Consider the following 57,671-nt stretch of genomic DNA (forward strand, 5'->3'; position numbering starts at 1 on the left):
GCTCCCAGAGTTCCACCCATGCCTGATTGGTTTGTCAATTTGTGAAATGCCAGAGCCTGTTTCTGAATAAAAATTATAGCCATCCATCAATGTAAGTACTCACTTACCGGATGAACCGATCATGTTTTTATTGATACGCTATTGAATCTTGCACGAACTTCGATACATTGAAGAATATAAAAAGGTTTCTAACGAAAGGCAAAAAGGTATGCACGTTGATCGTAGACATTTTATTGCTGGAACCCTGGGCGCTGTCGCGGCGCAGAGCACTATGACGGCTCAAGGCGCGTCCAATAAAAAACCGATTATGCTGGCGACCTGGCCATTTGGCGTGACAGCGCTTACTGCGGCGAATGAGGTATTGGATAAAGGCGGTAACGCGGTTGACGCCGTTGAGCAGTCAGCTATCACGGCGGAAAATGATCCCGAAACGACCAGTGTGGGCTACGGCGGTTACCCGAATGAAAACGGCGTTGTGCAATTAGACGCCGCCATCATTGACGGTAAGTCCGGGCAAATGGGTTCCGTCGCGGCGATGGAAAACATTCGCAATCCAATTTCGGTTGCGCGGAAAGTCATGGAAGCCAACCGCCATATTTATTTAGTCGGCGACGGCGCCAAGTCGTTTGCGCTCAAACACGGATTCAAAGAAGAAAACCTGCTGACGCCGCAAGCCCTGGAATGGTATATCGCCCAAAAAGCCAAACAAAAAGTGGACCCGGGCCATGACACCATCGGTACGTTGGCAATGGACAAAAACGGCGACATGGCGGTTTCATGCACCACTAGCGGCGTCGCGATGAAGTGGGCGGGCCGCGTGGGCGACTCGCCGATTATTGGCGCGGGGCTGTACCTCGACCCGGAAGTCGGAGGCGCGGTTGGCACCGGCGTTGGTGAACGCGCGATTGAGACCTGCGCCGCGTTCGCGATTGTGGAACTGATGCGCCAAGGCCGTACGCCGAAAGAAGCCAGCGAAGAAATCATGAAGCGCGTCGCCAAACGCAACGAAGGTAAGCCGCCGTTTTCATTAGCGTTTCTCGCGCTGCGTAAGGACGGCGAGTATGGCAACGCGGCCATTGGTAGTTTTAGTTATGCGTTGTCCATTGCAGGCAAGACGACGTTGGAACAAGGCAATATTCTATAAGGGGAAATTACGGCATGGGTAGGCTGGGTTCTTACTCTTTCATTTGGTAAGATGGATCAAGTTTGAGTGAACCTATTTTATTTTGGAGGACATTCATGCAATTTCGTAAAATTTTACTAAGCATCTTCGCGATGATATTCATCTGTTCAAATTCATTCGCGGCGGATTGGGTGAGTTACAAAGGCGGCGAAGGCTTGGGCAAAGGCAAGCACATCGTCATCGTGACCGGCGACGATGAATACCGCTCCGAAGAGTCGATGCCGCAGTTCGGAAAAATTCTGGCGAAGCGGCATGGGTTCGACGTCGATGTCTTGTTCGCGATTAACTCCGAAGACGACAGCATTCAGCCTGACTTTCAAACCAATATTCCTGGGTTAGAAAAACTGGCGGACGCTGACCTGATGATCCTCTTTACCCGTTTCCGCAATCTGCCAGATGAGCAAGCGCAGCCTATCGAGGATTACGTCAATTCAGGAAAACCCATCATTGCTTTGCGTACTTCGACTCATGCCTTCAATTTCACGGACGCTGGCAGTTCTTATACAAAATGGAGTTGGAACAACAAAGAATGGGACGGCGGGTTTGGCCGTCAGGTGTTGGGTGAAACCTGGATCAACCACTACGGCGCCCATAAAAAAGAAAGCACCCGCGGATTGATTGCGAAGGGGATGGAGTCACACCCCATCGTGCGCGGCTGCGAAGACATTTGGGGGCCGTCAGATGTGTATGGCATCAAGCAATTGACCGGCGACAGCAAACCCATCGTGATGGGGCAGGTGTTGGTTGGAATGAACCACGACGACGCGCCCAATACAGACAAAGAACTGGTCCCGGTGGCGTGGATCAAGACGTATACCGGAAGTTTGGGTGTTCCGTCGCGCGTGTTTACGACGACGATGGGACACGGCGGCGACTTTTTGAGCGAAGGCTTCCGGCGGCTGGTCGTCAACGCGGTCTATTGGGGGTTGGGGATGGACAATCTGATTCCAGATCGCGCCGATGTTGAACTGGTAGGCGATTATAATCCGTCTCCCATCGGCTTCGGCAACTATGTCAAAGGCGTCAAACCCAGCGACCACGAAATGTAATCGTGTTTGCTTTCTCTTAAATTTCAATAGCATCAAACAGTGCGATTCTCTGGTCGCACTGTTTTTTTGTTTTTACTTGTAAGAGCGATTTTAGGTATACTGAACCTAATGGCTATGAAAACAAACTCAACCATCTTACTTACAGGCGCTACAGGTTATGTTGGCGGACGGTTATTACCAAAACTTGTTGATCGTGGATATCAGGTCCGGTGCTTGACGCGTCGTCCCGAAGCGTTGCAGTCGCGCAATGTTGCGAATATCGAAATCATTCAGGGCAATGTGTTAGATGAGGATTCGCTAGTCAAGGCGATGGATGGTGCTACTGCGGCGTATTATCTAGTCCATTCAATGGGATCGAGAAAACGCTTTGAAAGAGAAGACCGCATTGCTGCTGAAAGGTTTGCAAGCGCTGCGAAAAAAGCAGACCTCGAGCGTATTATTTATTTGGGAGGTTTGGGAGATTCAAACCATCAACTTTCTGCTCACTTAAAAAGTCGTCATGAAGTCGGTCGAATTTTTCGAGAATCAGGCGTCAAAACAATCGAATTGCGCGCATCGGTTGTGATTGGTTCTGGAAGTTTATCGTTTGAGATGGTGCGCGCTTTGACTGAGCGTTTACCTGTTTTGATCACTCCACGATGGGTATCCGTACCGACGCAGCCAATTGCGGTGAATGACATTTTGTCATACTTGGTTCAGTCTCTGGATGTGGAAACGACTCATTCAAGAGTCTATGAAATTGGCGGGAGTGACATTGTTACTTATGGCGATTTAATGAAAGAATACGCCCGACAACGGGGCCTGAAGCGCTGGATGATTTCCGTCCCCGTCTTAACGCCGTATCTTTCCAGTTTGTGGTTGGGGCTCGTCACACCCATCTATGCGCGAATCGGCCGAAAACTGATTGACAGTATCCGCAATCCTACCATTGTGACAGACGAGACCGCTCAAGAAGATTTTTCTATTCGCCCGGTTGACATGCAAACGGCGGTTGCATCCGCTTTAATCAATGAAGATAAACAATTTGCCGAGACAAGATGGTCTGACGCGCTATCAAGTATCGGGACTCTACAAGATTGGGGCGGTGTACGTTTTGGTTCGCGAATTGTCGATTCCAGAACCGCGCTCATTCGTTGTAAACCCGAAGGTGCATTTCGACCGATTGAACGAATCGGAGGTGAAAATGGCTGGTATTATGGTAATTTTCTTTGGAAAATCCGTGGTTGGATTGACCTTTGTTTTGGCGGCGCCGGATTACGGCGCGGTAGACGCGACCCCGAACATGTTCGAATCGGAGATGCCCTCGATTTCTGGCGCGTCGAGGCGGTCGAGCCGAACCGTTTAATTCGACTCTCGGCGGAGATGAAACTGCCGGGGCGCGCCTGGCTGCAATTTGAGGTGGAGCCTGACAGCCAGGGCAGCATCATTCGCCAAACGGCCATTTTTGATCCGGTCGGGTTGCCTGGATTGCTATACTGGTATGCGTTATTTCCCTTACATGAATTTGTGTTTGCGGGGATGTTGCGTGAAATTGCCCGCCGCGCTCAAAACTCCATTTAGCAATCCCCATATACTTGACTGTCTACTGCGACAATTTATTCATAAAAAAGGTTCTTCCGAAAACGGGGTACTTTTTTTATAAATTCAATTGAGATTTCGCTGCATGCGGCATGGGTACAACTCTGCTCGCTTCAGTGCGGGCTTTCAGGCCCTTCCAGAGTTGCATCCATGCCTCATTTTATTTGTGAATTTTGACATGACGGAATACGTTTTTCTAAACACAATTATAGCTATCCATCAATAACTAGGTACTCAATTACGGGATGAACCTTTTTTTTAGTACGAATACCATTGATTCACGCTTTGGGCAAGCGGCTATCCCCTATACTTTTCATTGTATTCATAGATATTAATTGAGATGCAACTGAAATAAAATCCTCATTCAGGCGTACTATATACTATGTGTCCTCACTGCGGCGAAGCGATGATTGTGTTGGAACTGGAAGGCGTTGAAATTGACTTCTGCCCTTCCTGCAAAGGTACGTGGTTGGACGCGGGCGAATTGGAACTGCTTTGCGAGCCGGACGGCGCCGAAAGCGGTGCGGTGCGTGAACAGGCGTTTTCGGCAAAACGCGACCGGAAATCCAAGCGGCGCTGTCCACGTTGCAATTGGAAGATGGACGGCGTCCGGCTCGGCGGCGTCGAGTTAGAGCGCTGCTGCAACCAACATGGGCTTTGGTTTGACCGGGGCGAGATGGAGCAAGTGATCGCATCGTTTTCAGACCAGGAAAAAGAACTCGGACGCGTCGCCCGATTTTTCGCGGACCTCTATCACAACGAATTTAAGCCTGAATCGAAAGGGAAATAGAATGACTGCACTCGGTGGTTTAATTGGAGTTTTCGGCATGATTATCATGGTCTTTCTTGTATTGATTATCGGCTTGGCGCTGTGGTTTATTGGCGCCTATAACGGATTGATCCGTTTTCGTAATGAGGTGAAAAACGCCTGGGCGCAGATCGACGTTCAACTCAAGCGCCGACATGATTTGATCCCCAATTTGGTCGAGACCGTAAAGGGATACGCCGGGCATGAGAAATCGACTTTCGAGGAAGTGGTCCAGGCGCGTTCGCAAGCGGTGAATGCGAATTCCGTCCCTGAACAGGCGCAGGCGGAGTCGATGTTATCGGGCGCATTGGGGCGCATGATGCTGCTCGTAGAAAATTACCCTGACCTCAAAGCGAACCAGAACTTTTTGGCGCTGCAAGAAGAACTGACCTCAACCGAAAATAAGTTGGGATTTGCGCGACAATTTTATAATGACTCGGTGATGAAATACAACACTCAGATTCAAAGCATCCCGACGAATATTGTCGCGGGGATGTTCAACTTTGGCGAAGAGCCGTTCTTCGAACTGGATGACCAGGCGGAACGCGAAGCGCCTCAAGTGAAATTTTAGTTTGTGAAAAGACGCCTCGGAGTTGGGTTACGCTTGTCTCCGTGTTTCACAGGCGCTCAGTGAGACGCCCCAACGCTGGTATGTAGAAACTGATCAAATACAAGGGGAGGGCGAACCTCCTGGTGAGCCAAGTATAAAAAAGCATATCAATTTTTTGCGGCTCGGCGGGAGCCTCGCCCTCCTCAAATTATTTATCTCGAAATTAGTGGTTTTAAACCTATGTGGGAAGCGATACGCAGCAATCAACGCCGTTCAACAGTGCTCATCATTATGATGGGCGTTATTTTGGTTGCGCTGGGCGCGACGATTGGATTGTTTGTTGATCCACGCGCGGGCGGAGCGTTTGGCGCGGTCGGCGCATTGGCGCTGTGGTTTTTTCTGTATCTGATCGCGATTTTTCAAGGCGATTCCATTTTGCTCGGCGTCAGCGGCGCGGTGCGTATCAAAGAAAAATTTGAAGCGCCGCAGTTATGGAACATCGTCGAAGAAATGACTATCGCGTCCGGCTTGAAAAAAATGCCCGCAATTTACATTATCAACACCGACGCGCTGAATGCCTTCGCTGTTGGACGGCGTCCAGAAAAAGCTGCTGTTGCGGTGACCTCAGGGCTGATGAAGAAGCTCAGCCGCGATGAACTGCAGGGCGTGGTCGCGCATGAGATCGGGCATATCAAAAATCTCGATATCAAATTCATGACCATGGCGGCGGTGATGATGGGCAGCATCGTTATGATCTCCGACGTGTTTCTGCGTTCGTTGTGGTATGGGTCAATGATGGGGGGACGGCGGAGGTCGCGTTCGAATAACGACGGCGGCGCCCAGTTGATCGTTATGTTGGCTGCGCTGATTCTGGCGATTTTAGCGCCGATTCTGGCGCAGATGCTTTACTTCGCCTGTTCGCGGCAGCGGGAATACCTAGCCGACGCATCAGGCGCGTTGTTTACCCGATATCCCAACGGGCTGGCCTCTGCGCTAGAGAAGATTTCAGGGGGGACGATTGCCGCCAAACAAGTCAATCGTACGCTCGCGCCGATGTACATCATCAATCCATTACAAGCGCATTCATCCGCCGTGGGCTTGTTTTCCACTCATCCCCCGACGAAAAAACGAATTGATATTTTGCGTTCCATGTCCGGCGCCGGGCTGCGCGAATATGAACGGGCTTACCAGGAGTCGCTTGGAACCAAACGCGGTTGCATTGGCGAACGGTCGTTGCATGAAGCCGAAGAGGTTGGCGTCCGCGAAAGCAGCGTCAAACCTTCTTCAAAGAAAAAAGGGTTGGAGCAGATTCGTGAAATCAATGATTTATTCGCCCGCGTAGACGGCCTGCTGCCGATTGCCTGCGTCTGCGGGATGCAATTGAAAATTCCCCAAGAGTATAAAAAAGACCAGGTCGCCTGCCCACGTTGCGGCGTCGCGCATGAGGTCCCGAAAGCGAAGCCGGGCGCTGCGAAGCAATCGCAAACCTACCAGCGGTCTGGCGGCGGTTGGCAATCGTTTCGCTGCCAATGCGGCAAGACGGTTCAGCTCAGCCCGAAGTTTTCAGGCGAGTCGATCAATTGCCAAGGCTGTGGAGATTCGATTAAAATAGAGAGCGGCGCACAACGAAGAAAAACCAGCAAAAGGGGAGACGCATGAGATCGCTCATTACATGTATTTTGGGGTTGGCTTGTATTTCAACATTCGCGCAAGAAGCGCAGTGGCAGGGGCCTTCGGTGGATTTTTCGCATGGGGCGCTGCATGTTTCTGAAAACCAGCGCTTTCTTGTCCATCAAGATGGTACGCCGTTTTTTTATCTGGGAGATACGGCTTGGGAACTGTTTCATCGTTTGAACAGGGAAGAAGCGGAGCAGTATTTAGAGAACCGCCGCCAGAAAGGCATGAACGTCATTCAGGCGGTCGGGCTGGCCGAACTCGACGGCCTCAACACGCCAAACGCCTACGGTGAAAAACCGTTGATTGATAACGACCCGACAAAACCCAATGAGAAGTACTTTGAGCACGTCGATTTCATCGTTAACACAGCGAAAGAAAAAGGCTTGTATATCGGGTTTCTGCCAACCTGGGGCGATAAGGCGACCAAAGCCTGGGGGCAGGGGCCGGTCATTCTCACCAATGATAATACTGAAGACGCCCGCGCCTATGGACGCTTTTTGGGCGAACGCTATAAAGACGCGCCTAACATCATCTGGATTCTAATCGGCGACCGCGACGCCGAAGGCTATGAAGCCATCTGGCGGGCGATGGCGAAAGGCATTGGCGAAGGCGACCGCGGCGCGCATCTCATCACTTGCCATCCAATGGGTGGAATGTCATCTTCGAAATGGTTCCATGACGACAATTGGCTCGATTTTAATATGCTGCAATCCGGGCATGGTTCGTTCGATAATACAAACTACAAGATGATTGACGCTGACTACAATAGAAAGCCGACTAAACCAACTCTCGACGGCGAACCGCGTTATGAAAACCACCCGGTCAACTGGAAGCCGGAGAACGGCTGGTTCAATGACTTCGATGTGCGCCAAGCAGCGTATTGGGGCGTGTTCGCGGGTGGATTGGGGACGACGTATGGTTGCCACGACATTTGGCAGATGGTGGCGCCGGGACATACGCCCATTTCATCTGCGCGGGGAAGTTGGGACGGTTCGCTGGACCTTCCCGGCGTCTTTGACATGATCCACTTGCGCAAACTCATGGAATCGCGCCCGTTTTTTGATCGCGTTCCTGACCCGTCGCTGATCGCTGAGGGGCAATTCGATGACGGGCGTCATTTGCAGGCAACGCGCGGCAAGGATTATGCGTTTGTGTATGTCCCCTATGGGACCAATTTCAAATTGAATATGGGCAAAATCTCCGGCGACAAATCAAACGCCTGGTGGTTTAATCCGCGAGATGGCAAAGCGGGCGAACTGTTTGAAGTGAAGAATGAAGGCGTTTATGAATTTGATCCGCCTGGAGAACCCAAACGCGGCAACGACTGGGTGTTGGTGTTAGACGACGCATCGAAAGGGTATAAACCGCTGTAAGTTCAACGGTAAGGTTTCCAAAAGGGCGGGTATGTCTCTCTTCGCTTCAGTGCGCGCTTTCATGCGCTTATGCACAGGCGCTCACAGAGACATCCCCGTCTTTTTTTATGTGTGCGTTGCCCTGTTTTCTTTTAAAACGCCCTGGCATTGTATGCTTATCTCCAATCCAATGAACTTGTTGTTATGCTTCATTTTGAATAAAAGAGCGCCATATCAAAATAAAATTACACAATCGCCTCTGGAAAAGCGTTACCTTTAGTAGAGAAACATCTTTACTCAATTTTGGAGGCGTTACATGTTTAGAAAAGTGGTCACAGTTTCGGTTTTTGCTTTATGCCTGGCAGCAATTCCAACAGCGTCATTTTCTCAGGACGTACAATTACCTCTTACCTGGAACGGTTCGGGGGATACGACGTTTATCGCAGAGTATGGTACAAATAGCATTGATTTTGACATCAACATCAAAGTCGCTGAAGATGGTACCGTAACAGGCGGAACCAGCACGGATGAAGGTGACGCAAAAATAAAGCATCTCTTCTATGGTGAGAAAAAAGAACATCAAATCCCCGGACTTAAATCGCAAAAGATTATTCTCGTTCTTTTGTTAAATGAATATTCGTCTGATTCGGCCCTGGTGGTATTAAATGGCACCATCCTCTCGGACCGTTTTTTCTTTGGCGATATCAGTTTCGCACAATATGAGCAAGGCGGTTCAATTGCCAAGGCCCTGCAAGTGAATGATAAAATCGCGACCGAAATTTATGAAGATTATCTTTCGTCCGAGTTGAAATCGGCCTTGAAGCAATGTCTTCCTTTTGGGACTTTCAAAGCCGAAGGCAAACTTGAGTAACAGGTGTTATGTGAAATCAGCGCCAGTTGATTACAACGCCGTAATCGAACCGATTAAAGACAGAATGAAACGCAGCATCATTCGGATTGTTCAAAACCCGGATGATGCTGCGGATGCTTTCCAGGATGCTTTATTTCGCGTTTGGATGTATTGGGAACGCATTGTTTGCCACCCGAATCCCCAGGGGTATATTCTCAGTATATGCGTTAGCTCGTCTTATGATTTGCTTAGAAAAAAATCAAAAGCGCACCGGTTAGAGCAGTCGTTATATGCTGATTCGGCGCAGGCGCTTGAATCTGTTCCGCCTCCTGTGATGAAACAAGAACTGACGCAGTTAATACGCCAAGCCATTCTTGACTTGCCTTTGAAACAAGCGCAGGCGGTTTTTTTGCGGCTCTTTGAAGAAGAATCGTATACCGAGATTAGCAAGGCGATGGATTGTAAAGAAGAGACCGTGCGTTCTCATGTATCGAAAGGCCTCTCAAAACTTCGAGAGGTATTGAATGATCAAAATATTTCGCTGGCGGAGGTTTCATCGTGATCGAGCCGCTGGATGTAAACGAAAAGAAAATAAAACGATTACTGGAACAATCCATGAACGACGATATTTCTGAAGAACTAGACGAACGAATGGAACGCGCGTTCTGTTCGTTTCGTGAGAAATTGTCTGAGCACCCCTGCTATCAACCTTCTTCGCCGCGCAGAGGATTTCGTGGGTTTTATGGTTGGAATTTGGCTTGGTCAACCGGCGTCGCTTTCTTGGTTTTCGTCTTTGTTACGATTTCTATGTTGGCAAACCAGCCGCCAAGCTGGGCGGACGTCGCACAGCAATTTAAATCAATTTCATTTTTTCATGCGACCGTTAATGTAAGAAAAGTCGATTCATCGCAGGCGATTCAATTTGAATTCTGGATGGGGAATGGAGGGAAATTTCGCTTGCAATGTGGGAGCCAAATCGTTTTTGCCAACCAGCAAGGCATCGAAAAAACCTTTGATACTCAATCCAAAACGCTTGTTGAACCGCATGATTTTCTTAAAGACGTTATTAACCACATCAATGCGGCCGACCATTTTTCACTTGAAACCGTATTAAATTCATTTACTGGAAACTTCTCAGACTTGCGTCCTGTTCCCAACCCGGTGGAGGGCGTATCGAACGACATCAGTATTTTTGATTTACAACTCGAGGATACCAATCAAGCGATACGAATCTGGGCGTTAAGAGAAAGCATGCTTCCCATTTTTCTGAAATTCGCCAATTTAGAAAACGGAATTTCATACAACACGTTTTTTTCGTATCAACAAGAACAACCGGATACGTTTTTTGATGCGCAAAGTTATGAAGATAACCTGGAGATGATTTGATCCTAGTGGAATAGGCGCTTTGACCAAAACCTGTTGAACCATTCATTGTCGCACTATTTTTGTGTTTTTTAAAAAGGAGATAGTGCTTTTTTGTAGAATGGATAACCGACCTCTCCATCAAGTCAATAGTCAATTTTATCAAACCCTATTGATCCTGTCCTGTCGACTAAATCCCTTGCATTCTAATTTGTTTTAACAATTCTTTTAAAACGCCCTTGCATTGTTTGTGGTTGCTATTTAATTTATACTGATTGAGTCAATTTTATTGTTTTGTTTTTTTGAAATGTTAGGAATTCACGCAAACTCACCTCGCCGGGCGTTTCGCTCATCATCTCAGTTCCAATTGCGTTTTTTGATTTTGGTTTAGACCATCTGATCAAACCGGGGAGAACTCGCATGTTGAGAGTGGATGCGGAGAAGGCGGTCGAATTTTGCGACGGGATGAAGCGGCGCGATTTTATCCACGCCGGGGCGCTGTCAATGATGGGGCTGGGCTTGCCTCAATACGTCGCCGCCAAAGAAGCGGGCGCGGTTGACGCGAAGAAAGACCGCAACTGCATCTTCCTTTTTCTGGTCGGCGGCCCCAGCCAACTCGATACTTTCGATATGAAGCCCGATGCGCCCGCCGAAATTCGCGGGCCGTATAAACCCATCAACACTAACGCTGACTTTCAAGTGTCCGAGATTTTCCCGAAGGTCGCGAAGGTCGCCGATAAATTCGCCATCGTGCGTTCGATGTACCATCAGGCGGCGGGCGTACACGACACTGGCCATCAGATGATGCAAACCGGGCGGCTGTTTCAAAATGGATTGGAGCAACCGCACGCCGGCTGCGTGTATGGCTACCTCAAAGGGACGCGCAACAACCTGCCTGCGCACGTGATCGTGCCGCGCCCCATCGGCCCCACCGGCGGCAACATGCCGCATGGGCAGAACGCCGGGTTTCTGGGGAAAGAGTACGATCCGTTCATCGTCAACGCCAACCCTGCGGATGAACATTTTCAGGTGCCTGACTTATTGCCGCCGGATTATATCTCCGCCGTACGGTTGGAGCGCCGCCGTTCGCTGCGGCAGGCGGTTGATCAGTCAATTTCACATTTAGAAAAAACCGAAAACGCCAAGTTGCTCGACAGCACCTTCGAGACCGCCTACAGCATGGTCTCATCGCCCGAAGCGCGCGAGGCGTTTGATCTGACCAAAGAATCCGACAATATGCGCGACCGCTACGGGCGCAACAAGTTCGGGCAGGGCTGCCTGTTGGCGCGGCGTTTGATCGAACGCGGCGTTCGCTTTGTGACCGTGAATATGTTCGAGACGGTGTTTAATGAAATCACCTGGGATATCCACGGCTCAGCGCCGTTCAGCCCGATTGAATGTTACAAAGACTTGGTCGGCCCCATGTTTGACCACGGCTACAGCGCGTTGCTGCAAGACCTCAGCGACCGCGGCATGTTAGACGACACCATGGTGGTCGCGATGGGGGAATTTGGCCGCACGCCCAAGATCAACCCCGCAGGCGGACGCGACCATTGGCCGCAATGCTGGTCGATTTTGTTCGCAGGCGGCGGCGTTCAGGGCGGGCAAGCGGTGGGGGCGACCGATGCGATTGGCTCTGCGCCGATAGACCGTCCCACCACGCCCGCCGAAGTGGTGGCCACCGTCTATCACAGCCTGGGCGTTGATCTTGAGCATATATTGACTGCGCCGGGCGGGCGGATTTTTCCGGTGGTGGATTTCGGCGTAAAACCAATACACGAATTGTTTTCTTAATACAGCATTTACTTCGTTATTTTTGACGTAATGGGAAAAAATAGGATGTTAAATCGAACCGGTTTTGCCGTGACGGCTATCGTTGTATTGACGCAATTCTGCTTTGCTGCGCCGCTCACTCTTTTTCCAAAGACAATTCACCTAAGCCATGCCGATGACCGCCAACAATTGCTGGTTCTCGAAATGGACGCAGAGCGCAGCGTCGCCGATTGGACGCGGGAGGCGCAGTTGGTTGTTGAAGACCCAAATGTCGCCCGCGTCGAAGACGGCGTGATTGTTCCCGTCGGCGATGGGCAGTCGGTGGTGCGTGTTGAGGTTGGTGGTCAAACTGTAACAGCGACAGTGGTTGTGACGGGGACTCACGAGCCGCATGTGTGGAGTTTCGCCCATGACGTGCAACCCGCTATGACCAAAATCGGTTGCAACGCCGGGGCGTGTCACGGCGCGGCGGCAGGCAAGAACGGGTTTAAACTTTCTCTGCGCGGTTATGATCTGGCGCACGACCACAACGTGTTGACGCGGCAGGCGAAGGGGCGGCGAATATTAATATCCGAACCAGATAACAGTTTGTTGTTGCAAAAGCCGGTTGGAGACGTCCCGCATGGCGGCGGCAGGCTGATGCGGCGTGAATCAGCGGAATACCGCATCATCAAAGAATGGATCGCCGACAAAGCGCCGACGCCGCCCGCAGATGAAAAACAACTGACGGGAATCGACGTGTTCCCTAAGCGGGTGCGAATGAACGCGGGCGAACAACAGCAACTCATTGTAATCGCCCGTTTTGACGACGGCTCGCAAAAAGACGCGACCCCTTGGAGCAAGTATGAAACCACCAACGACGGCGTTGCGGTAATTGACGGCGCCGGGTTGGCGACCATCCAGCGCAGCGGCTCGGCGGCGTTGACAGTTTGGTATAACGGTATGGTGGCGTTCTCCAGCGTTGAGGTTCCCTACGAAGAAGAATTGAGCGATGAAGTGTTCGCCCAAGCCGAACGACGCAATTTCATCGACGAAAAAATCCTCGATCAATTGCAGGCGTTGCGCATCGGGCCGTCTGGTCCGTGCAGCGACGCCGAGTTCGTGCGCCGCGCCTATTTAGACGCCATCGGCGTCTTGCCCACGCAGCGCGAGATCGTTGCATTTGTGATGGACGCCGACCCCGATAAACGCGAACGGCTGGTAAACGAACTGGTCGAGCGCGAGGAATTCGTCGATCTGTGGTCATACAAATGGAGCGACCTGTTGCTGGTTTCGACCAACAATTCCGGCTTGAACAATCGAGAAGCGGCGCTGGCTTATTACCGCTTTATCCGTGACAGCGTCAAGCAAAACATCGGCTGGAACGAATTTGTTGAGCGCATCATTACCGCCCAGGGCAGTACGCTCGACAACGGCGCAGCGAATTATTTTGTTCTTCATAAAGAAACGACTGAACTGGTTGAGACGACCTCGAAAGCGTTTATGGGCTTGTCGATCACCTGTGCGCGATGCCACAACCACCCGATGGAAAAATGGACGCAGAACGATTACTACGGCATGGGCAATCTGCTGGCCCGGGTGCGTCTCAAAAACGGCGACCGGGCGGGAGAAACCTTTGTGCGCTCGGGATCGTCGGGCGACATGATTCATCCCCTCTACGGCAAGCCGTTGCCGCCCAAGCCGCTCGACAGCGAAGCCATTTCGTTAGACGCCGACAATCGCCGCGCCTATCTGGCGGAATGGCTGACCTCGCCGGAGAACCCGTACTTCGCCCGCGCGATTGTCAACCGGGTGTGGAAACACTTCATGGGCGCTGGCCTGGTGGAGCCGGAAGACGACTTGCGTTTGACCAATCCACCCAGCAATGAAGCCTTGTTCACCGCGTTGGAAAAAGATTTTGTAGCGCATGAGTATGATGTGAAGCATTTGGTCCAAACCATTATGGATTCTGCGGCGTACCAGCGTTCGTCAAAACCAGAGTGGGGCAACGACGGCGACCTACGGAACTATTCGCGCTATTTCCCCCGGCGGCTTTCGGCGGAAATCATTCTTGACGCTTACTCCTCCGTCACCGGGGCGGACACCCAATTCGCCGGGTACCCGCAAGGCTGGCGGGCGCTGCAATTGCCCGACGCCAACGCCGCATCGCAATTTTTAGCGACATTCGGGCGGCCCGAACGCAAACAGACCTGTTCATGCGAGCGCGATTCGACGCCGACGTTGGCGCAGGCGCTGCACATCAGCAACGGCAATACTCTCAATGAAAAATTGCAACGGGACGGTAACTTCATCGACCAGTTTTTAGACGGCGGCGGAACGCTGGATGATTTTATTTTTGATTTATATTTGCAGGCGCTTTGTCGAACGCCGTCCCGCGCAGAGAAGGCGGCTGTCATTGAAGCCGTGATGAACGGCGGCGACTGGGACGGCATGGAGCGCAAAGAAAAACGCCTTGCGTTAGAAGACGCCGCCTGGGCTGTATTGAGCGGCAAAGAGTTTTTGTTCAACCATTGATGGCAGGGGGAGATTGTAGGTTGAAGAACTATTTGATTGCATTGTTTCTGTTGGCGTTGATCGCAGCGCCGCTTGGTTTCTCGATTGATTTTGAGCAGGACGTTGAGCCTATACTCATGGCGAATTGCGTGGGATGCCATGCGAAGAATGATCCCGCCGCCGGGCTGCAATTGCTCAGCGTTGAGACCATTCTCAAAGGCGGCGCAAAGCACAAAGTCGTTTCTCCCGGCAAGCCGGATGAAAGCCTGATGCTGCAAGTGGTTGTGGGGAAGGCGGAACCGAAGATGCCGCCCAAGCCGCTGCTGCCGTTGGAGCCGGACGATGTCGCGATTATTCGCGAATGGATCGCCTCGCTTGGCGTATCTGAAAAAGTTGAAGAAGAAAACGAGACGCCTGCATCTTTAAAAGATCAACCAAAAGATGACGCGAAGAAAAACAGTACGCAGCCGGATACTGAAATTCTGGATGATGTTTTTGCGGGACGAATCCATCCTATCTTGCAGAGCAATTGCCTGGGATGCCACGGCGCGGAAAATCCTAAAGCGAAATTGGATTTAACTTCATTTTCATCAATTACGAATGGCAGCCGCAAAGGCAAAGTGATCGAACCGGGCAAGCCGAAAGCCAGCGTGTTGTTTCAGCGCATCGCCCAACTCGACGGCGCCAAACCCATGCCGCCCAAGCCGATGGCGCCGCTATCTGACGACGATATCGAAGCGGTACGCGATTGGATCGCCGCAATGGGCAAGTCTGCGCCCAAAGTTGAACCAACGAGTGAAGATGTTGCCGATGAACTGCTAGATGCTCCCATACATAATTATGAGCACGACGAGATCGGCGCGGTGGCGTTTCATCCTAGTGAACCAATTTTGGCTGTGGGGAAACTGCATCGAGTGGAACTGTACCGCTTCGACGCTGAAACGAAACAACTCAATTTAATACACACGCTGGCGGGCCATTCGAGTTTAGTGCGCGCTTTGCGTTTTAGCCCGGATGGGCAATCGCTGGCAGCGGCTGGCGGACGCCCCGCATTGGACGGCGAAGTGATCGTCTGGGACATGCAAACCCATCAACAAAAACTCAAACTGAAGGGGCATGACGATTGCATCTATGACATTGAGTATTCACCCGACGGCGCCACGCTGGCGACATGCAGTTATGACCGCGCGATCAAACTATGGGACGCGAAAAGCGGCGAAGAAACAAAAACGCTGCTCGACCATGTTGACGCCGTATACGCCATCGCTTTTAGCCCCGACGGCTCTCGGATTGCCTCAGCGGCGGGAGACCGAACGATAAAAATCTGGGACGCGCAATACGGAAAGCGCATCTTCACGTTGTCTGAACCGTTGAACGCGCAATACGCCGTAGCGTTTCACCCCGACGGCGTTCATCTCGCCGCCGCCGGCGCCGACAAAATTATTCGCGTGTGGGAACTGGGAGAGACTCGCGGCAAGTTGGTTGAATCTAAATTTTCGCATGATGGCGCCGTGTTGGATTTATTTTATTCTCATAGCGGAGAGACGCTGTTTTCGACCGCCGAAGACCGCCTGGTCAAAGCCTGGAGAGGCAGCGATTTTCAAGAACAGCAAGTCTGGGGCCCGCAACCCGATTGGGTGTTATCGCTGGCGTCTGATTCAAATGAATCTCTCTTAGCGATGGGGTGCTATGACGGAACGCTGCGATTGTATGACGTTAACAGCGGCGAACGATTGGTCTCGCTTGATGAAACGCCGAAAGACATTCAAGCCGAAATTTCACAGAAAAAAATCACCGAAGACAATTCGGGAAATTCACAAGACGTTCAAGACGGCGACCCGTTTCGCGTGCGCGTTGTGAAAGGCAACGGTACCTATTTGTCTGCGCTCAGTTATATCGAAACGCGGGCGTTTATTCGCGGCGCGTCGCATACGGTGAGGTTGCATGGAAAGAATTTAGACGATGCGTTGGTTCTCCCTGACGATGACGATATTTCCATTCGCGTGACCAATGTTGAAGTGGGTGAATTGGCTGATTTTAAACGGGCGGAATTTACCACGGCGGCGGAGATTGTCGATACCGGGCTGCCTTATGTTTTGACCTTGGAGATTGCGATTGGCGAAAACGCGCGAGAGGGCGTACACCACATGTGGGCGCAAACGCCGCTGGCGACGACCAACATGGTTACTTTTGCTGTCGAAGGCTCAGCGCCAGTGAAGGAAAATGAAGAGAGTGATTCGCTAACTTCGGCGCCTTGGTTAGAGCCGCCCTGCATCGCCGCCGGGGCGATTGGCGAAGTCGGCGACGTGGACCCGTTTCGCATCAAAGCAAAGGTGGGGGACGAGTATCTTTTTGATGTGATGGCGGGCGCGATTGGCTCCGGTTTGGCTGCGTCGCTTGAGATTGTTGATGAAGAAGAAAATGTGCTGGCTTCAGGCAGCGGTCGAATCGGCTATCGCTTTGAGCGAGACGGGGACTACGGCGTTCGAGTTCAAGACGCCAATTTGCGGAAAGGCGGGTTCTATCGGCTTCATGTCAATGAAAAGCCGTTGGTTGAATCCGTGTTTCCCTTGGGCGCGCAAAAAGGCGCGACGGCGCAGTTCTCGTTTGCAGGATATAACCTGGGTGAGAAAACGGTTGAAGTGAAGGTTCCCGAGACGGATGAAGACATTCGCAATTGGAACCCGTTTCCATTTTCTAAACCCAATCTGGCGCTTAGCGAATTTCCAGAAGTCATTGAAGTAGGCGAAAACCGTTCGCGTGAAAAGGCGATTTCCATTGACACGCCCTGCATCGTGAACGGGCGTATTTATGACCCCAGCCGCGAACAGGATGAAGATTGGTATCGCTTTGAGGCGAAACAGGGCGAACGCCTGGCGATTGCGGTTGAGGCGCAGCAACTTGGCTCTACGCTCGATTCGATCATTGATGTGTTTGATGCTGAAGGCAAGCCGATTGAGATTGCCGCTGTCCGTTGCGTCGCGGAGACGTTTTTGACTTTGTCTGACCGCGATTCGCGTTCGAGAGGTATGCGGCTTGATTCATGGACGGACCTGACGATCAATGATTATATGATGGTGGGCGACGAAGTTTTGCAAGTGGTCAAACTGCCCGATTACCCTGACGAAGACGTGTTGTTTGCGGGCAATGCGCGTTTTGGTTGGCGCTATGGTTTGTTTGGAACCACGCCCGCGCACCATGCAGTGTTTGCTCCTGCATACAAAGTCGAGATTCATCCACCGGGAACGGCGTTCTCGCCGAACGGGATGCCAGTGTTTCGCCTTTATGCCCGCAATGACGACGGTGGCGCGCCGACGTATCGAAAAGATTCTTACCTGGTTTTTGATCCACCGAAAGACGGCGCCTATTATGTTCGCATCAGCGATGCGATGCAACAAAGCGGGCCGGAGTTTGCGTATCGTCTGCATGTGCGCCCGCCGCAGCCGGATTATAAAATATACGTTGATAATTCACGCCTGAATGTTCATCAAGGCGGGCGCTATCCACTGAGCATTACCGCGGACCGTATCGAAGGTTTTGACGCGCCGATTGAAGTGCGGGTGCGTAATCTGCCGGACGGTTTTTCGGCGACTTCAAGCGTCATTCTGCCTGGCGAGGAATCGTGTTCAATCACGCTCTGGGCAATAGACGGCGCCGAAACGACCGCATGGAATGATGACTTTGTCGTCGAAGCGCGTAGTACGATCGACGGCGAAGAAGTCGTGCGCGAATCGCATATCAATCAACTGTCTGTTGTGCGCCCCGCCGATGTGACCATCACCCAGCAGCCTGAAGTTATTCGCGTACGTCCCGGCGAAAGCGTAAAATGCACCGTGAAAATAAAACGCAGCAACGGCTTCAGCGGTCGGGTACCGATTGACGTTCGCAATCTGCCCTTTGGCGTTTACGTCATGGACACGGGGCTGAACGGTATTTTAGTAACGGAGAACGAAACTGAGCGGACGTATGAGATTTATGTGGAACCCTGGGTGGCGCCGATGGAGCGCCCGTTTTTTTCAATCGCGAGCGTTGAGACTAGTTCGCCGCTTCGCCATTGGAACGCTTCGAATACGTCAGTGCTCAAGATCGAAACACCGTTGCAGCAAGCCGCATTCAATTTGAACTAGGCGGGGTAATGATGAAACTTTTGCTATCCGTATTGGCGCCGTTTGGAATCTTGAGCGCACTGAGTTTGACTGCGCTGGCGGGTGATCCACCGACTTCATTGCCTGAACCTGCAGAAGGCGCCTTCAATTTTGTTCAAGATATTCAACCTGTTTTTGAATCGCGTTGCGTGGTGTGCCACGGCGAGAAAATGCAGAAGGGTTCATTTCGACTCGACCGCAAAGCCGACGCGTTAACAGGCGGCGGGACCGGACGGGCGATTATTCCCGGCGATAGCGCGAACAGCCCGTTGGTTCAAATGGTCGCGGGCGTTGGCGACCGTCCGCGTATGCCGATTGGCGGCGACCCGCTGAGTGAAGAACAGGTCGCATTATTACGCGCCTGGATCGACCAGGGCGCAGAGTGGCCGGACGACGGTTCATCAATGAGTCAACAACGGAGCGACGCCAACCATTGGGCGTTCCAGCCGCGAACATATCCCGAGATTCCAACCGTTAAAAATTCAAAATGGATCAGTCGCCCAATTGATGCTTTCGTCTTAGCCCAATTAGAGGATAAAGGATTTTCGCCATCGCAGCCCGCAAGCCGGGAAACATTGGTTCGCCGCTTGAATTTAGATTTGTTGGGGTTGCTGCCTTCGCCTGAGGAAATTAAAGCGTTTGTGAATGATGAACGTCCAGACGCTTATGAGCGTGTTGTTGACCGTTTGTTGGCGTCGCCGCATTTTGGCGAACGCTGGGGGCGCCATTGGCTTGATCTGGCGCGTTACGCTGATAGTGACGGCTTCGAGAAAGACCTGCCGCGACCTTACGCGTGGGTGTATCGCGATTGGGTGATTGATGCGATCAATGCAGACAAGCCTTACGATCAATTCACCATTGAGCAACTGGCGGGCGACCTGTTGCCCGAGCCGACCCAAGATCAGATCATCGCCACCGGGTTCCATCGAAATACATTGACCAATCGAGAGGGCGGCGTTGATCCTGAAGAATATCGCATCAAAGCGGTCAAAGACCGGGCTAGTACAACCAGTTCTGTCTGGCTGGGGCTGACCATGGCGTGCGCCGAATGCCACAACCATAAGTATGATCCACTCACACAAAAAGAATTTTACGGTCTGTTTGCTTTCTTTAATCAGGCTGATGAAAAAGATATCGCCGCGCCCAAACCGGCAGAGACGCAAAAGTATGAGAGCGACCACGCGGTGTTTGAAGTCGTGCATGACCGCTTGCAAGACGCGCTGAATGCTTATGACCGCAATGAGTTTCCTCGCCGCTTTGACGACTGGATGTCGCGTACTTCTCCGCCCGGTGAAAAGTGGCGGACCCTAAACGCCGTTGGTGTCGAGACGCGATCTGGCGCTGCCCATGATGTGTTGCCAGACGGCTCAATTCTGATTGGCGGCGCAACGACTGAGACCGATGAATACGTTTTGATGTTTGAAACGCCGTTGCGGACCGTCACCGCAATCGAACTTGAAACGCTTGCGCATGAGTCACTGCCGCAAAATGGTAGTGGGCGCGCCGACAATGGGAATTTCGTACTCTCTGAATTGACCGCGTCCGCGAAGCCGCTTCACAGCAGGCAAGAAGAACAAACTCTTTCGTTCGTTGAGGTCAATGCAGATACGGAACAGGAACAATGGCTCGCTCAACATGCCGTAGACGGTGATGAGAAAACAGGTTGGTCGCCGGGCGGCAATACGAAAATCAGCCGTCGTTTGGCGCTGAATATTGCTGAACCGATTGCGCACGCCAACGGATGGCAGATAACGGTTCGCATCAAGCAAGACTATGGAACGCGTCATGCTCTCGGGCGTTTTCGCGTCCTGGCGAGTTCGAGCAATGGCCCGTTGCGCACAAGGCCGTTTTCATCCGACATGCTTTGGGCGTGGCAGACAGACGCAAATGAACGGACGCCCGATCAACAGGCGATGCTGGTTGATTACTATCGCGGGATTGATCCGGTACGGAAACAGTTACAGAAATCCATTGATGAACACAAAAAGAATGCGCCGAAAAAACCAAACACAATGGCGATGGCGATGGCTCCGCATGAAGAAGGGCGGGCGTCTCATATTCACATTCGCGGCGACTTCTTGCGTAAAGGCGATGAAGTCAACTCGCATACGCCTGCGGTATTGCCCGCTTTGCAGGTAACGAAACAACAACCAACCCGGCTCGACCTGGCGCGATGGATGGTCAGTGATGAGAACCCGCTGGCCGCGCGGGTGGCAGCCAACCGCGTCTGGCAATATTTATTTGGCGAGGGGATCGTTGCAACGCCGGAAGATTTTGGAACGCGCGGCGATCCGCCCAGCCATCCGCAATTGCTCGACTGGTTGGCGAACCGTTACATTGAACTCGGTTGGAGCCGAAAGGCGTTGATCCGTGAAATTGTGACATCTTCAACTTACAAACAACAATCAGCCATTCGTGATGAACTCGTACATGTAGATGCAAAAAACCATTTGCTGGCACGCCAAAACCGCTATCGTCTCAGCGCCGAATTGGTTCGCGACATTTCGTTGCAAACCAGCGGGTTGCTCAATCGTGCGGTTGGCGGCCCCAGCATTCGTCCGCCGCTGCCTGCGGATGTTGCCGCGCTGGGGTATGCAAACTCTGTCAAGTGGACGCAGAGCAAAGGCGATGAGATTTATCGTCGCGGGTTGTACATCTTCTTTCAACGTACGGTGCCGTATCCCATGTTGATGACGTTTGATTGCCCGGATTCAAACGTCACTTGCATCCGCCGCAATCGCTCCAACACGCCGCTGCAAGCGCTCACGCTTTTGAATGACCCGGTGTTTTGGGAATGCGCGGCGTCGTTTGGAAAACAGATCGCAACAGAAATGAAGGGCGACTCTTTAGAACGAATTCGCATGGCGTTCTTTAACGCGATCGGGCGTGAACCGAATGAGCAGGAAGCCTATCGCCTCGGGCGCTTATTCAACGAATCTTATCAGATGATGCTGCAAAGCCCTGAAGACGCCGCCGTGTTGCTGGGCGATATGGAATTGAACGGCGTCCGGCCTGCCGAAGCGGCGGCGTGGGTTTCGGTCGGACGGGTATTGATGAATCTGGAAGAGTATATGACGCGGCAATAAACGGGGGCTGTACGATGAATCCATTCGATGAGTATATCAAAAAAAGCCGCCGTGATTTTCTGGCGACCGGGGCCAACGGATTAGGCGCTCTGGCGCTGGCGGCGTTGATGCGCGATGAAGGCTTGTTGGCCCATGCGGACGAGTTCCTCAACCCCCTCGCGCCGAAGCCGCCCCACTTCGCGCCCAAAGCCAAAAACTGCATCTTCATCTTTATGGCGGGCGCGCCCAGCCAGATTGACCTTTTTGATCCAAAACCCAAGTTGCAGGAACTCGACGGACAACCGCTGCCCGACTCAATGACGGAGAACGTGCGCTTTGCGTTTATCCAAAAAGAGACGGCGGTGTTGAAAGGCAGCAACCAGACATTTTCGCGGTATGGAAAATGCGGTATGGAACTCAGCAACCTGCTACCGAACCTCGGTTCGTGCGCGGATGACATCTGTCTGGTGCGTTCGCTGCATACCGAAGCGTTTAACCATCACCCCGGCCAATTAATGATGAACACTGGTGTGCCGTTTTTCGGGCGTCCCAGCATCGGTTCTTGGATCAACTACGGCCTCGGTTCCGAATCAGACAACCTGCCGGGATACGTCGTCTTGACAGCGGGGCGGGGAACCAGCGGAGGCGCTTCAAATTGGAGCAGCGGGTTTCTGCCCTCGACCTATCAGGGCGTATTGTTTCGTAATAAAGGCGAAGCGGTCTTGAATTTGAACAACCCCGACGGCGTCTCGACTACGCTGCAAGAACGCACCATGGCGGCGTTGCGCGACTTAAACCAGGAACACTACGATCACATTGGCGATCCTGAAATCGAAAGCCGCATCGCGTCGTATGAACTGGCGTTTCGTATGCAGGCCGCCGCGCCGGAACTCATCGACCTCAGCGGCGAGTCTCAGGAAACCTTAGACCAATACGGTGTCGGACGCAGCGAAGGCGGGATGGAAAAAAAAGTCGACCGCGGCGGTGGACGCGGCACCTTTAGCGCGTTTGCTTCCAACTGTTTATTATCGCGTCGTCTGGTCGAACGCGGCGTCCGTTATGTGAATATCTATCATGCGTCGTGGGACCATCACAGCAACCTCGATAACGAACTCGAGTTTAATTGTACGATGGCTGACCAACCCATTGCGGCATTGCTCAAAGACCTCAAACAGCGCGGTCTTTTAGACGAAACGCTGGTGGTTTGGGGCGCCGAGTTTGGTCGTACGCCGCTGGGCGAAAACCGCGCCGGACAGCGCGAGCCTAACACCGGGCGCGACCATCATCCCTTCGCCTATTCAATTTGGATGGCGGGCGGCGGCATACAAGGCGGGCAGGTGATCGGCGAGACTGATGAGATTGGTTGGAACATCACCAAAGACCCGATCCATATTAATGACCTTCATGCGACGCTCTTGCACCTCTTCGGTCTCGATCATGAAAAACTGACCTATCGGTATCAAGGGCGCGATTTCCGTTTGACTGATGTGGCGGGCAAAGTCGTAAACCAAATGCTGGCGTAAGAAAATAAATCTGCGGATGAAATTGTAGGGGCGCAGCGTGCTGCACCCTTTTTTAAAGGTAGACGCTGGTATCTTTTTTTAGCTCATCCGGGACTTGAGTCATTCTCTGTACTCCTCGGTGTTGTGTTCCGCTTGTCTCCGGGCGGCCTTATTGGCCGCTTCCTACGAAAGCCGCTCCACACAATCACCTGCGTCGCTTGGAGAATGTCGAGTAACAATTAGTGTCAGTGCTCGATTTTAGGTATAATTATTCTCTTCGCTTCAATTCACGCTTTCAGGCGCTCGAGGAAACACACCTACACCTTCTTTCTTTTATTTCTTTTACAATACGTGGAACAAGAAACTTTTGAAAAAATCAATTTGAGCCATAATCAATGCACTATGACTCTTGATCCCAAAACCCATAACCAGGCTCTATTGAAGTTTTGTCCGCGCTGCGGCGCTGATGCGTTACGCGCGCAATCCGAACAGCGATATGTTTGCGGCGGATGCGGGTTTGAATATTACCTGAACGTGTGCGGAACGGTGGTTGGCGTGATTCGTCATGCGGACGGGCGCTTGCTCTTCACCGTGCGCGGCAAAGACCCCGGCGCAGGGACGCTGGATTTTCCTGGCGGGTTTATTGATTTTTACGAAACGGCGGAAGAAGCGCTGCATCGGGAAATTCGCGAAGAATTGAATCTGGAAATTACCACAGATCGCTTTTTGTGTTCACAACCCAACCAGTATGTGTATAGCGGTGTGTTGTATCACACCGTTGATTTTTTCTTTTTGTGCACGGTGAACGATTGGGGCGCGATGAAATATGACGCTGAAATTCGCGACTCGCGCTTGATGAGATTAGAAGAGGTCGATCTTAGCGAAATCGGTTTTGAGTCGATCCGCCGCGGCGTGGAATGGATGCGCCAACACCGCGACGGATTGGGGCTGAAAATTTAATACATCATCCAGTCGTTTACGCTGGTGCTGTAATTAAAGTCGTCCGCGAAAATGATGTCTCCATTCACGATGACTTCAAAATTATCGTATTGAGAAGATAGGCCCGCCAGCGAACTGCCCGTGACGCCCGGGAAGCCTGACGGGCGCTGGTTGATGCTTCCGTCTTCCCATGTCATTGCAAATGGCGATTCATTCGTCCCTGTTTTTTTGATGCTGCCGTCGAGTTTGATGCCATCGACTGCCAATGTCATCGTGTACCATTCGCCGACCTGCCATGTATATTCAGAGCGGGTTCCCCAGGCGAGAAGATCGTTCAAAAAATCAACGCTGCCTTCATCATCATGAAACAAAAAGTTCAGCGCTCTGGCGCCTTCCGCCGGATCGACGCGCACCGCGACGCCGCTGCGGGCGTGGTCTACGTCTTGCCAATTCAACATGCGTACGTCGGCGCGGACGGTGTAGTTTTGGGTTGGGAGATCAAGATCAACCCAGGCGTGTTTTGGATCAAGGCCGTCTTCAGACCAACAGGTCAATACGCCGTCCGTCGCGAGCCACTCGCCAGCGCCCGTCACCCAAGGGGCGGGCAGACGCTGCGAATCTTTTGGTAGATAATTTAAGGTGTCGTCAGTGATTGCAAAGTCCACTCCGCCGCTTGAAACAATGCCGTGCAATACGGGAGTCGATGAAGGAAATGTTTCAGGCGTTTGGAGTGAATATGTCATACTGACTTCATACGTGACGCCTGAAATAGACCAAATAATCGAATTGTTGTTAATTGCAACGTCACCATGATTTGCATGGACGTCCACAAGTTCAAACCCATCTGGAATAAATTCAGACACAATTACATTTGTTGCTTCATTACTCAGCGGCGAAATTGTGATCTCAATATTTTCGATCATTGAACCGCCGCTGTAATCGCTCGACGGCAATGTACGTTTAACCGTGAAGCCCGCTGGCAGTTGAGTTCGCAAGAAATCATGGCGGTTTTCAAGGAAGAAGCGCATGGTGTTGTATGAAGTCGTGATCTGGTTGCGTCGCGAATTTCGCGTTGAGCCTGTATAGGATTCACTCAAGGCGAGGTCATCCAAAAGCAGGGTTTCTGTCTGGGTGATGATGCCGCCCATCCGTTCTAATGAGAATAAACCATTCAATGATTGAGCGACCCGGTTGACAAATTCTTCGTGCAAATTGGGGTCGGAATGAAACGGGCGTCCAATCGGCGCATCCAGGTTTCGGTTGGTCAGTTCTTGTGAACCGGGCGCGACAAGCGTCAGTGAAAAATCAATCGGCATTTTCCAATACATCGGGTCTGAATCGGTATAGCCAAAGGTTTTGTCGGTGTCCCAAGGGATGATTTCCCATTTGCCGTCTGGCGCGAGGTCGTGATAGAGAAAGATGTTATTTTTAAATCCGTCCCAATGACTGAGCAAAAACGTGACCACTTCGTAGCCCATCACTTCTTCGATATCCAGATACTTTGGCAAATCTTCAACCAGGTTTCGATTGTTGACGCGGACGTTGCGAAAGAGCTCGATGTAGTCGTCGGAACTTTCATCCATATTGGATTTTTTGCTGTATCCGCCAGGTTCGTTGTAGGCGATTTTATAGATATTCGAAGACGGATCGCGTCCGTTAATTTCTAAGAAACGCTCGTTGGGTTGCTGGACGGCAATGCGTTGGGTGTGGGCGCCGTCTTCAATAAAGCGATACCAGTCGCAGCGCGGCGTGAGTACGCCAGAGTCGCGAAAGAGGTCATAAGAAATTTGCTCGACGTGAGGCGATTGGCCGCCGGCGGTTGTGCCTTCGCGGGGCGTTTCCAAACTGATGTTTAAAGTCCGGTCGCCGCGAAATTCTTCGCCTTTGAGAAATTTTAATTTATTGCCGTTGCGCGCGTCCGTGTAACGAACCCCGTCAAATACCAGCGGGAACTCGCTGTCGAGTGGTTTGATGACGGCGGCTGAAATGGCTTTTGCATCACTTGGCAGGCTGGTCGATTCCTGTGGGAATATCCACATCAGCGGGATTTTGCTTTCGATATCATTGTCATAAACGAAGTACGATTCAAACGGTCGCGTCTCAGCAGTATGAGGTAGGCGCAACGTCTGTCCGTCAGTCAACGCCAGTTCAAGGTTGTATCGAACCAGAGTCTGGTTTGGGTGCGGGGGGATGGAGGCTTGTAAAACGCCGGAGGTGAAATTCTGGCTGATAAACGTCATCTCCGCTTGGTTTTGGTTTGGCTGGTTTGAGGCGAATAGCGACGGCGCCAACACAAAGTCGCTGCTGTTTCCTAACGAAAGGTTAAAGCCGACGATTGCCAGAGTGTTTTCACCGTTTGTAAGATAGGTTGATGCGTTTCCAATGGTGAATTCCTCAGCCTCGTTCGCTTCATGGCTGCCATCAGAGGTCGATTCATTTGTATAATTGTCAGGAGCGGATGCGCGGGCGACTTCCTGCCCGTTGAGATAGGCGATAAAGCCGTCGTCGTAAAAGATCGACAGAGTCAGTGCGCCAATTTCATTGATGTCGCTGACTGTGAAATTCCGGCGCAGATAAACAGTCGTATAATTGCCGCGCATATCATTGAGCACCGTCTCAACTTGCTCGATATCTCCATAGCCGAACCCGCCGGTCCCGGTTGCCCATGCGCTATCGTTGAAATCTGAAAGCGTCCATACCTGGTTGTTGGAAGGAGCGCTGGTCCCTTTGCTGTAACGCCAGGCGCTTCGTGATGCAACGAGAGTGTCTTTCGCCTGCTGGGATACATCCGTCTCTTCCCAGCGGAGGAGAGCGCTTTCAATTAAGTGAGGTGAATCAACGGCAAATTGAACGGTGACTTCATCACTCGAGGTTGGATGTTGAGGATTAATGTTGAAAGACTGAATCAATGGATACGGCGGCGTCCCGATCGCAGTATTCGCAGCCCCTGGCGTACCGTCGTTGCGTAACGAAGCCCGCCATGAATGATAATCGTCTGCGGGCAGGTCCCAGGCGATGCGTTCCAAACTGGGGCCGTACCCATCGGCGGCTCGCGGCCAGGGCGGATCGTCGTTATAGCGCAGACGCTCAACAATGGTTCCATCGGGGCGGGTGAGTTCAACCCATTCGCCGCCGTTGCCAAGTTTATTTTCAAACGGTCCCAAAACCTGATAGCGTTTGTTGCGCCATGTGGTATGCGAAGGAACGCGCACAACCACGAGGTAGCCATTCGCCGCGAGTTGCGTACCATTCGGGAACGTATATAAAGCGCCGGAGGTAAACTGGTAGCCGCTGAGGTCCACCGCTGCGTCGCCGGGGTTGTATAACTCGACGAATTCGCGCAGGGAACCCGCCTCATAATCCAAATCAGACGGGTCATAATGAATCTCGTTGATGACGACGTCAGCGAAGGCCGGAACGAGTAAACTACAAAAAATGATACCGAAGATAAAACTGGATTTCATGAAATAATTCATTAATGCGTATTTCCCCTAAACTTCAATTTGATAGAAAAATCACTCATCCTAATAGAATATCATACGATACTCCATAAGACGGCAAGAATTAACGGGATTGATATTTTGACCGATAAAGACGATTGTTGATCTGGATGAATGACTTGTAAATAGTTGTAAAATTTCAAATGAGTTGAAAGAATGAGCCTAAAATAGATCAGACTGATATTTAATTGTTACTCGCGCGGGGAAGAGAAATGAAATCTTGTTTATTGATATTCGTTGTTTTGATGTTGTTAGCGTCTCCGATTATTGGAACCTGTCAGCAACAGATTGTCGTTGGTCAAACGCTTACGGGCGTCCTTTCTGCTGAACAACCTGTTGCAAACTTCACCATGCCTCTCGAAGTGCGCGGGTTGTTTCAATTGCAACTTAACATTGAAGAACGCAACTTCGATATTGCGCTAGCGCTTACCAATCCTGACGGTGAGTTTGTCGCGCAAAATACCGGGCGCAATTATCCTGCGTTTCAAGGCGCCTACTTGTTACAAACGCTTGTGGATTTAGGGACCTATACGATTCAAATCAGCGCCAGCGGCATTGAAGCCCCTGTTGATTTTTCGTTTTCGGTCCATGCGCTTTCCGATACGAATACGATTGCCTTTCTCACCAAAGATTCTCCCAAGCAGGGGCTGATTGCGTCCTCCATTGAACAAGACCAATACCTCTTAGACCTCGCGCGCGGGCAAGCGGTGGTGTTAGCCGTGATGACGCCGGACTTGGTGTTGAACCCCATCATGGGCGTGTTCAGCCCGACCGGGGAACGCTTGTTTGTCGTTGATGATTTTGCGACGACCGAACCAATTGCTTTGCTCGTTGCTGAAGAGTCGGGCGTTCACACCGTCGTGGTTGCGCCCCGTTCAAACGCTGATCTCGGACCGTATCGTATTGTGGCGCATGATGCGCCCGAAGTGACCTTGGGAGAAGCAACATCGGGTGATGTGCGGACGCCTGGCGACGTGGCTGCGTTTGAACTACCGCTGCTAAAAGGCGAGGCGTATGATTTTATCGCGACTGGCGTGGATGGCCTGGAATCATCGCTGATCTTGATGGAAGCCTCCGGTAATTTTATCACGCTTGCCGACCCGGATGTCGATGAACCGACCACTACCGTATTGCCTGGATTTACGCCGGTGCGCGACGAAAGCCTCTTTATGTTGGTCATTGGCGCCGAGCATGAAAACACCGGACTGTTTGATTTTGAAGCGCGGCCTTTAGAAGATGAAAACGATGATCGCTGGCTCACTGTCGGCGAGACGGCGACGACCGTCATTGGCCCCGTCGGCGATGTGGACCGCTATAAGATTCAGGTTGACTCCGGGCGTGATTACTCATTACTCGCGTTGAGTATTTGGCATTTGTTGGACCCTAGCCTGCGGGTATTGAACGAAAATAACGAAGAAGTGTTCTTTAATGACAATGCGGTCTTGAGCACGGATTCGTTGTTAAGCGGAATCCAGTTCCCCGCAGCGGGCGAGTATGTGATTGAAATTGCTGGCTCGCCAAATCAACCCAACGCCCAAGCGCAAACCGGCGTTGCGGCGATTTCGTTCGCAACCGGAGCGCCGTTCGATAACGCTCCGCCTGCCATGAATGATCCCGCAGCGGTTGTGACCTATGCAGACGGGAACGTGCATGTCATGTTGCCGGACGGCTCGGTCTTAGATGACACCATGCCAGTGAACGCAACTGTAATCGTTGATAAAACCCAAGCGAGCGGCGAAGGGACGTTTGAACAAGATGGCTTCGCCATGCTCGAAGCGCCTGCGAACGATGGCGACATCGTGTTTGTGAAATTGCGCGATACGTCGGATGCGCAAAATGAGTATCTATCGCCCGCGTTGCCGGGTCCGACGCGCCTGGCGCAAATCAATGGGACGCCGTTTGCCGTCGCCGTTGATGACGCAAATAAGATATATCTCACGGAGTCCGCCAGCGGGCGCATCATTACCATTTCTCAAAGCGGACGCATTGAGGTCGCGGTCGGCGACTTGCCGACCAGCGGCGGTTCGTTTGGACCGAATGGATTGGCGTTTGACCACGACGGCGCGCTTCACTTCTGCAACGCCGCCGATGGCACGGTAAAAAAATTGCTGGGAACCCAAACGGAGATCGTCGTTGATGGGTTGAATTTTCCCACTGCGATTGCATTTGATGAAGCGGGGACGCTGTTTGTTGCGCAAAGAGGCAGCGACGTTATTGAAAAGGTGTTTCCAAATGGCGACCGTTCGGTGATTGTCTCGACGGTGCGCAACCCTAACGCCTTGGCGTTTGGCCCCGACAACTTGCTTTACTTTGGCAATGACGAAGACGGGCAAAGCAACATCTATCGACTTGCGTCTGACGGCAGCGTTGAAGTGTATGCGGATGGGGTCGCATCAGCCGTTGAGAGTATGGCGTTTGATCGCGATGGATATTTATATGTCGCCGATGGAACGCCGGGGTTTCTTTATCGCATCGCGCCGGATGGTGAAACGGTTGTGTTTACGCGCGGCCTTTCGGGCGCGGTGGGGATGGCGTTTGGTCACGGAGAATTTGAGACTTCAATTTTCGCTGCTAATATGGGGCTGGCGCCTGACAGGCGTTATCCCGGTGAAGTGATCCGCATTCCAACGGGGCGGCCTGGAATCGAACTGCCGTTTGCGTCAATTCCCGATTGGATGCTGATGGAATAAACCGTCGCGTAGGATGATTGAATGCTCGTCTGTCCCAATTGTAATAAGGAGTTGAAGAAGGGGCGGCATCCGCACGGCGTGATTTGGGGCTGTAAGCATTGCGGCGGTCGGGCGGCGTCGCTTTCGCTCTTACGAAAATCCATCGATAAAAAAACCATCAACCAAATCTGGCTGCGCGCGTCAAACGGCGTGGGGGTCGAAGGGAAACGCTGCCCCAGCTGCACAAAACGCATGGCGCAGTTTACGCCCAACATCCCCGGCGTCCATTGGAAACTGGATTGCTGCGAGCCATGCCAGATGTTCTGGTTTGATGCGGGTGAATTTGAAGACATGCCCGGCATTCCCCCTCCACCGCCTGCGCCCGACCCCAATGAGGGCGTTCCAGAAAAAGCGCGTGAAGCGATGGCGCGCATTCAATTGAAACATATCAAAGACGATGCAGACAATCGTCAAACCTCGCCAGAAGAGGGCTGGAAGTTTATCCCCGCTATTTTGATGTTGCCCGTCGAGTTTGATACCAACCCGCTTCATCATTGGCCTTGGCTGACCTGGTTGATTTTTGCTTCGATTATTTTGGTATTTGCGCAGACGGTTTCAAATTTAGGCCCCATTGTTGATTCGTATGGGTTTCTTCCATTGGATGCGTTTCGGCTTGCGGGATTGACGGTGATTACGTCCTTCTTTTTGCATGGCAGCCTGTTGCATTTACTTGGGAACGCCTACTTTTTGCTGATATTCGGCGATAATGTTGAAGATTATGTGGGCAAATGGTTGTTTGGATGTTTGATTTTATGTTCAATTTTATTAGGCACTTGCGTCCATGCGCTGTTTGATCCGAACCCCGATATTCCCAGTATCGGCGCCAGCGCGGGCATTTCAGGCATTTTGGCTTTTTATGCGATGCAGTTTCCCCGAATTCGCGTAGGAATTTTGGTCTATTTTCATTGGGCGCGCATTCCTGTGATGAAAATGTTGATCGTGTGGTTTGTTCTTCAATACATCGGCGCCCTGTATCAAATCGCAGGTGCGTCTAAAGTATCTGCCCTGGCCCATTTGGGCGGGGCTGTTGCCGGTTTGGCTTTTTGGTATTTCTTAAATTACTTTCACCAGAAACAATCGGACATATACCAAGAATTTTCGTGATATACTAACGTGTTGACCTATAGGGAATGTTGGATAAAGATTTATCCCATTCGTTTTTGATGCTCATCCAATAAAGATTAATCATTAAAGAACAGGTGTTTCATGGTTCAAATTTGCACAGTCTGCCATCGCGTGAATGTTGATGGCAAATGGATAAATGGCGTTCCGCCTATCGGCAAGGTCTACCCGACGATATGCCCGGATTGCACTGAGGGCGGCGAAGAAACTGCAAGTGACGATTCAAACCGCATGGCAATTTCACAGAACAAGTGGGCGCAAAAAAAATAAGCCAATTGCTTTCGTAGATTCGCGTATTTGGTATCTGCGCTTTCCTCTTTCATCGAAAAGACGCGCCTTTGGTCTGCGTCATTGCAGGCTTGGTGCGCTTTAATATCTGATGTAACTCTCTCCTGGAAATGCATCATTCATCCATGACCTCGCCAAAATTCTACGTTGATTGATGAATTCCTTCCAGAAAAAAATTGCTGGTAAACAAAGCCGAAATTGTTGTAGACTATACTCGCTACTAGCAGGCAGCACTGGCTATTTCCATCGTTGATTTCACTTCCTTGATCTTATTTCTGATCTGTATGCTGCATTATTTGAATCTGAGGTGGAGATGATGTTGAAACGAAATGCGGGCAAAGGCTTTACCCTGATTGAGTTGCTGATCGTCGTTGCGATTATTGGGATTTTGGCGGCGATTGCCGTTCCTAATTTTTTGAATGCGCAACTGCGGGCGAAGGTGTCCCGGGCGCAATCTGACTTGCGCTCGTTGGGGACGGCGATTCAAATGTACGGCCTCGACAATAATGTGTTTCCCGGCGGCGAGGGTCTGTGGGCGTCGGGGATGCCGTGGTGGGTGAAACACACCTATCGCTATCATCAATTGACCACGCCGATTTCGTATATGGCGTCCGTCCCGATTGATCCCTTCCAAACCAATAACCCGCAAAAATTGAATTCAGACTTAGGGCCGATTTGGGACGGCGGCTACGTTTATGACGAAGCGCGGCGCCCCGGCGGCGGAAAAGAGACCATGGAACTCTATGGGGCGAATTTTCAATTTGCGGCGCGCAGCCCCGGGCCTGCGTTGAACTGGGCGTCAAACCTTTCGCATGGAAACCAGGTCATTTATTACGCGACGTCAAACGGGCTCATCAGCGACGGTATCATGGCCTATCTCGGCCCTGGCGGCACCTTGTATTGATCAGAAGGAAAGCGTGGTAGGCGCTGCTCTCATCGCTTTGGTGCGGGCTTTTCGTCCCCAGTTCCCGTCCAATCCTTACGTCGTTCTTCAAGCATTTCCAATCATATACAAGAAGACCCCGCTTCGCCAAAGAGTCCGGCAAAGCGGGGTGGGGAGGATCATCAAGACCCAAAAGGTTACGAAAGGGCTTGGTTATGGCGCCCCGTTTGGGGCGTGAAACGTGTTGCTAACTGGCTTCGATGCAATACAAATAATCTTTGCCGCGAAGAAATAAACTATCGCCAACCATGACGGGCGATGCGTCAATCTCGTCATCAAGTTTATTCACGGAAAGCGGTTTGGTTTCTTCGCCGATCTTTAAGACAAGCGTCGTTCCGTCCCGCGTTGTGAAGAACACCTTGTCGCCGCTGGCGGCGGGGGAGGCGTACATATTACCCAACAACTCCGGCAAGCGGGCGGCGGGGAGAATCACTTTTCCCGTGTCGGCGTTGACGCACGACATGATGGGATTGCGGTCTTTGGTAAAATAAATGCGGTCTTGAATTAAGACCGGCGAGGGGACGTAGGGCGTATCATTGTTATGGCTCCAAGCGATTTTATCTGTGCCGGTAATGTCGCCTTTAGAATCGAGCGGGATCGCATAAAGCGCGGCGCCGCGCCAGCCGCTGCTGACATAAGCGATACCGTTACGAGCGAAAGGCGTGGGGATGGGGTTGCCGGTTTGGCCGCCGCATTGCCAGATGATGGAGCCGTCTTTGACGTCGTAACTGATGGCCCGTTTGGCGCCGTTAGCGATGACTTGAGTAACGCCGTTGTGCTCAACCACTAAGGGAGTCGCCCATGTCGTTTGTTCGTCGCGGTCGATCTTCCATTTGGTATCGCCGGTTTTTGCACTCAGGTTCGCGATGAATGATGGGCCTTCGTGGTCCCAGGTGACAATCAGGTTATCGCCGTGGACGGTAAGCGAAGTGCCTTCGCCGAAACTGTTGCGGGTTTGCATGTCGCCGAGGTCGCGTTTCCAAATCTGGTTGCCGTCGAGGTCGTAACAGAAGATGCCCTGCGAGCCGAAAGTGACGTAAAGAAACTCTCCGTCCGTGGTGGGCGAGCCAGAGGCGTAGGTGTTGGTGCCGTGTGTGCCTTCATGCGGCACCGTCTCCGCTGCGGTCTTTTGCCAGATCACCTTGCCGCTGTCGCGGTCAAAACAGATCACGTCGAATTTGTAATATTTCGACGGGGCCCTGCCGTCGGCTTGTGCGCCTTCTTTTGCTTTGGCGGTTTCGATGGCGGTGGTCACAAAAACCTTTTTGCCCCAGATGATTGGCGTCGAAGAACCGTTGCCGGGAATTTCGACTTTCCATTTGATGTTTTTGTCTTCGTTCCAGGTAGTGGGCGGATTGGCGTTTTGAGCGGCGCCGTTATAGAGCGGCCCGCGCCAATGGTGCCAGTTGTTCATTTTTTCCGACTCAAAATCTGCGGAAACAATTGGCGCTGATACGAAGCAAATAAATATAAAGATTACAAAATGCTTTGTCATACAACATCTCCTTTTTTTATTCTTGACTCTGTATATAAATAATTGAATTTCAATTTAAAGGTTCTTCCAAAAACTGATCGCTTCCGTGCGGGCTTTCAGGCCCTTTTGCAACAATGTCATTGACTTAAAACTTTTAGCCCCCCTTTTTAAGGGGGGACGGCGCTGAAAGCGCCAGGGGGGATTCGGGCGCAACACGTTGCGCCTCTACAGGGCTGATATTTTTGATTTCGTCGCATCAAGGTCTGCCCTCACTTCGCGACGCCTTGGCTTGCCACCCCTTAAGTCAATGACATTGCCTTATGCACAGGCGCTCCCAGAGTTGCACCCATGCCAGAATTGGTTTGTCAATTTTTGATATGTCAGATTTCTTTTTTGTAATCAAAATTATGACCATCCATCAATGCAAGTATTCGATTACAGGATGAATCAAATTAACATTTTTAAAAACAAAAAACGCCGCTTCGAGTTCGGGCGTCGAAGCGGCGTCATGATGTGAGGTTTACCCGGAACTATGGAGTATGTCGGGCTCGCGTTTCAATTTGTTCCGCAGTTTTTTCATCAATCAAAAAAATGTCAAAATCATATGCAAACGCCTGCGGCGCAATTTGGTATTTGCGCAAAGGTTTGGCGCCCCAACTGTTGATTCCACCGACGCCGCGCTGCTTAAGGTCAATATTCACAGTGATGTAGTCGCGCTCCGGCAGAGTATTGGTGTGGTCGGCTTCTGCCAGATCGTTTTGAGAATATGGCCACGCACTTACATTGAGCCATGATGCGCCCGCTTTGATGAGCAAGCCTTCTCCGCTGTTGTCCGTCAACGCAGCCCAGCGCACATCCGTCCGGTTGCCATAATCCTGGGGTTTGATGTAGGGGAAGGGATCAACCTCGACTGGTTCGCGATAGAGGCCGACATTGGCGCTGGTGAAGCGGTCGGGATAATTCTCATGCGGGCCGCGTCCCAGCCATGTCAGATTGTCGAAGCCGCTGGTTATGGTCATTTGCATACCAACGCGGGGGATTTCAGGCAATGTCTCGTCGGGATACATTTTGAAAGTCACATGAATGGCGCCGTCGCCCGCGAACGCATATTCGATTTGATATTTCACCTTGCCGTCGATCATGGTTCCATCTGTAGAAACCGTTGCGCTGAATTCACCGAATTGTTTCGCCTCGACAGAACCGACCACGCGTTGCGGCGCTGCGGTTTTCCACACGCCGGAGTCATGCAGCATCATATCGCGGCTGGCGGAATCATTGTCGGTTTGCGCCCGCCAGAAATTGGGAACCAGCGGCGCGACCAATAACTCTTCGCCTTCTTCTTGAATCGACTCGATCACGCCGGACTTTTTACCAATGGTCACAGCCAATTCGCCGTTCTGGACGATGATGCGATCCGGTAATTCTTCAACGACAACTTCTTCGCGTTCGGGCGCCATGATATCAAGTCGCGCGCTTTTGATGGGGAGTTTGAATTGTTGCCATGCGACGATGTGTCCGCGTTTGGCCCAGGTGGCGTTGTCCATCAATTCAAATTGAATGTTCACGAAATACTCGACGCCAGATTCCGGTTCGATTGTCTGAATGGGAAGGTTGACGATGGTTTCTGTTTGCGGTTGCAAGTCGATGGGGGCGATCTTGCCTTTTTGAATCACGCGCCCGTTGGCGGTAACTTCAAACGTCGGTTGAAACTGGTTTAAGTTAATGAAGAAATATTTATTTTTGATTGTCACGGAACCTTGAGTGAGGTTTACCGCTTCGACGCCGATGTTCTGATAGACTTTTTTGACTTCGGGCGTTCCCGGGCCGGGGGTGCGGTCGGGCCGGACGACGCCGTTGTCAAGGAAGTTTTCGTCTGATGGAACGTCGGCGGGGCCGAAGTCGCCGCCATACGCCCAAAACTCGACGCCGTTGTCATCCGTCTTTCGCAATGACTGGTCAACCCAATCCCAAATAAAACCGCCCTGCAAGACGGGATAGGCTTCGATCACGTCCCAGTAATCTTGAAAGTTGCCGATGCTATTGCCCATCGCGTGCGTGTATTCGCAGAGAATCAACGGGCGATCAGGATTTTTTGAAGCAAAGTTTTCGATGTCGCGCGGGCTGGCGTACATCGGGCAATAAATGTCGGTATGAGCGTGAAGTTCGGCGCGTTCGTATTGCACTGGTCGCGACGGGTCGCGTTCTCTCATCCATTCATACAACGCGACGAAGTTAGAGCCGTCGCCCGCTTCGTTGCCCATCGACCAGATAATAACGGACGGGTGGTTTTTGTCGCGTTCCAGCATGCGTTCGCCTCGGTCGAGGTGGGCTTTCTTCCATAATGGTTTTGCGCCCAATGTTTTTTTGGGACCGTAGCCGATGCCGTGGCTTTCGATGTTGGCTTCATCAACGAGATAAATGCCAAAGTAATCGCATAGGTCGTACCATTCCGGCGTATTGGGATAATGCGAGGTACGCACCGCGTTGACGTTGTTCTGCTTCATTAATTTGATGTCTTGAATCATCGACTCGCGAGTGACGGAGTATCCCGCGTCGGGGTCCATCTCGTGGCGATTGACGCCCTTGATGTAAATCGGCTCGCCGTTGACGAGTAACTGTTTATTTTGAATTTTCGACGTGCGGAAGCCGACCATCTGCGGGATGGATTCGATCACTTTTCCTTTGCCGTCGCGCAAGGTCAACACCAGTTGGTAAAGGGAGGGGGACTCCGCTGACCAGCATTTTACGTCAGGAATTTTCAATGTTTGTTTGACGCTGTTTTTGCCGTTGGCGTCAAGAGAGTTCAATTGCGCATTGAGAGTAGCGATGGGTTTTTTGTTGTCATAAAGCGCGGCCTCAAGCGTCAGACCTGTGCTCGGCGCTGACATCTGGTTTGATAGGGCTGTGGTGATTTGCAGCGTTCCATTTGATGTGGATGCGTCATAATCGGGCGTGATGAAAATATCATCGACGCGGACTTCGCCTCGTGAGAACAGATACACGTCGCGAAAGATGCCGCTCATGCGCCATTTGTCCTGGTCTTCTAAATACGACGCGTCCGAGTAGCGGTAGACCTCGACAGCGAGAATGTTGTCTTTCGGTTTGAGATAAGGCGTCAGGTCAAACACCGCTGGTGTTCGCGCCCCCTTGCTGAAGCCGACGCGCTGTCCATTCAGCCATAAATAAAACGCCGATTCGACGCCGTCAAATTGAATGAAGACGCTGCGGCCTTTCCAATTGGACGGAACGCGAAATTCTTTTCGATACGAGCCGACTTCGTTTTTATCGTGCGGAATGTACGGCGGGTTCATTATTCCCCAGGGGCATTTCGAATCAGGGCTCATGTAGTTGACGTAGATGGGGTAGCCGTAACCGTGCAGCTGCCAACTCGAGGGGACAGGGATGGCGTCCCAACGCGAATCGTCATAATTGTATTGATAAAAATCTTTCGTCCGCGCATCAACCGTCTCGGCGTATTGGAATTTCCACAGGCCGTTTAGCGACTCATACCAGGGCGAAGCGTCGCGGCGGTCGATCAGCGGTTTGATCGGGTTGGCGTTGTTGAGCGCGGCGTTTGTTTTCGGGTAGGCGATAAAACTGGCGCGGGGCGCTTCGCGGTTTTCGCCGATGTTTTGCGGGTCTTCCCATTCGGGAGTCTGCGCCTGGGCGTTGAACGCTATGCTGGTCGCAATGAGCGCAAGCGCTAACATCGTGCGCAACGCGAGTTTCAATTTAGATGGGGCGTGGTTCGTTTTGCTCATGATGATACCCATGCTTTCCTCAATTTGTATTAAATGGCGAGGTCGTCCCCAACCATTTGTTGCAGTTCACGCAATCGTTGTTTTAGCCGGGCGATGATTTGGCGATTGCCCGGGTCTGTTGATAAATCATAGAGTTCCCATGGATCGTCTTGCATGTTGAATAACTGAATCCGGTTGGCCTTGGGGTAAATAATCAATTTGTATTCGTCGGTTCTCACCATGCGCTGAAAATCAACATACGAGCCATAGATAGCGTTGGTATGCGGATAAAAGCCGCCGTTCAGTAATGGGACCAAACTCGGGAACTCGACCGTTTCCGGCGTTGGGATTTCCGCTAAGTCGCATGTCGTCGCGTAGAGGCTATGCAGGTAGACCATGTCGTCGATCTGTTCGCCCTGGTTGATGCCGGGGCCGCACAGGGTGAGCGGCATCCGAACGCTGTGGTCGTATTGGTTTTGCTTTCCGAGCAGGCCGTGCTGACCCATCGCGAGACCGTGGTCGGCGGAAAACATGATGACGGTGTTGTCTAACTCGCCGGACGCTTCGAGCGCATCAAGAATGCGGCCGATCTGATGGTCTGCGTGTGAGATGATGGCGTAATATTCCTGCAAATGCACCTTGATCTGATGTTCGGTGCGGGGGAACGGCGCCAGGATTTCATCGCGCAGCGTATTGCGCTGGCCCTGGTCGAAGGGATGCTCGGGGACGAAGTTTGGCGGAACCTCAATCTGATCCAATGGATACATATCGAGATATTTTCTCGGCGCTTGGCGCGGATCGTGCGGCGCGTGAAAGGCGACATACATGAAGAACGGGTTGTCGCTGTGGGCGGCATGGTTTTGCAGGTAGTCAATTGACGCGTTCGCCCATTCGCGACTGCTGTGCATGATGCTGCCGTCGGGCTGTTCGCGCCAATGGCCTTTGCGGGTTTTGTCGTCGGGCTGCCAGGTATTGTTGTCCGCAGTGGGGCGGCGGTAGCCGTCGCCGTCATACGGCGTCGAAGCAAGCATCCCGCCGCCGTGCGGGCCGACGGTTTTGAAGCCCTTCTGCAGCGCGGCGTCTCCGTTGTGCCACTTGCCGGCCATAAAGGTGTCGTAGCCGGCGTTGCCCAGCGTTTCTCCCCAGAGTGGAACCAGCGGGCCGTCTTTGCCGCCGATATCGCGTTGGGCGTGGTAGATGTAGCGCCCGGTGTTGAGCATAGCGCGGCTGGCGACGCACACCGCGCCCGTCCATGAGCCTTGGTTGAAGCAATGGGTGAAAGTGACGCCGTTTTTGACCAGGCGGTCGATGTTGGGCGTTTTTACTCCGGGATTATTTAACGAACCAATCGATTTGAATGTCTGGTCATCAGTGAACAAAAAAAGGATGTTCGGTTTTTTCTTTGGAGCGGCAGTCGCGCAGGGCAGCGCCGACGCGATTGCGCCCGCGCCGAGGGTTTTCAATAACTGGCGTCGCTTCATATTTTTCTCCTATTATTACGTCGAAAGAATGGCGCCTAATCCGCCAACGATCAGTACGAATACAATGAATCCTACAAATAGCAAACTGATTGCCGTCAAAACACCAAGAATGGTGAAATATGTTTTTAGTTTTCGTTGTGAATTAATAAACGCTTCCTGATTATTCGAAAGATTAGGCTTCTTCAACGGATGAAGCGGCGCTCATGAGCAAGATGCCCATCCAGATCGGCAGCCAGCAAAACAAAATCCCTCAAATGGTGAGGATCAAGAATACGCCGTTCAAAATGGTCATGATGCCTGTTAATTTAAGCCAGAACCTCCCCATATAGAGCGGGACGCTTAAAGAACGGATGATATCATTCTGTCCAGGAAGAGCAGGCGGCTGTTCTTCAAGTTGATTGTCCATTGATGATCTCCTTTTTAAGGTTACTAAAATTCATCTCAAAAATCATTGATCGTTCGTTGCGCTCGGCATGGGCGCCACTCCGCTCGCTTCAGTGCGGGCTTCCAGGCCCTTGTGCACAGGCGCTCCCAGAGTGGCGCCCATGCCTGACATCAATGTTCGCTATTCGATAAGCCAAAATTCCTTCTCGTGAATCTTATTTTGTTAAAGCGTCTATTCAGTAACAGAATCACCTCATAAACGGTGCGCTGCGTCCGCTTGTTTGGTAATACTCTAACAACCGGGTGAGATGTTCAACCACTTTTGGATATTTCTCATACATGTTTGTCGTTTCGGCATAATCGTTTTCGATGTCATACAACTGAATCGGCGGCAGATCCATTTCTTTCGCTTTATTTGGCCTGGGGTCGCTCCACCCGCCGGAGCCGGGGCAGAGGTTGAGTTTCCATTTTCCCTGGCGAATCGAAAACGAGCCATTGATAGAGTGATGCACCGTCGCTTCACGAAGGGGCTTGTCTCGCTCTTCGCCGAGCAATGCAGGAAGAATGCTATAGCTGTCTTCGCCCGCGTCGCTGGGTAAGGGTTCATCAAGAATCGCTGAACAGGTCGCGATTAAGTCCGTCAGGCAGATGGTTTCGTCAGAGGTCGAACCCGGCGCGATCTTACCCGGCCAGCGGGCGACGAAGGGAATGCGGTGTCCGCCCTCGAAGATGTCGGCTTTATGCCCGCGATAGATATAACTGGGGTCGTGCCCGAGTGGCTCGAGTTCGTCAAACTCAGCGCGGGGCGAGCACCCGTTGTCGCTGGTGAAGATGACCAGGGTGTTGTTGCTGAGGCTGTGGCGCGACAGGGCGTCGAGGATTTGCCCGACGGCGTCGTCGCATTGCAGTACAAAGTCGCCGTAGGCGTTGGTCCCGCTTTTGCCTTGAAATTCTTTGGTTGGCAGAATCGGCGTGTGCGGCGCCGCAAGAGGGACGTACAAAAAGAACGGCTGGTCGGTTTCGCTGCGTTGCTTGATGTACTCGACCGATTTCTCCGTGACTTTTGGCAGTACGTCTGCGTGTTTGAAATCGGCGCCGGTCGGGCCTTTGCGCCAAAAGCCTTTGAAGTCTTTATTCTCGGTTTCGCGGTCAGGCGCAGCGGTGATGCCGTCGTTTTCGATGTAGACGTAAGGCGGCATGTCGAGCGAGGCGCTGATGCCGAAGAAGTAATCAAAGCCGACACTGTTCGGCCCGTTTTGGATGGGCTTGGTCACATCGTAATTGTCTTTTTCGCCTGCCCAGTCCATGCCGAGGTGCCACTTGCCGACGCAGCCGGTGTGGTAGCCGTTTCTCTTTAAGAACGATGCGACGGTCATGCGGCCCGGCTCGATCAGGCGTTCGGAATAGCCGTACAAAACGCCGCTTTTGAGTTTGGAACGCCAGCAATAGCGTCCGGTCAGAATGCCGTAGCGCGTCGGCGTACACACCGCTGAACCCGAATGGGCGTCGGTGAATTTGACGCCAGTCCGGGCGATACGGTCTACGTTTACCGTGTTCAGTTTTGAATTTTCGTTGAGGCAGGAAACATCGCCGTAGCCTAAGTCGTCCGCGAGAATGTAGACGATGTTTGGCTGCTGGCTTTGGTTTGCGATAGACGCCTGCGGCGCCATCAGCGAGAGTCCGCCAACGGCGCCGGTTTTTAGGAAGTTTCGACGAGAGGTTTGATTTTGCATTCGCTTAACCCAATGTGACCGTCGATTTAACGGCGTTGCGGCGCGTGATTGATTTAGTCATTAAAATTCTCCCTTCACGGATTATCCGTGGATTATTTTCAAACAAAAAACTCACTTCCGCTAAATAAGCGAAATGAATATCCCAATCGCTCTCTATTGCACCATATTGACGGGAATGACTCAAGGAACCAGAGACGCGCTGCGATTGCCATAGGTTTGAGCCATTTTTTTTGGTAGAATGAGAATCTCTCAGTTTCCGCATCAGTTTGCTTTTCATCAATCTATATTTCATGTTGGATTCGGATGTTTACATTCTTGCGAAAAAAATGCCTTCGAGGCGTTTTGATTGTTGTATTCGTTTCTCTGGGATTGTTACCGGCAAACGGGCAGGCGGTTGATTTTAATTTCCAAATTCGCCCGTTGTTATCAGACCGTTGCTTTACGTGCCACGGGCCGGATGAAAACAAGCGCGTGTTGAACCTGCGCCTGGATACTCCTGAAGGCGTATTTGGCGAATTGCTCACCGGCGAAGGCAAAGCGATTGCTCCCGGTAACCCGGAAGAAAGCGTCCTGGTCAACCGCATTCGTTCACATGAAGATTCATACCGTATGCCGCCGACGGATTCTAACTTGTCGCTAACGCAAGACGAAATTGACTTGATCGTTGCGTGGGTCGAGCAGGGCGCTGAATACAAGCCGCATTGGTCGCTGATCCCGCTTGGTCCGGCGGGCCTGCCACAAGATATTGCGCTCGATATTGATTTTTTTATTGAACGAAAACTCGCGCAAAACCAACTGGCGTTTTCAGAGGAAGCAGACAACGAATTGCTGCTGCGGCGTTTGGCGTTTGACCTGACCGGGCTGCCGCCCACGATTGAAGAACTCGACGCCTTTCTCGACGACGAGGCGCAGAATGCGTATGAGCGCGCGGTTGATCGTTTGCTCGCCTCGCCGCATTACGGCGAGCGCATGGCGGTCGATTGGCTGGACGCGGCCCGTTATGCGGACACCTACGGCTATCAGGCCGACAACTTCCGCCCCGCGTGGCGCTGGCGCGACTGGGTGATTGAGGCCTTCAACCAGAACATGCCGTTCGACCAGTTTATCGAATGGCAACTGGCAGGCGACCTGGAGCCGAACCCCAGTCGCGAGCAGATCATCGCCACCGGATTCAACCGCAACCATCCCCAAAACGCCGAAGGCGGAATTATCAACGAAGAATATCGGGTGGAATACGCCGCTGACCGCACCAACACACTGGGGCGGGCGTTGATGGGCGTGACGCTGGAATGCGCCCGCTGCCATGACCATAAGTTTGACCCGATTTCACAAAAAGACTATTACCAACTTCTCAGTTTTTTCAATAACGTAGACGAGGGCGGGCAAATCACCTGGAGCAACCTCGATCTTCCCGCGCCAACCTTGCTGTTGCCGACGGATGAACAGGCGAAAGAGATACAGCAATACGACAATCGCATCCATTCGATCGAAGATGAAATAGACGCCTTGCGTTCTACACGCAAAGAAAAATTTAAGCAGTGGTTTGGTTCGCTTGAGCAACCAGGCGCCGTGCCATCGGCGGAGGCTGTTTGGCCAATAGCAATGTTTGATTTTGAAGACGCGTCCAATCAGCGCATCGCCAATACGGTCAGCGACGTCACCGGGCGGGTGCTTGATCCGGTGACGATGGGGCTTGCGAAGCCGCCCCTGCAAACTGTCGAAGGCAAGTCGGGCAATGCGGTGCAATTTGACGGCGACCACATGTTGGACTTTCCCGGCCTGGGGCGCTTCAAGCGCGGTAATGCGTTCTCTATCGGCGTATGGGTGAACCTGCCGGATGCGCTGGCGGACGGCGTGATCGTCCACAGCAATCGCGGCGGCATTATCTATAGTTTCAAAGGCTTTCAACTCTCGCTGAGCGATCACCATTTTGATGTACGTTTGTCGGCGAATTTTCCTTATAACTCCATTCATCTTTTGTCTGAACACTCTGCGCCGAAACAACAGTGGATTCATTTGTTGGCGACGTATGACGGTTCCAGCAAGGCCTCTGGTACGCGCTTATATGTGAATGGCGTCGAACAGGCGATGACCGTCAAGCGCGATAATTTATATCGCGACATCGTGTTCGATAAAGAAGGAATCGGGACCAACCTGCGCGCGGGCGCGCGTTGGCGTTCAAAGGGCATGACCGGCGGGCGGATGGATGAACTCGCGCTGTATGACCGGGCGCTGACCGCATTCGAAGCGCGGGCTGTTGCTGGTAAATCCCGCGACGGCGATTGGCTGCCAACGCCGATGTCAGAAGAAGAACGAAATGAATTGTATGACTATTACGCCGCCGCCATTGATGAAGACGCGTCGCGATTGAGAAATGAGTTAGAACAAGCGCGGCTTGAACGAAACGCGCTGGTCGAAGACGTTGAAGAAGTGATGGTGATGGCTGAGATGCCGCAGCCGCGCCAGGCGTATTTGCTAAAGCGCGGCGCCTATGACCAACACGGCGAAGAAGTGTTTCCCGATACGCCGCAAAGCATCATGGCGTTTCGCGAGTCGATGCCGAAAAATCGACTGGGACTGTCGCAATGGTTGACGCATCCCAAAAACCCATTGACCGCGCGGGTGATCGTGAATCGGCTCTGGCAGCAATTTTTTGGAACCGGCATCGTCAAGACGGCGGAGGATTTCGGCAGCCAGGGCGACCTGCCAAGCCATCCCGAATTGCTGGATTGGCTCGCGATGGAATTCATTCATTCTGGCTGGGACGTCAAAGCGCTGGTCAAACAAATTGTGACCACCCGCGTCTATCGGCAATCATCAATCGCGAGCGACCGCTTGCGCGAGATTGACCCGGATAATCGCCTATTGGCGCGCGGCCCTGCGCGGCGATTGAGCGCTGAGATGTTGCGCGACCAGTCGCTGGCGGCGAGCGGGTTGTGGGTTGAAACAATCGGCGGACCTAGCGTGAAGCCCTATCAGCCGGAGGGCTTATGGGCGTTTGGCATGAACCCGAACTACAACCAGGATACCGGCGACAAGTTATATCGCCGCAGCCTCTACACCTTCTGGAAACGCACCGTTCCGCCGCCCTCGATGAACCTGTTCGACGCTCCCAGCCGCAGCGTGTGTACGGTGCGCCGCCAGCAGACCAACACGCCCTTGCAAGCGTTGGTGGTGATGAACGATCCACAGTTCGTCGAAGCGGCGCGGGTGTTGGCGCAACGCATCATGAAGTTACGCGAGACGCCGAACGAACGAATCGCGTTGGCGTTTCGCTTGCTCGCTACGAGGCGACCCCGTGGGCAGGAATCAGGAATTTTGATGAAATTATATAATCAACAATTGAAAGCGTTTCAGAGCGATCCCTCCAAAATGCAGGGCTGGCTCCATGCGGGCGAGTCCGTGCGAGATGAATCGCTCGACGAAGCCGAACTGGCGGCGTACGCGGTTGTGGTGAACGCGATTCAAAATTCCGACGCCAGTCTGATGCAGAGGTGAACCATGCAAGATGCGCTTCATAAACTTCATTTGTTAGACCGCAGGCGCTTTCTCAATCAAACCTCGTTGGGAATGGGCGCGGTTGCGTTGAATTCGCTGCTGGCGCCGGGCGTGAATGCGGACCAGCGTCAATCATCGGGCGGCGTATTGAACCAATTGCATTTTCCCGCTCGCGCAAAACGAGTGATCTATCTATTCCAAAGCGGTGGGCCGTCGCAGATGGAACTGTTTGATTACAAACCCATGCTCGACAAGATGCACGGACAGCAATTGCCTGACTCCGTCCGCAAAGGCCAGCGCCTCACCGGGATGAGCGGCGGGCAGTCGAGCCTTCCATTGGCGCGGTCGATCTTTTCGTTTGCGCAACATGGAAACAGCGGTTCCTGGGTCAGCGAGTTGATGCCGCATACGGCGAAGATTGTTGATGAATTATGTTTCATCCACTCCATGCACACCGAGGCGATCAATCATGACCCGGCGATTACGTTCTTTCAGACGGGGTCGCAGTTGCCGGGGCGCCCCAGTATTGGTTCCTGGCTGAGTTACGGGCTGGGAACGGACAACAAAGACCTACCGGAATTTATCGTACTTGTTTCAAAAAACGGCAGCGGGCAGCCGCTCTATGCGCGCTTGTGGGGCAGCGGCTTTTTACCGTCGAAACATCAGGGCGTTCAGTTTCGTTCCGGCGCTGACCCGGTGTTGTATCTCAAAAATCCCGAAGGCTACCATGCCGACGATCGCAAAGGGATGCTGGATGCGCTCAAGCAATTAGAACAAGCGCAACACGAAACCGTCGGCGATCCAGAAATCAATAACCGACTCGCGCAATATGAAATGGCCTATCGAATGCAGATGTCCGTGCCGGAAGCGCTTGACCTCTCGGACGAGCCAGAGTCGATCTTTGAGCAGTATGGGCCGGATGCGAAAGACCCCGGGACGTACGCATACAATTGCTTGCTGGCGCGGCGCTTGGCCGAACGCGATGTGAAGTTCATTCAGTTATACCATCAGGGGTGGGACCAACACGGCAACTTGCCGAATGCGATTAAAAAACAATGCAGGGCAACCGACCAAGCCTCTGCCGCTTTGGTGATGGACTTAAAACAACGAGGGTTGCTTGACGATACGCTGGTGATTTGGGGCGGCGAGTTTGGTCGCACCAATTATTCGCAAGGCCAATTGACGGAAGAAGATTACGGTCGCGATCATCATCCGCGATGCTTTACTATTTGGATGGCGGGCGCAGGCGTCAAAGCAGGATTACACTACGGAACGACGGATGAGTTAGGTTACAACATTACAGAAAACCCGGTGCATGTGCATGATTTTCAGGCGACCCTTCTTCACCTGTTAGGCGTTGACCATGAAAAACTGGCGTATAAATTTCAAGGCCGCCGCTTTCGCTTGACGGATGTACATGGTAAGGTCGTTCATGATTTAATCGCTTGATTATTTTATGACCATAATTCGAGAATGGTTCGTCCTAATACTAGTCCCATGAATTGTCGGCAGAGGCTGCTGGGCAGCCTTTCTTTAGTAAGTAATGGTAGATTTTTATACAATTTGTATTTTGTAGCAATTTAGTCTTTCCAAGAAGGGCTGATATCTACTATGCTATCCTATTGAAGATCATTATGTGGAAATTATGAAAACGCACTTATCGCTTATTATCGTTTCTATCTATTCGGTTGAGTATCTGAAAGAGATACTCCATCTTGATGACGTTGACGATTGGATTCTGGAGTCGCTGGCGCCAGATGATTCGCTGCCGCTCAATCGGCCGTCTGGAATCCAACTTGCCCGCGCGGATGCAGAGCGCGCGATTTCGTGGCGTATCCATGTCGGGCCGTTTGACGAAAAGGAATCCATTGACGCGGTGCGCCAATGGATGAACCAGTTAGTGAACCAATTTGGGCGTCTGCCGATTCTGTTCTATATGCTGCTGGGGTCGACGGAGGAAACGATTAATACGGTTGATGTTGATGAACTGTCAGAATCAACCAGCGGCCCGTTGTTGTTAATTGAAAAACGCTTGTGGCGCCTCAGCCAGATGTATCAAATGGCGTTCCCGAAAGAGAGTGAGTGGTTCCCTGAAAAACGGGGGCTTTTCTTCATCAACCGTGAACCCGAAAAAATTTGGATAGAGCGCTTAGAGTCAAACATCCATGAACTGCATTCGCGTTGGACGCGCCATCCGCTTGATTACGCTCCAATGGATGATTCGCTACTGCATCCTGAAATTCGCGAAGAGCGGCAGCGCATGGACAATGTTATCAATATTCCCACCACCAGCCAAAAGACGTTCGAGCCGGAAAAAGTAGTCATTCACCTGATGAAAGGCGAGCGGGCGGATACGATCAGCTTGCGGGCGTATCAAGATACGCCGATTGGAAAGCGTTTGGGCGGGCGTTCATTGCTGGCCTCTTGTAATAAAGACATTAACTTGATATCCGGCTGGCGCGACAATAACACATCGTTTGAAGTACACAACGCAGCGTCGATGAATTTCGAAGCGGCGGCCCCGCAGGGCAGCCTGCCTGAGGCGATGATGACCGGACGGGTTCGTTTGAAAAACGCTTGGATCGAAGGAGAGAACAAGTCGCCGACTTTGCCTACGGAACCGATCCGGGCGCGTCAACGGATGGTCTGGCCGAACTCGAACCGCTAATAGCTGGTGAGAAAAGAAAGAATAAAACGATGAAATTGACTGTTCATTTAGAATTAGAAAACCCCACCGCTGAGCCGCAAACCATCGTGTTTGAGAAGGGCCGCTGTTTTGAAGTCGCCTCTCCGTCTGCGGGGTTGCAGAACGCCGTATTGGCCAAAACATCTAAAATCGTTGTGCCGCCGAAGGGAACGGTTGAGGTCGATCTCAAGGCGTATTGTTTGAACGAATTCCGCGATATGACGCCCGTTCACCACACCGCATTTGCAACGCCGTTTATGTTTACAAAAAAATATGAAAATCAGGACGAAGTCTGGGCCTGGATGAAACGCCCGGCGGCCTGATTCCACTACTGACTGATTGGTTTGTCAATTTGTGAAATGCCGGAGCCTGTATCTGAATAAAGATTATGGTTATCCATCAATGTAGGTACTCACTTAACGGATGAACCAGAAGAAATGATGTTAAAAAAACTCCCCCAAGGTGAACTGCCCCGGGGGAGTTTTGCTTATTCGTTTGTAAGATTGTCCGCTGCAATTGGTTTACTCATAAAAAATCGAACGTTATTTCAAGCACAGCAATCTGTGTCCCTACTATAGAGATTTCTATTAATACCCAACGCGCCCTGGGTCGGTCGATGCTTTGTCGGCGTGAGGGCTGAGATAGGCGCGCTGTTTGGCGTGCCATGCGACGTTGGCCAGATGCGGGCCGCACACGGCGGCGTGGCCCACTTCGACCGGCGCGTTTGGTTCTTTGCGCGACTTAATGCAATCAAGGAAATTCTCAACGTGCGGCGTCGTCGGCAGCGGGCCGGAGAATTCCCAATCCGGTTTGCGGTACGGCGCGGGTTTTCCTTCGCCGCGTCCTGTGTCTTCAAAAAAGCGGCTGCCCCATCCGTCGAGTACCAGCGTACCGCGGTCGCCTAAGAATGTAATCGTCCAGCCGTCCATGAAGCGATTGGTGTAGCACAACGACCAAGTCGCGTTGAAGGTTCCATATTCAAAGTTGGCGGTGAATACGTCGGGGGTTTCGGCGCCTTCCATTTTATAGACGCGACCGAAGCAATCGGCGGCGGTGGGTGTTCCGCAATCCATAAACCACTGGACGACGTCCATCAGGTGGGTGCCCTGGTCGCAGCAGTGTCCGCCGGAGTAATCCCAAAATACGCGCCAGTTGCGGAAACGCATCACCTGGAAGGGCGCAACCGGGCCGGGGTGGCAAAACGCCTGCCAGTCGAGCTCGCCGTCAACCGGGCCGTAGCGCATCGGGCTGGAGGTGTTCCAGTTCCATTTGGCTTTGACCATGTGAATGGCGCCGCACTTACTGACCATCTCTTTCGCCTTGTGGACGGCGGGCGAACTGCGGCGTTGCATACCGACTTGGACGATACGGTCGGTGGCGCGCACCGCCTGCACCATCTGGTGGCCTTCTTCGATGGAGTGCGACATCGGTTTTTCGCAATAGGCGTCTTTGCCAGCCGCGACGCTGTCCATCAGTTGAACGCCGTGCTGGTGTTCGGGGGTGCCGATTAACACGGCGTCGATATCTTTATTTTCAAGTAATTTTCTGTAATCGGTGTAGGCTTTTGCGCCGTCAGCGGCGAGTTCCATACCGCGTTCGCGATTGACGCTGTAGGCGTCGCAGACGGCGGTGAAGGTTGCGCCCAGGCCAATAAAATCGCGCATGACGCCGCGTCCGCGCCCGCCGGGGCCGATGATTCCCATGACGATTTTTTCATTCGCGCCTAGAACCGAAGGCGGCGCTAGCGTGGGCAACGTGGTAGCGGCGGCGATGGCTGTTGCTCCATGAATAAATTTGCGGCGGCTGACATTGGATTGAGACGTTTGCTTCATAGTGATGACTCCCCATGTTTAGTATGAAGTTCTTCTACTTTTATACGCTAACTTAACCAGAAAAGAAACGGGGAAGAAGTGTGGTTATTTCACATAAAACAAAAATTATTGCATAAAATCGATCACTCTTCTCGTTATATATTTATAGAGAGGGAATCAAAACGAGCTGGATGAATAACACAGTTGATGAATTGACCTCAATCTACTTGCAACATCGCAACGGGCTGTTTGCCTGTGCGTTTGCGGTAACGGCGCGGCAAGATTTGGCGGAAGACGCTGTGCATAACGCATTTGTGCGGCTCTATCGTAATGGCAAGACGATTGATGCGACCGCCAGTGGATTGAAGTCATACGTTTTTCGTTCGGTGCGCAATGCGGCGATTGACCTGATGCGCTCGCGCCTCAACGAAACGCCTCTCGACGGGCATTTGCTGTTTACTTTGAATAACGACCCTAGCGCTGAGGCGCAAAACGAAGAATTTCAACAGTGCGTGTCAGACGCGTTATTGCGGATGCCGCAGGCAGAACGAGAAGTGATTATACAGCGGCTCTACGCTGATTTGACTTTTCAAGAAATTGCCGACGCCGTCGGAGCGCCGTTAGGTTCGGTGACCAGTTGGTACCGCCGCGGCATGGAACGATTGCGAGAACTTCTGAAGGTGCACGATGAAAAATTTAGAGGACAAACTAAAGACGCTGAGGATTAAGACTCCGTCACCGAACCTCGACCAGCGTATTTTTGCGGAACGCGATGCCGCGGGAGCAGGCATGCACTGGTTGCAAATTCCCGTTCCGCTGGGATGGGCGGCTGGGTTTGCCGTCGCTGCAGCGGGGCTGGGGTTTTGGGCCGGGGCGGGATCGAATTCCGCAAACCGCCAAATCGATTTTCGGCAAATGCCAGTGAGAGAAATTCATTTTATTTTAGATGAAACGGACAGTCGCATGTTTGATTTCTCTCAAGCAGCCGAAAAAAACGATGATTACCATTTAAATATACGTTATAACTATCAAGGAGGATTTTAATGAACCATTTTTTTCATTATATTTATTCATTCCGTATGATTGTTATTGTTTTCGTAATTTCTGTTTTCCCTGTTATCGCGTTTAGCGACCAATCACTAGTACCCCCAGCGCCCGCGTCGCCTCAGATTGAGACGACGAGCGGCTCAATCATTAAATTTGATATTAATATGTATCGATTGCGGGGTGATGTGTCAGGCGACTTTTCGTTGACGGACCATGTCTGGGCGCCGACGGAAGACGCAGCGAAAAAAGCGAAGGAAATGGAAGTTACGCTTTTTACAAAAGGGCAATTTACCGTCGGAGATCATACCGCGAAAGTGACAGAACTTGAGTGGGACTTGCCGGGAGAATCTGTTGAAATGATGTCGGGGCCTGTAATGTTAGTTAAGGCGTATTCTGATCGGTTTGAAAGCGCAACGATTCGTTCAGGTTCAGACTCGCTTCCCTATTTTGAAGCGGTAAAAGGCGATCTCTATCGTCTGAAAAGAAATGACGAAGGCGTTGGGTATAATTTTGAATTTCATTATAAACTAGACGCGGAAACGAATCGAATTGTATTTAATCCGCTTACCGTTAAAACGCGAACCGTTGTTGACCGAAAACATATCCGAGGCGCTGGTTCGTTATCAGTCGGCGAACCGATCATCGAAGAGTTGAATTTTCCACTTCGCGTTAATTTGAGGTTAGGCTGGTTCTATGGTGTTCTTCTTCCTGTGAAAGGCGAAGGCAATATTTTGATGCGATTTAAATTTTCGCAAACTGATTTGTAATGCAATAGCAGCCTGACGGATCTACTGAGTCGCGTTGCATGGTGGGCTAAATTAAAAGGGGAGGGCGAGGCTCCCGCCGAGCCGCGAATAATTGATACGCTATCTTAATTACCTGGCTCACCAGGAGCCAGCCTGCGGCAGGCAGAGTTCGTGAAACTAAATGCGAGATTACTTCGGTCGTATACGCTCCCTCGTAATGACACGAACGTCTATTTAACCGGGCGCAGCACGCTGCGCCCCTACTATTCTGATCAATCAAACTCAACCCCATACAACCCTGCGAATTTTTTGTTGAGATAACGGATGAACGGCTCGGACGACAGATCGTCTCCAGTGATATGTTTGATGAGTTGGGGCGCGGTCATGCGGCGGCCCACCCGGTGGACGTTCTCGCGCAGCCACGTCAGTAAGGGCGCAAACTCGCCTTGTTCGACATGGCTCCATAAATCAGGAATATCTTTTTCAATCGTCTCAAACATCTGCGAGGCGTATAGGTTGCCCAACGCATAGGTCGGGAAATACCCCATCGAGCCGTGCGACCAGTGGATATCTTGCAGGCAGCCCATCGCGTCGTCGGTCACGTCGAGGCCGAGGTAATCTTTGATTTTGGCGTTCCATGCGTCGGGGATATCTTTGACCGCCAGGCGGCCTTCGATTAGGTCGAGTTCCAACTCAAAGCGAAGCACGACATGCAAGTTGTAGGTGCATTCATCGGCTTCGACGCGAATGAACGTCGGTTGTACCTGATTGATGGCGGCGCACATTTGTTCGGCGCAAATTCCCTTGAGTTCATTGGGGAACGCTCTCTGCATCAGCGGCGCGTAGCGTTTCCAGAAGGGCAGGCTGCGCCCGATGAGGTTTTCCCACATGCGCGATTGCGACTCGTGGATGCCCAGCGAGATGGCTTCGGCGAGGGTGGTGCGTTCGTCTTCGTCGCGAAAGCCTTGCTCATAAAGCGCGTGTCCGGCTTCGTGGATGGCGCCGGTCAGGCAGGAGAACGGCTCCTCATCACTGACGCGGGTGGTGATGCGCACATCGCGCTGGCCGAAGTCGGTGGTGAAGGGATGCACCGATTTATCCATGCGGCCTGCGTCGAGGTCGTAGCCCAGATCGCGGATGACTTGCATGGAGACGTCCCACTGTTTGTCGGCGTCCCATGTTTGATCGAGCCATTTAACGTCAGGCTGACTGGGCGCGTTGGCGATGCGTTCAACGATGGCGCTCTGTCGTTGGGCAAGATCGGCGAAGATGGGTTTGAGCGCTTCGGCGGTCATTCCACGTTCATAATCTTCGAGTAGCGCGTTATAGGGAGAGCCTTCGTAGCCCATCAGGTCAGCGCGTTGTTTTAATTTATCGACGACTTTTTCGAGCAGCGGCTGGAACGTCGGGAAGTTGGAATCCTTGCGCGCTTTGACCCAGGCTTCGTAGGCTTGGCTTTGCAGCAAACTGAATTCGCGCACGAACGATTCGGGCAGTTTTTTTTCGCGTTTGTAATCGTGCAGGGTTTCCGAAACTAACGTAGCGTCGTCGCCTTCGAGGCCCGCCTGGTCGAGGTCTTCGAGCAGTGCGCCTAGTTCGTCGTCGGTCGCCATGCGGTGCGCGATGGATGATAGCGTCGAGAGTTGTTGTCCGCGTCCGGCGGCGGCTTTGGGCGGCATAAAGACTTCCTGGTCCCAATGCAGCACGGAGAGACTGGCGCTGATGTCTTTGATTTCGCCGATGCGGCGGCGCAGATCGTTCAATTTATTTTGATTGCTCATTTGATACTCCTGATTTAGCACTCGATTTTTTCGCGAATTCATGTTGCAATATTTGAATAATCAAGAATACGCGAATCATTGATAAAATGAAACCAAAGGGAGTTGCCTGATGAATAACCTTACACCCAACCGCAGAGCATTTGTGAAACAGACTTCTGTCGCCGCCATGACGGCGTTATCGGCGTCGCGGGTGATCTCCGCCAATGAAAAAGTTCGAATCGCACACGTCGGCCTGGGCGGTCGGGGTACGACATTACTCAAAAACACGCTGCGTATTCCTGACTTTGAAATCGTCGCGCTGTGCGACTTGCGTGAAGATCGCTTGAAACGCGCAATGGGCGTTTGCGCCGAAGAAGGACGCAGCCCCAAGACTCACACCGACCTCGCAACCATGGTGGAGAAGGAGCAACTCGACGGCGTCATTGTTGCGACCGAAGTGGGCAACCACGCCAAAGTGGTGATCCCCATTTTGGAAGCCGGGCTGCATTGCTTCAGCGAAAAGCCGATGGATTCAACCGTCGAAAAAGTCGACGCCATCGTCAAGGCGGCGCGTAAGGCGAAAGGCATTTATCAGGTCGGGTTCCAACGCCGATATAACCCGACTTTTCACCAGGGAATCGAACTTGCGCAGGGCGGGCAGTACGGCCCCATCATGTTTTTGCAGGGGCATTGGTATTTCTCCGGCGGCATGGGCAACGGCGGCTGGGTGCGCAATGTGGATATGTCGGGCGGCAAGTTGGTCGAACAGGCGTGTCATCACATGGATGTATTCACCTGGGTGATGAATGACCATCCGGTGCAATGCCAGGCGATGGGGCGCATCACCTTCGACCACAATCGTGATGTTGAACATTTGGCTGAAGACCATTCCAGCCTGAATTTTTATTTCAAGAACGGCGTGATTTTGTCGTACTCGCATTTCGCGCTGCTTCCGCCGCAGTTCAATAATGAAAAACTGTGGGTGATGAAAAAAGACGGCCTGTTGAGCCTGAATGAAGGCATCGCGTTCGAGCGCACCGACCCCAAGACCGGCGACCCGAAACAATACGCGGAGGAGACGGATTTCTATAAAGGCACATTCGACCAGTTTGAGGCGTTTGCGCGGCATATCCGCAACGGCGAGAAGCCGCTCAGTAATGTGGAGACCGCCCGCATCTCGACCCTGACCGCGCTGATGGGACACCAGGCGATGTACAACCGCGCCAAGCAGCAATACGAACCCGGCATGATCGGGTGGGACGACATCGGCACCACCACCGACCCGGCGTAATCTTGTATTTTCGGGAGGGCGAACCTCCTGGTGAGCCGGATAAAACTAAAAGCAATTCTTGTTTTCGCGGCTCGGCGGGAGCCTCGCCCTCCCACGGATACGCGTCATTGAGAGCAAAGCGAAGCAATCTGCCTGCGATAGGCCGTGCAGTAATCTTGACCCATCGAAACCGAGAGCGCTTCGCTTGGCTAGTAGTGACACTATCCGCCTTGCCCTTGGCGATATGCGATAGAAAAAATATTCGTAGACTTAATGGCGTCATTTGTATTCCTCTGCTATAGGAACTGCGGCTGGCTTCAAGGCCTCATACAAATCCCATGTCCATATTTTTACGTGTATAGCAGTTAGTGCACAAATAAAAATGAAAAAATAATCCAACTTTTCGTCTCCCACAGACACTTTATAAGTAGACGCAACAAGAACGGGCAACATAAGCACTATGTTAAATGTTCTATTTGGGAGTCGGGACTATGTATGAGAGCGCAGAAATTAAACAATATCTTCGCAATATCAAACACAATCCGCTAACCGCCAAAGATGAAGCGCGGCTGCTGAAGAAATCCCAAAAGGGCGATTACGACTCCCGCGACGCTTTAGTCGAAGCGAATCAACGCTTTGTGATTAGGATGGCGTTTAATTTCCGCAACCAGGGCTTGCCGTTTATCGACCTGTTGCAAGAAGGCAATCTGGGCCTGATGGAAGCCATCGACCGCTATGATTTTAGCAAAAACTGCCGCCTGATCTCCTATGCGGCCTGGTGGATTCGCCTCTACATGCAACGCGCTATCGAACAAAAGTCGCGTACGGTTACGATTCCCATCAATAAAATCAGCTCACTCAAGAAAATTCGTAACTTTGAATACGGATACGTGAAAATGAACGGCAAAAAACCGTCATACGAAGAAATCGGCTTGGCGATCGATATGGACCCGGAAAAAGTCAGCAAGATATACAACATGGGTACCTCGACGCTGTCGTTCCATGTTGAAGATGAAGACGGCCAGACCATCGAGGACCGCCTGCAGATCGACGAGCGCGACAGCGTCCATCGCAACGTCTGGCTCGACGAACTCAGCCATCGCGTACAGGGGGCGTTGAGTCTGCTCTCACCGCGCGAAAAGGACGTGTTGTCGTGCCGTTTTGGGCTGGAAGCAGACGATGATCCAACCAGTTTGCGCCAAGCAGGCAAACGCCTAGGACTGTCCGCTGAGGGCGTACGCCAGATACAAGCGCAGGCGATCAAGAAATTACGCGATCCCGAATTCGGCGCGGGCTTACAGGTATTTGCGTAGGTTGATGGATTAAAGAACAAAGAACAGAAATAAATTCAAACACGAAAATCTTGTGGATCCCCATCCACACCTCCCCATAGATGCGCTGACCCTCCCCAGGGTTGGCGCTTTTTTTTGGCGGCCTTGCCGCCTGCCTGCCGCCGACAGGTTCCGGCGCCCAAAGCCTGTATGATTACCCTGTCAGCCAACGGAGAGCGTTGGATTGGCTCTAGTAGTTCTGTTAAATTACATCTACAAGATGTAGTGGTAAAAATATCTAGCCTGTGGATGACTTTTTGAGGATGCCATGCGTAAGTGTAAGAGATTCAAAGTTTAAATCCGGTGTAACTAGGCACTATATCTTGTGGATGAGGTGTGGATGAACCACTTTATACAGTTTTTCTTTGTTGACATGGTTCTAACCTGAGTTTATAGTGATCCATGCTGTATGGGAAACGTTTATTCTATTGCCTGTTGAAATGAAGTGAGGAACGTAAATGCACTTGCAAAAGCTGATAATCTCCGGCTTTAAATCGTTCGCCGATAAAGTCGAAGTCAATTTTGACGAAGGCGTCACCGGCATCGTCGGGCCGAACGGCTGCGGAAAATCCAATGTGTCGGACGCGATCCGCTGGGTGTTGGGCGAACAAAGCCCGCGTCGCCTGCGCGGTCAACAAATGACCGATATGATTTTCAACGGGACCGTGTCGCGCTCCGCCAGCGGTTTGGCTGAGGTCACGCTGGTGTTTGATAATGCCGACGGGATGCTGCCGATCTCATACCGCGAAGTCGCCGTCACACGACGGTTGTTTCGCAGCGGCGACAGCGACTACTTGATGAATAACACCAAGTGTCGGCTCAAAGACATCACCGACCTGTTTCTGGATTCCGGTATTGGCACCAACGCCTATTCGCTGATGGAACAGGGGCGGGTGGATATGATCGTCAACGCCAAGCCCAAAGATCGCCGCCAGATTCTCGAAGAAACCGCCGGAGTGTCGCGTTTTCTCCATCGTAAAATGGAAGCGATTCGTAAACTCGACCGTACGGATATCGACTTGACCCGTCTGACCGATATTTTAGGCGAGTTGCAACGTCAAAAACGTTCGCTCGAACGCCAAGCGCGTCAGGCCGAACTTGCCCGCAAGTATCGCATTGAGCTGTTGCAGTCGGAATACACGCTGCATATCCGCGCGGGTAAGCATCTCAGCACCCAACTGGAAGAAATGGAAAACCGCCTGAAAGCGCTGGGCGCGCGCATCCAAGCCAAAGAGGGCGAACTCAACGAAGTGCGCCAACGCAAACGCGCCTTGCAGGAGAAATTGCAAGAACAGGATGAACTGAACCGCAAACATCGCGATCGCTATGCCTCGTCGAGCGCACGACTTGAGCAGTTGGAACGCCGGGTGCAAGACCTGAAAGAACGCGGCGAGGAATATACCCAGCTGCAAACCCGCTTGCTGCATGAATGCGAAGCAGACGCCAAACGCGCCGACGACGAAGAAGCCCGTATCCAGACGACCCAAGCGCAAGTGGCGGACGCTGCGGGAACAATTCAAGCCATTGAGGAAGAGATTGAGCGCCTGCAAGGTGAATTGAAAGGCGTCTCAGAAGATTACGCGACGGTCGAAAAAGAAGGCCAAGAGCGGCGCAAGGCGTTTCTCAACCTGGAACAGGAAATCACCGAACTCAACAACCAACAGCGAGTTTGGCTGCGCGATAAAGAGTATTACGATCAGCGCTTGAGCCAGGTGAACGGCGAACATAAAGAAATTCAAACCGAATTAACCACGCTGCAAAACAAGCGCGATGAGATCAATCAAAACGGCGAATCGTTAGAA

39 protein-coding genes (1 of these 39 running past the window's edge) are annotated in these 57,671 nt (G+C 52.0%); 30 read left to right on the forward strand and 9 right to left on the reverse strand.

Going from position 1 to position 57,671, the window contains the following annotated elements:
• The first annotated feature begins 208 nt into the window (after positions 1-208).
• The 16 genes from P9L94_18450 (at position 209) to P9L94_18525 (ending at position 24,347) form a co-directional block, all read left to right on the forward strand.
• Positions 209-1,144 carry a N(4)-(beta-N-acetylglucosaminyl)-L-asparaginase gene (locus tag P9L94_18450; GenBank protein ID MDP8246070.1) on the forward strand — a complete coding sequence of 312 codons (936 nt, stop codon included), beginning with the start codon at positions 209-211 and terminating at the stop codon, positions 1,142-1,144.
• 95 nt (positions 1,145-1,239) lie between these two features.
• A complete protein-coding gene (locus P9L94_18455) occupies positions 1,240-2,232 on the forward strand; it encodes a ThuA domain-containing protein (protein ID MDP8246071.1) in 993 nt (330 codons plus the stop codon).
• A gap of 66 nt (positions 2,233-2,298) precedes the next feature.
• The gene (locus P9L94_18460; GenBank protein ID MDP8246072.1) at positions 2,299-3,792 is read left to right on the forward strand and encodes an SDR family oxidoreductase; all 1,494 of its coding nucleotides are present in this window, start codon (positions 2,299-2,301) and stop codon (positions 3,790-3,792) included.
• 400 nt (positions 3,793-4,192) lie between these two features.
• Complete coding sequence (locus tag P9L94_18465; GenBank protein MDP8246073.1) at positions 4,193-4,600, forward strand: zf-TFIIB domain-containing protein; 408 nt, start codon at positions 4,193-4,195, stop codon at positions 4,598-4,600.
• Position 4,601: 1 nt separating this feature from the next.
• Complete coding sequence (locus P9L94_18470; GenBank protein MDP8246074.1) at positions 4,602-5,189, forward strand: LemA family protein; 588 nt, start codon at positions 4,602-4,604, stop codon at positions 5,187-5,189.
• Between the two features lie 219 nt (positions 5,190-5,408).
• On the forward strand, positions 5,409-6,827 hold the full coding sequence (locus P9L94_18475) for a M48 family metallopeptidase (protein MDP8246075.1): 1,419 nt from the start codon (positions 5,409-5,411) through the stop codon (positions 6,825-6,827).
• Positions 6,824-8,218: a glycoside hydrolase family 140 protein gene (locus P9L94_18480; GenBank protein ID MDP8246076.1), complete on the forward strand. Its 1,395-nt coding sequence runs from the start codon at positions 6,824-6,826 to the stop codon at positions 8,216-8,218. The genes P9L94_18475 and P9L94_18480 overlap by 4 nt, the downstream gene beginning before the upstream one ends.
• A 295-nt stretch (positions 8,219-8,513) precedes the next feature.
• A complete protein-coding gene (locus P9L94_18485; protein MDP8246077.1) occupies positions 8,514-9,068 on the forward strand; it encodes a hypothetical protein in 555 nt (184 codons plus the stop codon).
• Positions 9,069-9,078: 10 nt separating this feature from the next.
• On the forward strand, positions 9,079-9,609 hold the full coding sequence (locus P9L94_18490) for an RNA polymerase sigma factor (protein ID MDP8246078.1): 531 nt from the start codon (positions 9,079-9,081) through the stop codon (positions 9,607-9,609).
• Positions 9,606-10,433, forward strand: coding sequence for a hypothetical protein (locus P9L94_18495; protein MDP8246079.1), 828 nt, complete (start codon positions 9,606-9,608; stop codon positions 10,431-10,433). Before P9L94_18490 ends, P9L94_18495 begins: the two co-directional genes overlap by 4 nt.
• 396 nt (positions 10,434-10,829) lie before the next feature.
• Positions 10,830-12,203: a DUF1501 domain-containing protein gene (locus P9L94_18500; protein MDP8246080.1), complete on the forward strand. Its 1,374-nt coding sequence runs from the start codon at positions 10,830-10,832 to the stop codon at positions 12,201-12,203.
• 45 nt (positions 12,204-12,248) lie between these two features.
• The gene (locus tag P9L94_18505; protein ID MDP8246081.1) at positions 12,249-14,696 is read left to right on the forward strand and encodes a DUF1549 and DUF1553 domain-containing protein; all 2,448 of its coding nucleotides are present in this window, start codon (positions 12,249-12,251) and stop codon (positions 14,694-14,696) included.
• Between the two features lie 20 nt (positions 14,697-14,716).
• Positions 14,717-18,802 (forward strand): c-type cytochrome domain-containing protein, encoded by a 4,086-nt coding sequence (locus tag P9L94_18510; GenBank protein MDP8246082.1) that lies wholly within the window; start codon positions 14,717-14,719, stop codon positions 18,800-18,802.
• An 8-nt stretch (positions 18,803-18,810) separates the two neighbouring features.
• Positions 18,811-21,906, forward strand: coding sequence for a PSD1 and planctomycete cytochrome C domain-containing protein (locus P9L94_18515; GenBank protein ID MDP8246083.1), 3,096 nt, complete (start codon positions 18,811-18,813; stop codon positions 21,904-21,906).
• A 14-nt stretch (positions 21,907-21,920) separates the two neighbouring features.
• Positions 21,921-23,408 carry a DUF1501 domain-containing protein gene (locus P9L94_18520; protein ID MDP8246084.1) on the forward strand — a complete coding sequence of 496 codons (1,488 nt, stop codon included), beginning with the start codon at positions 21,921-21,923 and terminating at the stop codon, positions 23,406-23,408.
• A 381-nt stretch (positions 23,409-23,789) separates the two neighbouring features.
• Positions 23,790-24,347: an NUDIX domain-containing protein gene (locus tag P9L94_18525; GenBank protein MDP8246085.1), complete on the forward strand. Its 558-nt coding sequence runs from the start codon at positions 23,790-23,792 to the stop codon at positions 24,345-24,347.
• Here P9L94_18525 and P9L94_18530 read toward each other — a convergent pair.
• Positions 24,344-27,802, reverse strand: a complete 3,459-nt coding sequence (locus P9L94_18530) for a CotH kinase family protein (protein ID MDP8246086.1) — start codon at positions 27,800-27,802, stop codon at positions 24,344-24,346. The two genes, P9L94_18525 and P9L94_18530, sit on opposite strands and share 4 nt — an antisense overlap.
• A gap of 236 nt (positions 27,803-28,038) precedes the next feature.
• Between P9L94_18530 and P9L94_18535 the strand changes: the two genes are divergently transcribed.
• The 4 genes from P9L94_18535 (at position 28,039) to P9L94_18550 (ending at position 32,869) form a co-directional block, all read left to right on the forward strand.
• A complete protein-coding gene (locus P9L94_18535; protein MDP8246087.1) occupies positions 28,039-30,516 on the forward strand; it encodes a hypothetical protein in 2,478 nt (825 codons plus the stop codon).
• A gap of 21 nt (positions 30,517-30,537) precedes the next feature.
• Complete coding sequence (locus P9L94_18540; protein ID MDP8246088.1) at positions 30,538-31,659, forward strand: rhomboid family intramembrane serine protease; 1,122 nt, start codon at positions 30,538-30,540, stop codon at positions 31,657-31,659.
• 102 nt (positions 31,660-31,761) lie between these two features.
• Positions 31,762-31,947 carry a hypothetical protein gene (locus tag P9L94_18545; GenBank protein MDP8246089.1) on the forward strand — a complete coding sequence of 62 codons (186 nt, stop codon included), beginning with the start codon at positions 31,762-31,764 and terminating at the stop codon, positions 31,945-31,947.
• A gap of 331 nt (positions 31,948-32,278) precedes the next feature.
• Positions 32,279-32,869, forward strand: a complete 591-nt coding sequence (locus P9L94_18550) for a prepilin-type N-terminal cleavage/methylation domain-containing protein (protein ID MDP8246090.1) — start codon at positions 32,279-32,281, stop codon at positions 32,867-32,869.
• A gap of 226 nt (positions 32,870-33,095) precedes the next feature.
• Here the strand turns inward: P9L94_18550 and P9L94_18555 are convergent, their stop codons facing one another.
• The 6 genes from P9L94_18555 to P9L94_18580 form a co-directional block, all read right to left on the reverse strand.
• Positions 33,096-34,403, reverse strand: coding sequence for a PQQ-binding-like beta-propeller repeat protein (locus tag P9L94_18555; protein MDP8246091.1), 1,308 nt, complete (start codon positions 34,401-34,403; stop codon positions 33,096-33,098).
• A 509-nt stretch (positions 34,404-34,912) separates the two neighbouring features.
• Positions 34,913-38,143, reverse strand: a complete 3,231-nt coding sequence (locus P9L94_18560; GenBank protein ID MDP8246092.1) for a glycoside hydrolase family 2 TIM barrel-domain containing protein — start codon at positions 38,141-38,143, stop codon at positions 34,913-34,915.
• A gap of 29 nt (positions 38,144-38,172) precedes the next feature.
• Positions 38,173-39,603, reverse strand: a complete 1,431-nt coding sequence (locus tag P9L94_18565; GenBank protein ID MDP8246093.1) for a sulfatase-like hydrolase/transferase — start codon at positions 39,601-39,603, stop codon at positions 38,173-38,175.
• Positions 39,604-39,853: 250 nt separating this feature from the next.
• Positions 39,854-40,009 carry a hypothetical protein gene (locus P9L94_18570; protein ID MDP8246094.1) on the reverse strand — a complete coding sequence of 52 codons (156 nt, stop codon included), beginning with the start codon at positions 40,007-40,009 and terminating at the stop codon, positions 39,854-39,856.
• 226 nt (positions 40,010-40,235) lie between these two features.
• Positions 40,236-41,720 (reverse strand): arylsulfatase, encoded by a 1,485-nt coding sequence (locus P9L94_18575; protein ID MDP8246095.1) that lies wholly within the window; start codon positions 41,718-41,720, stop codon positions 40,236-40,238.
• A 4-nt stretch (positions 41,721-41,724) separates the two neighbouring features.
• The gene (locus P9L94_18580) at positions 41,725-41,997 is read right to left on the reverse strand and encodes a hypothetical protein (protein MDP8246096.1); all 273 of its coding nucleotides are present in this window, start codon (positions 41,995-41,997) and stop codon (positions 41,725-41,727) included.
• A gap of 65 nt (positions 41,998-42,062) precedes the next feature.
• On the opposite strand from P9L94_18580, the gene P9L94_18585 reads away from it, so the two are divergent.
• The 4 genes from P9L94_18585 to P9L94_18600 all read left to right on the forward strand — a co-directional run bounded on the left by P9L94_18585 (position 42,063) and on the right by P9L94_18600 (position 48,227).
• Positions 42,063-45,218, forward strand: a complete 3,156-nt coding sequence (locus tag P9L94_18585) for a DUF1553 domain-containing protein (protein MDP8246097.1) — start codon at positions 42,063-42,065, stop codon at positions 45,216-45,218.
• A 3-nt stretch (positions 45,219-45,221) separates the two neighbouring features.
• On the forward strand, positions 45,222-46,667 hold the full coding sequence (locus P9L94_18590; protein ID MDP8246098.1) for a DUF1501 domain-containing protein: 1,446 nt from the start codon (positions 45,222-45,224) through the stop codon (positions 46,665-46,667).
• A gap of 196 nt (positions 46,668-46,863) precedes the next feature.
• A complete protein-coding gene (locus P9L94_18595; GenBank protein ID MDP8246099.1) occupies positions 46,864-47,886 on the forward strand; it encodes a hypothetical protein in 1,023 nt (340 codons plus the stop codon).
• A 29-nt stretch (positions 47,887-47,915) separates the two neighbouring features.
• Positions 47,916-48,227, forward strand: a complete 312-nt coding sequence (locus P9L94_18600) for a hypothetical protein (protein MDP8246100.1) — start codon at positions 47,916-47,918, stop codon at positions 48,225-48,227.
• 264 nt (positions 48,228-48,491) lie between these two features.
• Here the strand turns inward: P9L94_18600 and P9L94_18605 are convergent, their stop codons facing one another.
• Entirely contained in the window at positions 48,492-49,736 is a 1,245-nt protein-coding gene (locus tag P9L94_18605) for a Gfo/Idh/MocA family oxidoreductase (protein MDP8246101.1), read from the reverse strand.
• Positions 49,737-49,906: 170 nt separating this feature from the next.
• Between P9L94_18605 and P9L94_18610 the strand changes: the two genes are divergently transcribed.
• The 3 genes from P9L94_18610 to P9L94_18620 all read left to right on the forward strand — a co-directional run bounded on the left by P9L94_18610 (position 49,907) and on the right by P9L94_18620 (position 51,529).
• Positions 49,907-50,443, forward strand: a complete 537-nt coding sequence (locus P9L94_18610) for a sigma-70 family RNA polymerase sigma factor (GenBank protein ID MDP8246102.1) — start codon at positions 49,907-49,909, stop codon at positions 50,441-50,443.
• A gap of 61 nt (positions 50,444-50,504) precedes the next feature.
• Complete coding sequence (locus P9L94_18615) at positions 50,505-50,759, forward strand: hypothetical protein (GenBank protein MDP8246103.1); 255 nt, start codon at positions 50,505-50,507, stop codon at positions 50,757-50,759.
• A 260-nt stretch (positions 50,760-51,019) separates the two neighbouring features.
• Positions 51,020-51,529, forward strand: a complete 510-nt coding sequence (locus P9L94_18620) for a hypothetical protein (GenBank protein MDP8246104.1) — start codon at positions 51,020-51,022, stop codon at positions 51,527-51,529.
• A gap of 251 nt (positions 51,530-51,780) precedes the next feature.
• Here the strand turns inward: P9L94_18620 and P9L94_18625 are convergent, their stop codons facing one another.
• On the reverse strand, positions 51,781-53,289 hold the full coding sequence (locus P9L94_18625; GenBank protein MDP8246105.1) for a carboxypeptidase M32: 1,509 nt from the start codon (positions 53,287-53,289) through the stop codon (positions 51,781-51,783).
• A 109-nt stretch (positions 53,290-53,398) separates the two neighbouring features.
• Here P9L94_18625 and P9L94_18630 point away from each other — a divergent pair, with 109 nt between their 5' ends.
• From P9L94_18630 to smc, 3 genes are all read left to right on the forward strand, one after another.
• Positions 53,399-54,559 carry a Gfo/Idh/MocA family oxidoreductase gene (locus tag P9L94_18630; protein ID MDP8246106.1) on the forward strand — a complete coding sequence of 387 codons (1,161 nt, stop codon included), beginning with the start codon at positions 53,399-53,401 and terminating at the stop codon, positions 54,557-54,559.
• Positions 54,560-55,029: 470 nt separating this feature from the next.
• Positions 55,030-55,851, forward strand: a complete 822-nt coding sequence (locus P9L94_18635) for an RNA polymerase sigma factor RpoD/SigA (GenBank protein ID MDP8246107.1) — start codon at positions 55,030-55,032, stop codon at positions 55,849-55,851.
• Positions 55,852-56,327: 476 nt separating this feature from the next.
• Positions 56,328-57,671: the 5' portion of a chromosome segregation protein SMC gene (smc, locus tag P9L94_18640; GenBank protein MDP8246108.1), read on the forward strand. 2,259 nt of this gene lie beyond the right edge of the window; the window shows 1,344 of its 3,603 coding nt (coding positions 1-1,344); it begins with the start codon at positions 56,328-56,330; the stop codon falls past the right edge of the window.

Origin of the sequence: Candidatus Hinthialibacter antarcticus (genome assembly GCA_030765645.1) — a bacterium.
Classification (GTDB): domain Bacteria; phylum Hinthialibacterota; class Hinthialibacteria; order Hinthialibacterales; family Hinthialibacteraceae; genus Hinthialibacter; species Hinthialibacter antarcticus.

Coding starts and splice junctions, on each gene's coding strand:
- P9L94_18590 (MDP8246098.1), top strand. CDS start 45,222: ATGCAAGATGCGCTTCATAAACTTCATTTGTTAGACCGCAGGCGCTTT.
- P9L94_18625 (MDP8246105.1), bottom strand. CDS start 53,289: ATGAGCAATCAAAATAAATTGAACGATCTGCGCCGCCGCATCGGCGAA.
- P9L94_18505 (MDP8246081.1), top strand. CDS start 12,249: ATGTTAAATCGAACCGGTTTTGCCGTGACGGCTATCGTTGTATTGACG.
- P9L94_18595 (MDP8246099.1), top strand. CDS start 46,864: ATGAAAACGCACTTATCGCTTATTATCGTTTCTATCTATTCGGTTGAG.
- P9L94_18635 (MDP8246107.1), top strand. CDS start 55,030: ATGTATGAGAGCGCAGAAATTAAACAATATCTTCGCAATATCAAACAC.
- P9L94_18570 (MDP8246094.1), bottom strand. CDS start 40,009: ATGGACAATCAACTTGAAGAACAGCCGCCTGCTCTTCCTGGACAGAAT.
- P9L94_18500 (MDP8246080.1), top strand. CDS start 10,830: ATGTTGAGAGTGGATGCGGAGAAGGCGGTCGAATTTTGCGACGGGATG.
- P9L94_18605 (MDP8246101.1), bottom strand. CDS start 49,736: ATGAAGCAAACGTCTCAATCCAATGTCAGCCGCCGCAAATTTATTCAT.
- P9L94_18520 (MDP8246084.1), top strand. CDS start 21,921: ATGAATCCATTCGATGAGTATATCAAAAAAAGCCGCCGTGATTTTCTG.
- P9L94_18465 (MDP8246073.1), top strand. CDS start 4,193: ATGTGTCCTCACTGCGGCGAAGCGATGATTGTGTTGGAACTGGAAGGC.
- P9L94_18470 (MDP8246074.1), top strand. CDS start 4,602: ATGACTGCACTCGGTGGTTTAATTGGAGTTTTCGGCATGATTATCATG.
- P9L94_18630 (MDP8246106.1), top strand. CDS start 53,399: ATGAATAACCTTACACCCAACCGCAGAGCATTTGTGAAACAGACTTCT.
- P9L94_18575 (MDP8246095.1), bottom strand. CDS start 41,720: ATGCAAAATCAAACCTCTCGTCGAAACTTCCTAAAAACCGGCGCCGTT.
- P9L94_18450 (MDP8246070.1), top strand. CDS start 209: ATGCACGTTGATCGTAGACATTTTATTGCTGGAACCCTGGGCGCTGTC.
- P9L94_18545 (MDP8246089.1), top strand. CDS start 31,762: ATGGTTCAAATTTGCACAGTCTGCCATCGCGTGAATGTTGATGGCAAA.
- P9L94_18525 (MDP8246085.1), top strand. CDS start 23,790: ATGACTCTTGATCCCAAAACCCATAACCAGGCTCTATTGAAGTTTTGT.
- P9L94_18540 (MDP8246088.1), top strand. CDS start 30,538: ATGCTCGTCTGTCCCAATTGTAATAAGGAGTTGAAGAAGGGGCGGCAT.
- P9L94_18480 (MDP8246076.1), top strand. CDS start 6,824: ATGAGATCGCTCATTACATGTATTTTGGGGTTGGCTTGTATTTCAACA.
- P9L94_18565 (MDP8246093.1), bottom strand. CDS start 39,603: ATGAAGCGACGCCAGTTATTGAAAACCCTCGGCGCGGGCGCAATCGCG.
- P9L94_18535 (MDP8246087.1), top strand. CDS start 28,039: ATGAAATCTTGTTTATTGATATTCGTTGTTTTGATGTTGTTAGCGTCT.
- P9L94_18530 (MDP8246086.1), bottom strand. CDS start 27,802: ATGAATTATTTCATGAAATCCAGTTTTATCTTCGGTATCATTTTTTGT.
- P9L94_18455 (MDP8246071.1), top strand. CDS start 1,240: ATGCAATTTCGTAAAATTTTACTAAGCATCTTCGCGATGATATTCATC.
- P9L94_18620 (MDP8246104.1), top strand. CDS start 51,020: ATGGAAGTTACGCTTTTTACAAAAGGGCAATTTACCGTCGGAGATCAT.
- P9L94_18475 (MDP8246075.1), top strand. CDS start 5,409: ATGTGGGAAGCGATACGCAGCAATCAACGCCGTTCAACAGTGCTCATC.
- P9L94_18600 (MDP8246100.1), top strand. CDS start 47,916: ATGAAATTGACTGTTCATTTAGAATTAGAAAACCCCACCGCTGAGCCG.
- P9L94_18560 (MDP8246092.1), bottom strand. CDS start 38,143: ATGAGCAAAACGAACCACGCCCCATCTAAATTGAAACTCGCGTTGCGC.
- P9L94_18615 (MDP8246103.1), top strand. CDS start 50,505: ATGCACTGGTTGCAAATTCCCGTTCCGCTGGGATGGGCGGCTGGGTTT.
- P9L94_18550 (MDP8246090.1), top strand. CDS start 32,279: ATGATGTTGAAACGAAATGCGGGCAAAGGCTTTACCCTGATTGAGTTG.
- P9L94_18610 (MDP8246102.1), top strand. CDS start 49,907: ATGAATAACACAGTTGATGAATTGACCTCAATCTACTTGCAACATCGC.
- P9L94_18555 (MDP8246091.1), bottom strand. CDS start 34,403: ATGACAAAGCATTTTGTAATCTTTATATTTATTTGCTTCGTATCAGCG.
- P9L94_18580 (MDP8246096.1), bottom strand. CDS start 41,997: ATGAAAAGCAAACTGATGCGGAAACTGAGAGATTCTCATTCTACCAAA.
- P9L94_18515 (MDP8246083.1), top strand. CDS start 18,811: ATGATGAAACTTTTGCTATCCGTATTGGCGCCGTTTGGAATCTTGAGC.
- P9L94_18485 (MDP8246077.1), top strand. CDS start 8,514: ATGTTTAGAAAAGTGGTCACAGTTTCGGTTTTTGCTTTATGCCTGGCA.